Origin of the sequence: Amnibacterium sp., assembly GCF_036559085.1 — a bacterium.
GTDB lineage: Bacteria > Actinomycetota > Actinomycetes > Actinomycetales > Microbacteriaceae > Amnibacterium.
Genome location: NZ_DATBTU010000027.1, coordinates 1 through 41,623, shown reverse-complemented (window position 1 = coordinate 41,623; position 41,623 = coordinate 1). Strand labels below are relative to the sequence as shown.

At 73.1% G+C, this 41,623-nt stretch carries 37 protein-coding genes; 19 read left to right on the top strand and 18 right to left on the bottom strand.

What is annotated here, in order from left to right; translation table 11 throughout:
• On the bottom strand, nucleotides 1-815 hold an 815-nt coding region (locus tag VIG76_RS05170), incomplete at its 3' end, for an alcohol dehydrogenase catalytic domain-containing protein (RefSeq protein ID WP_331951765.1).
• Nucleotides 816-939: 124 nt separating this feature from the next.
• Between VIG76_RS05170 and VIG76_RS05165 the strand changes: the two genes are divergently transcribed.
• The 6 genes from VIG76_RS05165 to VIG76_RS05140 all read left to right on the top strand — a co-directional run bounded on the left by VIG76_RS05165 (nucleotide 940) and on the right by VIG76_RS05140 (nucleotide 6,324).
• Nucleotides 940-1,257 carry a chorismate mutase gene (locus VIG76_RS05165; RefSeq protein ID WP_331951763.1) on the top strand — a complete coding sequence of 106 codons (318 nt, stop codon included), beginning with the start codon at nucleotides 940-942 and terminating at the stop codon, nucleotides 1,255-1,257.
• 163 nt (nucleotides 1,258-1,420) lie between these two features.
• A complete protein-coding gene (locus VIG76_RS05160; protein ID WP_331951761.1) occupies nucleotides 1,421-2,005 on the top strand; it encodes a PadR family transcriptional regulator in 585 nt (194 codons plus the stop codon).
• Nucleotides 2,002-3,516, top strand: a complete 1,515-nt coding sequence (locus VIG76_RS05155) for a DHA2 family efflux MFS transporter permease subunit (RefSeq protein ID WP_331951759.1) — start codon at nucleotides 2,002-2,004, stop codon at nucleotides 3,514-3,516. The genes VIG76_RS05160 and VIG76_RS05155 overlap by 4 nt, the downstream gene beginning before the upstream one ends.
• Nucleotides 3,517-3,571: 55 nt before the next feature.
• Nucleotides 3,572-4,390 carry an MBL fold metallo-hydrolase gene (locus VIG76_RS05150; RefSeq protein WP_331951757.1) on the top strand — a complete coding sequence of 273 codons (819 nt, stop codon included), beginning with the start codon at nucleotides 3,572-3,574 and terminating at the stop codon, nucleotides 4,388-4,390.
• 27 nt (nucleotides 4,391-4,417) lie between these two features.
• The gene (locus tag VIG76_RS05145) at nucleotides 4,418-5,134 is read left to right on the top strand and encodes a TMEM175 family protein (RefSeq protein ID WP_331951767.1); all 717 of its coding nucleotides are present in this window, start codon (nucleotides 4,418-4,420) and stop codon (nucleotides 5,132-5,134) included.
• Nucleotides 5,131-6,324, top strand: a complete 1,194-nt coding sequence (locus VIG76_RS05140) for a low temperature requirement protein A (RefSeq protein WP_331951755.1) — start codon at nucleotides 5,131-5,133, stop codon at nucleotides 6,322-6,324. Before VIG76_RS05145 ends, VIG76_RS05140 begins: the two co-directional genes overlap by 4 nt.
• Nucleotides 6,325-6,407: 83 nt before the next feature.
• On the opposite strand, the gene purL is transcribed toward VIG76_RS05140, so the two are convergent.
• The 6 genes from purL to purD form a co-directional block, all read right to left on the bottom strand.
• Entirely contained in the window at nucleotides 6,408-8,714 is a 2,307-nt protein-coding gene (gene purL / locus VIG76_RS05135; RefSeq protein WP_331951753.1) for a phosphoribosylformylglycinamidine synthase subunit PurL, read from the bottom strand.
• Nucleotides 8,715-8,867: 153 nt separating this feature from the next.
• Nucleotides 8,868-9,566, bottom strand: a complete 699-nt coding sequence (gene purQ / locus VIG76_RS05130) for a phosphoribosylformylglycinamidine synthase subunit PurQ (protein ID WP_331951751.1) — start codon at nucleotides 9,564-9,566, stop codon at nucleotides 8,868-8,870.
• Nucleotides 9,563-9,814 carry a phosphoribosylformylglycinamidine synthase subunit PurS gene (purS, locus tag VIG76_RS05125; protein WP_331951749.1) on the bottom strand — a complete coding sequence of 84 codons (252 nt, stop codon included), beginning with the start codon at nucleotides 9,812-9,814 and terminating at the stop codon, nucleotides 9,563-9,565. Before purS ends, purQ begins: the two co-directional genes overlap by 4 nt.
• Nucleotides 9,815-9,874: 60 nt before the next feature.
• The gene (locus VIG76_RS05120; protein WP_331951747.1) at nucleotides 9,875-10,768 is read right to left on the bottom strand and encodes a VOC family protein; all 894 of its coding nucleotides are present in this window, start codon (nucleotides 10,766-10,768) and stop codon (nucleotides 9,875-9,877) included.
• Between the two features lie 5 nt (nucleotides 10,769-10,773).
• The gene (locus VIG76_RS05115; RefSeq protein ID WP_331951745.1) at nucleotides 10,774-11,625 is read right to left on the bottom strand and encodes a phosphoribosylaminoimidazolesuccinocarboxamide synthase; all 852 of its coding nucleotides are present in this window, start codon (nucleotides 11,623-11,625) and stop codon (nucleotides 10,774-10,776) included.
• Nucleotides 11,622-12,884, bottom strand: a complete 1,263-nt coding sequence (gene purD / locus VIG76_RS05110; RefSeq protein WP_331951743.1) for a phosphoribosylamine--glycine ligase — start codon at nucleotides 12,882-12,884, stop codon at nucleotides 11,622-11,624. The genes VIG76_RS05115 and purD overlap by 4 nt, the downstream gene beginning before the upstream one ends.
• Before the next feature lie 63 nt (nucleotides 12,885-12,947).
• Between purD and VIG76_RS05105 the strand changes: the two genes are divergently transcribed.
• Entirely contained in the window at nucleotides 12,948-13,310 is a 363-nt protein-coding gene (locus VIG76_RS05105; RefSeq protein ID WP_331951741.1) for a sterol carrier family protein, read from the top strand.
• Nucleotides 13,307-13,600 (top strand): hypothetical protein, encoded by a 294-nt coding sequence (locus VIG76_RS05100; protein WP_331951736.1) that lies wholly within the window; start codon nucleotides 13,307-13,309, stop codon nucleotides 13,598-13,600. Before VIG76_RS05105 ends, VIG76_RS05100 begins: the two co-directional genes overlap by 4 nt.
• A gap of 272 nt (nucleotides 13,601-13,872) precedes the next feature.
• Here VIG76_RS05100 and VIG76_RS05095 read toward each other — a convergent pair whose 3' ends face one another.
• On the bottom strand, nucleotides 13,873-15,243 hold the full coding sequence (locus VIG76_RS05095) for a protein kinase domain-containing protein (RefSeq protein ID WP_331951734.1): 1,371 nt from the start codon (nucleotides 15,241-15,243) through the stop codon (nucleotides 13,873-13,875).
• Nucleotides 15,244-15,313: 70 nt separating this feature from the next.
• Entirely contained in the window at nucleotides 15,314-16,783 is a 1,470-nt protein-coding gene (purF, locus tag VIG76_RS05090) for an amidophosphoribosyltransferase (protein WP_331951732.1), read from the bottom strand.
• 88 nt (nucleotides 16,784-16,871) lie between these two features.
• Between purF and purM the strand changes: the two genes are divergently transcribed.
• A complete protein-coding gene (gene purM, locus VIG76_RS05085) occupies nucleotides 16,872-17,984 on the top strand; it encodes a phosphoribosylformylglycinamidine cyclo-ligase (protein WP_331951730.1) in 1,113 nt (370 codons plus the stop codon).
• A 35-nt stretch (nucleotides 17,985-18,019) separates the two neighbouring features.
• Here the strand turns inward: purM and VIG76_RS05080 are convergent, their stop codons facing one another.
• Nucleotides 18,020-18,190, bottom strand: coding sequence for a DUF3073 domain-containing protein (locus VIG76_RS05080; protein ID WP_331951728.1), 171 nt, complete (start codon nucleotides 18,188-18,190; stop codon nucleotides 18,020-18,022).
• A 131-nt stretch (nucleotides 18,191-18,321) separates the two neighbouring features.
• On the opposite strand from VIG76_RS05080, the gene VIG76_RS05075 reads away from it, so the two are divergent.
• Nucleotides 18,322-19,524 carry an FAD-dependent oxidoreductase gene (locus VIG76_RS05075; RefSeq protein ID WP_331951726.1) on the top strand — a complete coding sequence of 401 codons (1,203 nt, stop codon included), beginning with the start codon at nucleotides 18,322-18,324 and terminating at the stop codon, nucleotides 19,522-19,524.
• Nucleotides 19,525-19,658: 134 nt separating this feature from the next.
• Here the strand turns inward: VIG76_RS05075 and VIG76_RS05070 are convergent, their stop codons facing one another.
• Nucleotides 19,659-21,818 carry an APC family permease gene (locus tag VIG76_RS05070; protein WP_331951724.1) on the bottom strand — a complete coding sequence of 720 codons (2,160 nt, stop codon included), beginning with the start codon at nucleotides 21,816-21,818 and terminating at the stop codon, nucleotides 19,659-19,661.
• 112 nt (nucleotides 21,819-21,930) lie between these two features.
• Here VIG76_RS05070 and VIG76_RS05065 point away from each other — a divergent pair, with 112 nt between their 5' ends.
• The 6 genes from VIG76_RS05065 (at nucleotide 21,931) to VIG76_RS05040 (ending at nucleotide 31,612) form a co-directional block, all read left to right on the top strand.
• On the top strand, nucleotides 21,931-25,110 hold the full coding sequence (locus VIG76_RS05065; RefSeq protein WP_331951722.1) for an efflux RND transporter permease subunit: 3,180 nt from the start codon (nucleotides 21,931-21,933) through the stop codon (nucleotides 25,108-25,110).
• 141 nt (nucleotides 25,111-25,251) lie between these two features.
• Nucleotides 25,252-26,025 carry an MBL fold metallo-hydrolase gene (locus tag VIG76_RS05060; RefSeq protein WP_331951720.1) on the top strand — a complete coding sequence of 258 codons (774 nt, stop codon included), beginning with the start codon at nucleotides 25,252-25,254 and terminating at the stop codon, nucleotides 26,023-26,025.
• Between the two features lie 180 nt (nucleotides 26,026-26,205).
• On the top strand, nucleotides 26,206-28,398 hold the full coding sequence (locus VIG76_RS05055) for a DEAD/DEAH box helicase (protein WP_331951718.1): 2,193 nt from the start codon (nucleotides 26,206-26,208) through the stop codon (nucleotides 28,396-28,398).
• The gene (locus VIG76_RS05050) at nucleotides 28,395-29,015 is read left to right on the top strand and encodes a DUF1684 domain-containing protein (RefSeq protein ID WP_331951716.1); all 621 of its coding nucleotides are present in this window, start codon (nucleotides 28,395-28,397) and stop codon (nucleotides 29,013-29,015) included. The genes VIG76_RS05055 and VIG76_RS05050 overlap by 4 nt, the downstream gene beginning before the upstream one ends.
• Before the next feature lie 162 nt (nucleotides 29,016-29,177).
• Complete coding sequence (recQ, locus tag VIG76_RS05045; RefSeq protein WP_331951714.1) at nucleotides 29,178-31,043, top strand: DNA helicase RecQ; 1,866 nt, start codon at nucleotides 29,178-29,180, stop codon at nucleotides 31,041-31,043.
• Nucleotides 31,044-31,051: 8 nt separating this feature from the next.
• Nucleotides 31,052-31,612, top strand: a complete 561-nt coding sequence (locus tag VIG76_RS05040) for a GNAT family N-acetyltransferase (RefSeq protein WP_331951712.1) — start codon at nucleotides 31,052-31,054, stop codon at nucleotides 31,610-31,612.
• Nucleotides 31,613-31,671: 59 nt separating this feature from the next.
• Here the strand turns inward: VIG76_RS05040 and VIG76_RS05035 are convergent, their stop codons facing one another.
• The 4 genes from VIG76_RS05035 to VIG76_RS05020 all read right to left on the bottom strand — a co-directional run bounded on the left by VIG76_RS05035 (nucleotide 31,672) and on the right by VIG76_RS05020 (nucleotide 35,622).
• Nucleotides 31,672-32,955 carry a M18 family aminopeptidase gene (locus VIG76_RS05035; RefSeq protein WP_331951710.1) on the bottom strand — a complete coding sequence of 428 codons (1,284 nt, stop codon included), beginning with the start codon at nucleotides 32,953-32,955 and terminating at the stop codon, nucleotides 31,672-31,674.
• Between the two features lie 87 nt (nucleotides 32,956-33,042).
• On the bottom strand, nucleotides 33,043-33,642 hold the full coding sequence (locus tag VIG76_RS05030) for a PadR family transcriptional regulator (protein WP_331951708.1): 600 nt from the start codon (nucleotides 33,640-33,642) through the stop codon (nucleotides 33,043-33,045).
• A 151-nt stretch (nucleotides 33,643-33,793) separates the two neighbouring features.
• Nucleotides 33,794-34,837, bottom strand: a complete 1,044-nt coding sequence (locus VIG76_RS05025; protein ID WP_331951706.1) for an alpha/beta fold hydrolase — start codon at nucleotides 34,835-34,837, stop codon at nucleotides 33,794-33,796.
• 44 nt (nucleotides 34,838-34,881) lie between these two features.
• Nucleotides 34,882-35,622 (bottom strand): biosynthetic peptidoglycan transglycosylase, encoded by a 741-nt coding sequence (locus tag VIG76_RS05020; RefSeq protein ID WP_331951704.1) that lies wholly within the window; start codon nucleotides 35,620-35,622, stop codon nucleotides 34,882-34,884.
• Nucleotides 35,623-35,750: 128 nt separating this feature from the next.
• Here VIG76_RS05020 and VIG76_RS05015 point away from each other — a divergent pair, with 128 nt between their 5' ends.
• Together VIG76_RS05015 and VIG76_RS05010 are read left to right on the top strand one after the other, a co-directional pair.
• Nucleotides 35,751-36,950: an MFS transporter gene (locus VIG76_RS05015; protein WP_331951702.1), complete on the top strand. Its 1,200-nt coding sequence runs from the start codon at nucleotides 35,751-35,753 to the stop codon at nucleotides 36,948-36,950.
• A 124-nt stretch (nucleotides 36,951-37,074) separates the two neighbouring features.
• A complete protein-coding gene (locus VIG76_RS05010) occupies nucleotides 37,075-38,070 on the top strand; it encodes a DMT family transporter (protein ID WP_331951700.1) in 996 nt (331 codons plus the stop codon).
• Between the two features lie 322 nt (nucleotides 38,071-38,392).
• Here the strand turns inward: VIG76_RS05010 and VIG76_RS05005 are convergent, their stop codons facing one another.
• Nucleotides 38,393-38,653: a hypothetical protein gene (locus VIG76_RS05005; protein WP_331951698.1), complete on the bottom strand. Its 261-nt coding sequence runs from the start codon at nucleotides 38,651-38,653 to the stop codon at nucleotides 38,393-38,395.
• Nucleotides 38,654-38,779: 126 nt separating this feature from the next.
• Nucleotides 38,780-39,250, bottom strand: a complete 471-nt coding sequence (locus VIG76_RS05000; protein ID WP_331951696.1) for a hypothetical protein — start codon at nucleotides 39,248-39,250, stop codon at nucleotides 38,780-38,782.
• A gap of 166 nt (nucleotides 39,251-39,416) precedes the next feature.
• On the opposite strand from VIG76_RS05000, the gene VIG76_RS04995 reads away from it, so the two are divergent.
• The gene (locus tag VIG76_RS04995) at nucleotides 39,417-39,884 is read left to right on the top strand and encodes a hypothetical protein (protein WP_331951694.1); all 468 of its coding nucleotides are present in this window, start codon (nucleotides 39,417-39,419) and stop codon (nucleotides 39,882-39,884) included.
• Between the two features lie 59 nt (nucleotides 39,885-39,943).
• On the opposite strand, the gene VIG76_RS04990 is transcribed toward VIG76_RS04995, so the two are convergent.
• The gene (locus VIG76_RS04990) at nucleotides 39,944-41,584 is read right to left on the bottom strand and encodes a GH35 family beta-galactosidase (protein WP_331951692.1); all 1,641 of its coding nucleotides are present in this window, start codon (nucleotides 41,582-41,584) and stop codon (nucleotides 39,944-39,946) included.
• Between the last annotated feature and the right edge of the window lie 39 nt (nucleotides 41,585-41,623).

Genomic DNA, 41,623 nt, shown 5'->3' with positions numbered 1-41,623 from the left:
CAGGTCGCGACGAGCTCCGCGATGTCCGCGAGCATCGTGCGCGCCTCCCGGTCGTCGCCGGGCGCCAGGTAGAACCGCAGCTCGGTCTCCCGCCGCTGCTCGCTCGACACGAACCGGCCCGCGGGCACCCCGAGCTCGGCGGCGAGGGCCTCGTAGCCGGCGTAGTTGTCGAGCACCGCGGTGACCTGGCGGTCCTTCGCGGCCGTGCGGATGCGCGCCGCGAGGTCGTCGCCGTGCCCCACGGGGATCACGCCGATCGACCGCAGGTAGTCGTGGTTGTCCGCGCCGGCGACGCCGAGCACCGACGCGCCCGCCAGCTTCGCGAGCTGGCACTCGATGTGGCCGACGCCTCCGGCAGCGGCCGTGATGAGCACGAGGTCCTCCGGCCCGAGGCGGAGGCCCGCCACGAGCGACAGCGCCGTGGTGCCGGCGAGGTAGAGCGATCCCGCGACCTCCCAGGAGAGCGCCGCGGGCTTGCGCACCAGGGCCGTCGCGGGGAGCCGCACGAAGCTCGCGTGCGCCGAGCGCGACGGGTCGTGCCCGAGCACGTCCGCGCCGACCGCGAACTCCTTCACCGCGGCGCCCTTCGCCCGCACGATCCCCGCGAAGCAGGTGCCCTGCCGGCTCGGGAAGGCGGCCGGCACCTCGTCGGCGAAGTCGCCCCTCCGCACGTAGACGTCCATGTGGTTCAGGGCCGCCGCGACCACCTCGACCACGACCTCGTCGGGATCGGGCGACGGCATCGACTGCGGCACGAAGTGCAGCTCCTCCGCGTCGCCGTACCGGTCGTACTCCAGAGCCTTGCCCCTGCGCATGCTGCAGGATCTCGCCGACCGCCGTCGACCGCGAGGGCCCTCCGCCCGATCGAAGGAAGGAGGAGAGGATTCGCAGCGGGCGGGGGCGCGGCCGGGCGCGGGGCGCACGTCCTAGGGTCGACGCATGAGCGATCCGGCCATCCCCGACGACGCCGTGACCGAGCTCGCCTCCCTGCGCGCGAGCATCGACAACATCGACGCGGCCCTCGTGCACCTGCTCGCGGAGCGCTTCAAGTGCACGCAGCAGGTCGGCCACCTGAAGGCGGCGGCGGGCCTCCCCGCGGCGGATCCCGAGCGCGAGCGGCAGCAGATCGCCCGGCTCCGGGCACTCGCCGAGGAGTCGCACCTCGACCCGGCGTTCGCCGAGTCGTTCCTCGCCTTCATCGTGGCCGAGGTCATCCACCACCACGAGCGCATCGCCGAGGCCCGCGCCCGCCCCTGACGCCGCATCCGCCCGCCCGATTCCGGGCCGGTTCCGACATTCCGGGCGGGAGAAGACGCCCGGAATGACGGATGTCGCCCGGATTCCGCGTCGGAGGGGTGTCGGGCGGGGTGGCCCGCGTGTACTATTCCACGCGGAATAATCGGCGCGGAGGAGGCTGAGCGTGATCGGGCCGCTCGCCGTCGCCGCCCTCGGACTGCTGCTCGAGCGGCCGATGCACCCCTACGAGATGGTGCAGCTGCTGCTCGCGCGATCCGAGGACCGGCTGATCAAGGTGCGCCCCGGCTCGCTCTACCACGCGGTCGACCGGCTCCACGCCGACGGGCTCGTCCGGCCGGTCGGCACCGAGCGCGCCGGCAACCGGCCCGAGCGCACCACCTACGCCATCACGTCGGAGGGGGTGGATGCGCTCGGCGAGTGGGTCCGGCACGCCCTCTCGACCGCCGAGCCCGAGTTCCCGCGGTTCCCGCTGGCGCTCGGCGAGGCGCACAACCTGTCCCGCGACGAGGTCGTCACCCGGCTGCGACGGCGCCTCGTGGCGCTGCACGGGCAGGACGCGGAGCTCGCGGCGGGGGAGCAGGTCGTCAGCGGCAAGTCGCTCGGCGAGCGCTTCTGGCTCGACCTCCCCTACACCCGCGCGCTGCTCGCCGCGGAGATCGACCACCTCACCCGGCTCGTGCAGCGCATCGAGTCCGGGGACCTGCTCTGGCCGGATCCTCCGGCCCCCGACTCCTTCGGAGCGACATGACCGACATCAAGCCGTGGCCCGCACTGTGGTCGCTGATCATCGGCTTCTTCATGATCCTGATCGACACCACCATCGTGTCGGTCGCGAACCCCGCGATCCTGGAGGGCCTGAACACCGACATCAACTCGGTCATCTGGGTGACGAGCGCCTACCTGCTCGCGTTCGCGGTGCCGCTGCTCGTGACGGGCCGGCTCGGCGACCGGTTCGGCCCGAAGAACATCTACCTCATCGGGCTCGTGATCTTCACGCTCGCCTCCGCCGCCTGCGGGTTCTCCGGCACCATCGGCGTGCTCATCGCCGCCCGTGCCGTGCAGGGCCTCGGCGGCGCGCTGATGTCCCCGCAGACGATGGCGGTCATCACCCGGATCTTCCCGCCCGAGCGCCGCGGCCAGGCCCTCGGCCTCTGGGGCGCGACCGCGGGCGTCGCCACGCTCGTCGGCCCGATCCTCGGCGGCCTGCTCGTCGACGGCTTCGGCTGGGAGTGGATCTTCTTCGTCAACCTGCCGATCGGCGTCGTCGCCTTCGTGCTCGCCATGCGGAACGTCCCGGCGCTGCCGACGCATCCGCACCGGTTCGACATCCTCGGCGTGCTGCTGTCCGGCGCCGGCCTCTTCCTGGTCGTCTTCGGCCTCCAGGAGGGCCAGACCTACGACTGGGGCGTCATCACCGGACCGATCACCGTCTGGGGCCTCATCATCACGGGCGTCGTGCTGCTCGCGCTGTTCGTCGTGGAGCAGGCCCTCACCAAGCGCGAGCCGCTCGTGCCGCTGCACCTCTTCCGCGACCGCAACTTCTCCGTCGCGAACGTCGTGATCACCACGGTCGGCTTCACCGTGACCAGCCTGTCGCTGCCCCTGGTCTTCTACTTCCAGGTCGTGCGCGGGATGACCCCGACGCAGTCGGCGCTCATGCTGGCGCCGATGGCCGTGATCAACATCGGCCTCGCGCCGGTCGTCGGCAAGCTCGTCGACCGCGTGCACCCGCGGCTGCTCGCGGTGCCGGGACTCGTGCTGTTCAGCCTCGCGCTGTTCCTCTACTCCCGGATGCTCACCCCCGACATCCCGTGGGGCTGGCTGCTGCTGCCGGCCGTCGTGCTCGGCCTCGCCAACGCGTGCACGTGGTCGCCGGTCTCCTCGACCGCGACGCGCGGCCTGCCGCCGCGCGAGGCGGGGGCCGGATCGGGCGTCTACAACACCACCCGCTCGATCGGCGGCGTGATCGGCAGCGCGGCCATCGCCGTGCTCATCGAGGCCCGGCTCGTCGCGAACCTGCCGCACCGGCCGGGCGGCTCGGCCGCGTCGTCGGACTTCTCCTTCAACGGATCCCTGCCGCAGTTCCTGCACGCCGGGTTCACCTCGGCGATGGCGGAGTCGCTCCTGCTGCCCGCCGTGGTGATCCTGGTCGGCGCGGTCGCGGCGGCGTTCTTCATCAAGCCGAAGATGGCGGCCTGGAAGCAGCCCGGCACCCAGGCCGCTCCCGAGGCGCAGGAGGCCGCCGCTCCGCGTTCCTGACGAGCGGAGGGTTGCGCTCCCGCGGCCACCGGGCATCCTGGAGACGGGAGGTCCGGTGGCCGTTCGTCTGTGCGCGACCTGCGCGGTGGAGCAGCCCGACGACGGCTCGCTGCCGTCGGTCTGCCCGATCTGCGCCGACGAGCGCCAGTATGTGCCGCCGACCGGCCAGGTGTGGACGACCCTCGGGGAGCTCCAGGCGGAGGGCCGTCGCGCGGAGGTGATCGAGCTCGAACCCGGCATCCACGGCCTCTCGGTCCATCCCGGTGCTGGGATCGGGCAGCACTCCGTGCTCGTTCGGACGCCCGGCGGCAACCTGCTCTGGGAGCCCCTCGGCTACCTCGACGACGACCTCGTCGCGACCGTCGAGGGGCTCGGTGGCGTCGCGGCGATCGCCGCCAGCCATCCGCACATGTACGGCGTGCAGCTCGAGTGGTCGCGCCGCTTCGGCGACGCCCCCGTGTACATCGCGGAGGAGGACCAGGCGTGGGTGCAGCGCACCGGGGCCGCCGTGCGCCTCTGGTCGGGCCGGCTGGAGGTGCTGCCCGGCGTGACCCTGCATCGCATCGGCGGCCACTTCCCCGGCAGCGCCGTCGCGCAGGTGACCGGCCGCGACGGCCGCGGGGTGCTGCTCTCCGGCGACACCGCGTTCCCCACCCCCGACGGCTGGGTGACGTTCCAGCGCAGCTTCCCGAACCACATCCCCCTCTCCGCCGCGGTCGTGCAGCGGATCGCCGACGCGCTCGCCGCCCTCGACTTCGACCGCCTCGTCGGCAACTTCGGCACCGTCGTGCCGCAGGACGCGAGCGGTGTGGTGCAGCGGTCGGCGGATCGCTACATCCGCTGGGCCCGCGGGGACTTCGACGCCCTCACCTGACTCCGGGGTGCCCTAGCATCCGAGGTCATCAGCAGCGGATCCGCGGCCGGGAGCGTCGAACGCCCGAGCGAGCCGGAGCCGGAGGTCCCCGAGCCGGACATCCGGCTCTCCCCGACTGCGCGCACGGAGGCGTTCAGCGACGCGGTCTTCGCGATCGCGATCACCCTGCTCGTGCTCGAGGTGCACGTGCCGCAGGAGGCGGATGTCATCCGATACGGTGGCCTGCTGCCCGCGCTGCTGCACGGCTGGCCCACCTACCTCTCCTACCTCGCGACGTTCCTCACCGTCGGGGTCATCTGGCTGAACCACCACTCGGTGTTCCAGAAGATCCGCCACGTCGACCGCGCGCTGCAGTGGTGGAACCTCATCCTGCTGCTGCTCGTCTCCTTCACGCCCTTCCCGAACGCCCTGCTCGCGGAGTACCTCGGTGACGTCCACCACGGCGGCCTGCTGGGCAGGGATGCGCGGGTCGCCGCGGCGGTCTACGCGATCGTGCTCGCCGCGGCGACCCTGCCGTGGCTCGCCATCTGGCTGCACGTCGCGAAGCATCCCGACCTGCTCGAACCCGGCTGGACCCGGGCCTACGCGAAGCGGGAGGTGAAGCGCTCGTCGGTCGGCGTCGTCGTCTACTCCGTGGGCATCACCGTCGCCTTCGCGGTGCCGCTGCTGGCGATCGTGCTCTTCCTGCTCGCCGCGGTCTACTACGCCGCGACCTCCGGCGGTTCCCGGCGGCGCCGCCGGTGAGCCCGGTCCGCTCGCTCGGCCTGCGGCCGATGCTGCCGCGGGATCCGGCCGAGCCGCACCGGGTCTCCTCGACGCTCGAGCTCTTCTTCGACCTCACCTTCGCCGTCGCGATCGGGGTGGTGTCCGAGCAGCTCGCGGTGCTGCTCGGGTCGGGCGCGGTCGCCTCCGGCACGTTCGCGTACCTGTTCGTCTTCTTCGGCATCTGGTGGGCCTGGATGAACTTCACGTGGTTCGCCTCGGCGTTCGCCACCGACGACTGGTTGTACCGGGTGCTCACAATCGTGCAGATGGCGGGGGTGCTGATCTTCGCGGCGGGCGCCGCGGCCGCGATGGACCGCTTCGACTTCCGGATCGGCACCATCGGCTACGTCCTGATGCGGCTGGCGGTGATCACCCTGTGGCTCCGCGCGGCGTACAACGGCCGGGAGTTCCGCGCCACCGCGCTGCGCTACGCCCTGGGCGTGAGCATCGTGCAGGTCGCCTGGCTGCTTCGGCTCCTCGTACCGCCCGCGCTGACGGTGCCGTCGTTCGCGGTGCTGGTGATCGCCGAGCTCGCGGTGCCGATCTGGGCCGAGCAGACCCGCGTGACCCCGTTCCATCCGCGGCACATCGCCGAGCGCTACGGGCTCTTCACGCTGATCGTGCTCGGCGAGGGGTTGGTCGCGATCACCCACGCCACGATCGCGGCGCTGCAGGACGCCTCACACATCGGGCCGCTCCTGCTGATCGCGGCATCGGCGCTCGTGCTGGTCGCCGGCATGTGGTGGATCTACTTCGCCCGCGATCAGCACGACAACCTCACGTCGCTGCCGTCGACGTTCGGCTTCGGCTACCTCCACTACGCGATCTTCGCCGCGGCCGGCGCGCTCGCCGCGGGCATCGAAGTCGCGCTGGAGCAGGCCGGAGACCATCCGACGCTTCCCGCTGCACTCGGCCGCGCGACCACGACCGTGCCGGTGGCGGTGTTCCTGCTCTGCGTGTGGGTGCTCGCGCTCCGCCCCGCGCTGCCGCGCCGGACGTCCGCGGCGGTGCTCGTCCTCACGGTGGCCGTGGCGCTCGCCGCCTTCGTGCCGGCGGGGCTGCCGATCAGCGCGCTGCTCGTGGTCGCGATCGTCGTCGTGCTCGAGATGGACTGGCGCCACCACTCGAATCGCGAATCGGCGGTCGCATCCGCCGAAGCGATCGACTGACGCCTGACGCACATCCGACGGTTGCCGCTTTTCGCGACCTTGAGCGCCTCAAGGTCGCAGAAAGTGGCAACTGCCGAAGGCGGTCAGGCTCCGACCACTGGGCCCAGGGCGGCGGGGAGGACGGATGAGCGGATACGGCGCAGCTCGTCGGTCGGGATCGTGAATCGGTCCTGCACCTCGAGCATGCCGCTGACGGCATCCGTCACGCCGAGCCGCAGCGCGGGCACGCGCCGGCCGGCGCAGAGGCCCGCGAACTTCACGTCCTCCTCGCGCGGCACCGCAACCAGCACACGCGCGCTCGACTCGCTGAACAGGGCGGTGGCCGCGTCGATCCCGTCCCGCTCGAGCAGGCCGTCGAGCCAGATCCGTGCGCCGACGCCGAAGCGCAGCACGCCCTCGGCGAGCGTCGCGGCGAGCCCACCCTCGGAGAGGTCGTGGGCCGCCGACAGGAGGCCCTCCTCCGCGGCGGCGGCGAGCAGCCCGGCGAGGGCGCGCTCGTCCTCGAGCCGCACAGCCGGCGGGCGCCCGCCGAGGTGCCCGTGCACGACCTGCGCCCACGCGGATCCGTCGAGCTCGAGCGCGGTGCGGCCGAGCAGGTAGAGGTTCAGGCCGTCGTCCTGCCAGCCGGACGGGATGCGCTTCGCCACGTCGTCGATGACGCCGAGCACGCCGACCACCGGTGTCGGGTGGATCGCCCGGTCCCCGGTCTGGTTGTAGAGCGAGACGTTGCCGCCGGTGACCGGCACCTCGAGGGCGAGGCAGGCCTCGGACAGCCCGTCGACCGTCTGGGCGAACTGCCACATCACCTCGGGGTTGGTGGGCGCCCCGAAGTTCAGGCAGTCCGTGACCGCGAGCGGGCGGGCGCCGGTGACGGCGACGTTCCGGTAGGCCTCGGCCAGCGCGAGCTGGGCGCCGGCGTAGGGGTCGAGCTCGGAGTAGCGGCCGTTCGCGTCGGTCGCGATGGCGACGCCGAGTCCGCTCTCCTCGTCGACGCGGATCATCCCCGCGTCGTCCGGGAAGGAGAGCGCGGTGTTGCCGAGCACGTAGCGGTCGTACTGGTCGGTGATCCAGCCGACGTCGGCCAGGTTCGGGCTGCCGAGCAGCGCGAGGAGCTGGCTGCGGAGCTCGCCGCCGTCCTGGGCGCGGGGGAGCGCCGCGGCGCTGTCCGCCTGCAGGGCGTCGATCCAGCCGGGCCGCGCGACCGGGCGGTCGTAGACCGGGCCGTCGACCGCGACCGTCGTGGGGTCGACGTCGACGATCGTCTCGCCGCGCCACGTGATCTCGAGCCGGCCGGTGTCCGTCACCTCACCGAGCACGCTCGTCTCGACCTCCCAGCGGCGGGTGACCGCGAGGAAGCCCTCGAGCTTGTCCGGCGCGACGATCGCCATCATCCGCTCCTGGCTCTCGGACATGAGGATCTCCTCGGCCGTGAGCGTGGGGTCGCGCAGCAGCACGGCGTCGAGGTCGACGCGCATGCCGCCGTCGCCGTTCGCCGCCAGCTCGCTCGTCGCGCAGCTGATGCCCGCGGCGCCGAGGTCCTGGATCGCCTCGACGAGTCCGCCCTGGAACAGCTCGAGGCAGCACTCGATCAGCACCTTCTCGGCGAACGGGTCGCCGACCTGCACCGCGGGCCGCTTCGTCGGGCCACCGGCGCTGAAGGTGTCGGACGCGAGGATCGACGCCCCGCCGATGCCGTCGCCGCCGGTGCGCGCACCGAAGAGCACGACCACGTTGCCGTCGCCGGTCGCGTTCGCGAGGTGCAGGTCCTCGTGCCGCAGCACCCCGAGGCAGAGCGCGTTCACGAGCGGGTTGCCCTGGTACACCGGGTCGAAGACCGTCTCGCCGCCGATGTTCGGCAGCCCGAGGCAGTTGCCGTAGAAGCTGATGCCGCCGACGACGCCGTGCACGACCCGGTGGGTGTCGGCCTCGTCGAGGGCGCCGAAGCGCAGCTGGTCCATCACGGCGACCGGGCGGGCACCCATCGAGATGATGTCGCGCACGATGCCGCCCACGCCGGTCGCGGCGCCCTGGAACGGCTCGATGTACGAGGGGTGGTTGTGGCTCTCCACCTTGAACGTGACGGCCCAGCCGCGGCCGATGTCGACCACCCCGGCGTTCTGGCCCATGCCGACCATCAGGTGCTCGCGCATCCGGTCGGTCACGCGCTCGCCGAAGCGCCGCAGGTACTGCTTGCTCGACTTGTAGGAGCAGTGCTCGCTCCACATCACGGAGTACATGGCGAGCTCGCCCGAGGTGGGGCGGCGGCCGAGGATCTCGCGGATGCGCGCGTACTCGTCGGCGGTGAGACCGAGCGCGGCGTACGGCTGCTCGCGCTCGGGGGTGGCTCGGGCCCGCTCGACGGTGTCGACGACGGTCTGCTCCAGGGTCATCGGGCGGTGGGTCCCCTCGTTCTCGGCGGGTTCAGCCTACGGCCGGGGGCTGCCTCCTCCCGTCCGCTCGGGTTCCCCGAGGGGTTGCCACCGGTGGTGACTTGCGGGCGGGAGAAGTCGCCACAAGTGGCAACCCCCGGAGGGACATGGGCGTCAGGCGGCGAGCACGGACTCCAGCGCCGAGCGGAACACCCGGAGGCCGTCGACGCCCGAGCGCATCGCCGCGGGGGTGTCGGGGCCGAAACCCGGCTCCACGGCGTGCTCGGGATGCGGCATGAGGCCGACGACGTTGCCCGCCTCGTTCGCGATGCCGGCGATGCCGTGCACAGAGCCGTTCGGGTCCACGTCCAGGTAGCGGAACACGACGCGGCCCTCGTCCTCGAGTCGCTGGATCGTCTCGGTGTCGGCGATGTACCCGCCCTCACCGTTCTTCAGCGGCACGACGATCTCCTCGCCGGCCTCGAATCCGCTCGTCCAGGCCGTGGCCGTCTGCTCGACGCGGAGGCGCTGGTCGCGGCAGATGAAGGCGCCGTGGTCGTTGCGGATGAGGCCGCCGGGCAGCAGGTGCGCCTCGGTGAGCATCTGGAAGCCGTTGCAGATGCCGAGCACCGGCACCCCGCGGCCCGCCGCGTCGATGACCTCGCGCATGATCGGCGAGTGCGCGGCGATGGCGCCGCAGCGCAGGTAGTCGCCGTAGCTGAACCCGCCGGGCAGCACGATCGCGTCGACGCCGTCGAGGTCGTGGTCGCCGTGCCAGAGCCGCACCGGCTCCGCTCCCGCGAGGCGGATCGCGCGGCGGGCGTCGCCGTCGTCGAGCGAGCCGGGGAAGGTGATGACGCCGACGCGGGTCACGCGGTCGCCTCCTTGACGCTCACCACGTCCTCGATCACGCCGTTCGCGAGCAGCGACTCCGCGACCTCGCGGGCATCCGCGAGCGCGGCGTCATCCACCGGCCCGTCCACCGTCAACTCGAACCGCTTGCCGACGCGGACGCCGGAGAACCGGTCCTTGCCGAGCCGCCCCAGGGCTCCTGCGACGGCCTTGCCCTGCGGGTCGAGCAGCTCCGCCTTCGGCATCACCTCGACGACGATCACCGGCACGGGCGCTCCTTCTTCGGTCGGGTCCACGGACCTTCGGTCGGGTCCACGGACGCCTCGAGCCTACCGAGGGGCGGATGCGGCTCCCGGCGCCTCCGCCCGCACGAGGTTCCGCCACGGGTCCTCGAAGGCGAGGGCACGCCCGTCGTCACGCACCGCGACGCCCGCTGCGACGAGCCGCTCCTGCAGCGCCCCGAGGGCGTCGCCGTCGGGCAGCAGCAGGCTCACCTGGCCGAGCCCGAGCGCCGGCGTCCGCGGTCCGGCGCCACGGCTGGACCACGTGTTCATCCCGACGTGGTGGTGGTAGCCGCCCGCCGAGACGAACAGCGCCTGCGAGCCGAACGCGGCCGTCACCGCGAAGCCGAGCACGTCGACGTAGAAGGCATGCGCGGTCGGGATGTCGCCGACCTTCAGGTGCACGTGGCCGACCTGCGCGGCACCGAGGGGTCCGGCCGCCGGCGAGAGACCCGCGCGATCCGCATCCGTCAGGTGCTCGGCGAGGAACCGGTTCGGATCGAGCGGCAGGGTCGCCATCGAGACGGTGCCGCCGTCCCAGCGCCAGTGGCTGCGCGGCCGGTCGAAGTAGAGCTCGACCCCGTTGCCCTCGGGGTCGTCGAAGTAGAACGCCTCGGAGACGAGGTGGTCCGCCGAGCCGGTGAACGAGCCGGGGTAGCGCGTCGCCACGGAGAGCAGGGCGGCGGCGAGGCCTTCCCGCGTCTCGAACAGGACCGCGGTGTGGAACAGCCCGGCCCCACCCGACGGCGCGTGCCGCAGCGCGGGTGCGGACCGCAGCACCACGGATGCGACACCGCCGCGGCCCAGCGTGACCGTGTCGGTCGTCACCGCCAGCACATCGAGGCCGACGCCCTCGCCGTAGTAGCGGACCAGGCCGTCGAGGTCGGCGACGTCGAGGGTCACCGCACCCATCGCGGTGGCGTCGGCGAGCCGGTCGGCCATGGCCGTCACGCCTCGCCGGTGAGGCGCTCGAGCAGCTCCCGGTAGCGGGCGGCGGTGCGCTCGACGACGTCGGGGGCGAGCCGCGGCGCGGGGCCGCTGCCGTCCCACTGCGACCGCAGCCAGTTGCGGACGATCTGCTTGTCGAAGCTCACACCCCGGTTGCCGGCCTCGTACTCCGCCGCGTCCCAGTAGCGGCTCGAGTCCGACGTGAGCACCTCGTCGGCCAGCACGGCTCCGCCGTCCTCGTCGGCGCCGAACTCGAACTTCGTGTCGGCGAGCAGCAGGCCGGCGTCGGCCGCGATCGCCGCGGCCCGCCGGTAGATGTCGAGGGAGCGCTCGCGCAGCAGCTCGGCGGCCTCGCCGCCGACGAGCTCGACGACGCGGTCGAAGGGGATGTTCTCGTCGTGCTCGCCCTGCTCCGCCTTGAACGCGGGGGTGAAGATCGGCTCGGGCAGCCGGTCGCCGTCGACCAATCCGGCGGGCAGCCGCACGCCGCTGATGGCGCCCGTCTCGCGGTACTCCGCGAAGCCGCTGCCGGTCACGACGCCGCGGACGACGCATTCCACCGGATGCATGGACAGCCGGCGCACGAGCATGGCGCGGTCGCGCACCGCCGCCGGTACCGCGGGCCCGTCGTCGGCGAGATGGTTGGGCACGTCCGGCAGCCGCGCGAACCACCACCGCGTCAGCGCGGTGAGCATCGCGCCCTTACCCGGGATCGCCGGCTCGAGCACCTCGTCGAAGGCGCTGATCCGGTCGCTGGCGACGAGCAGCAGCAGGTCGTCACGCTGCTCGGGCACGTAGAGGTCGCGCACCTTGCCGCTCGCGAGCGGGGTGAAGCCGGGCAGGGGGGTCATGGGCGCTCCGCGATGTCCGAGCGCCACTGCGCTCCCTCGAACCGGATGCGTGCCACGCCCTCGTACGCCCGCGCCCGTGCGTCGGCGACCGTCCGGCCGGTGCCCACGACGGTGAGCACGCGGCCGCCGGAGGCCAGCAGTCCGTCCTCGGTCGCGACCGTGGCCGCATGCACGACGGAGACGTCCGGCAGCCCGTCCGCGTCCTCGACGCCGGTGATCCGGCGGCCGAGTGCGGGCTCGCCCGGGTAGCCGGCGGATGCGAGCACCACGCCGACGGCCGCATCCGGTGAGAAGCGGGGCGCCGGCACCGCGTCGAGGGTGCCGCGCGCCGCCGAGAGCAGCAGCTCCGAGAGCGGGCTCTCGAGCCGTGGCAGCAGCACCTGCGTCTCGGGGTCGCCGAACCGGGCGTTGAACTCGATCACCCGAACCTCGGCGCCGTCGACCACGAGACCGCAGTAGAGCAGCCCCACGAACGGCGTGCCCTCGGCCGAGAGCCGGTCCAGCACGGGCTGGGCGACGCGGATGCGCACGTGCTCGACGAAGGACGCCTCGTCGCCGAAGGCGTCGTCGAGCCAGGGCAGCGGCGAGAAGGCACCCATGCCGCCGGTGTTCGGGCCGGTGTCGCCGTCCCCGAGCCGCTTGAAGTCCTGCGCCGGCGAGAGCGGCACCGCGCGGACGCCGTCGCTGACGAAGAACAGGGACGCCTCGCGGCCGGCGAGGAACTGCTCCACGAGCACCGGCCCCTGCTCGAGCCAGGTGAGGGCGTGGGCGCGTGCAGCGGCGCGGTCGCTCGTGACCAGCACGCCCTTGCCGGCGGCGAGGCCGTCGGCCTTCACCACGTACGGGGCGCCGCCCGCGTCGAGCGCGGCGTCGAGGTCGGCCGCGGTCAGGACGTCCGTCGCGGTGCCGGTCGGCACGCCCGCGTCGGCCATGATCCGCTTCGCGAACGCCTTGCTGCCCTCGAGCCGCGCCGCGTCACGGTCGGGTCCGAACACCGGGACGCCCCGTTCCCGCACCGCATCGGCGACGCCGGCGAGCAGCGGCGCCTCCGGGCCGACGACGACGAGGTCGACGGCCTCGTCCAGCGCGAGGGCGGAGACGGCGGCCGGATCCGACGGCTCCACCGGCACGGTTCGGGCGACGTCGGCGATGCCGGCGTTGCCAGGGGCGACGAGCAGCTCGTGCGGCACGGCCTCGCGCCCGAGGGCGAGCGCGATGGCGTGCTCCCGGGCGCCCGAGCCGAGGATCAGGATGCGCACCGCAGCACACTACCGAGCGGCCGCGCGTCGCCGAGCCCCCGGGGGCGGCTACCCTCGTCTGCCGTGGCACGAGCACGGATCGACGATCTCGAGGGGGAGGCCGCGGTGCGCGCCGCGATCGCCGGCGAGGCCGACCGCCCGACGACGGCGACGGCCGTCCGCTACCTGCTGCAGTGCCTCGCGGATCGCTCGGCGGGCAACAGCGTCGAGGTGCGGGTGCCCCCGCACGGCGCCGTGCAGTGCGTGCCCGGCCCCCGCCACACCCGCGGCACACCCCCGAACGTCGTCGAGATGACGCCCGAGGTGTGGCTCGACCTCGCCACCGGCGCCCGCGAGTGGGCGGACGCCCGTGCGGGTGGCGACGTGCGCGCATCCGGCGTGCGAGCCGACCTCGGCCCCTACCTCCCGGTCTGGCGACGGCGATGAGCGACCCCGATCGCCGTCCCGTGCGGGTGCGCCGCGCGCCGAAGGTCTGGGTCTTCCTCGGTGCCGGACTGCTCGCCGGCGTCGTGGCCGCGCTGGTCATCGTGGTGGTCACGCCCGCCGACGGCCGGTACCCGACGAGCCAGGTGCTCGGCTTCCTCGTGCTGCTGCTCGCGCCGATCGGCGCGGTGCTCGGCGGCCTGCTCGCCGTCGTGCTGGACGGCGTCGCGACGCGGCGGGCACGCATCCTCGAGGCGGAGCGCGTGCGGCCGGCCGTCGACGACGAGGCCTGAGCCCGACCGGGCGCTGAAGACGGGAGTGCCGCCGGGGGTCCTTTGGGGGGGAGGACCACCCGGCGGCGTTCATCCGGGAGACCGGTCCACGACCGCGCGGGGAAGTGGGTCGTGGTCGGTCCGACGCCGTGGGGGGCGGGCGATACGGACCAGCCGGTCATTGCGGGTACTGACGGTGATCAGGTGATCGCCGCAGGTCCGAGAGTAGCAAAGGACGAGGACAGACAGATCGGTCTGTCCCCCTGTTCCCGCACCCCAGTTCGGGGGAGGGATCACTCGTGGCTGAGGCTCGCCCGTCGGGTGGCGCGGCGGATGTCCATCTCGTGGGTCACCATCGCGCCCAGGCTCTCGACGATCTCGACCTCCGAGTCGGAGAACTGGTGCGGCTCGTAGCCGAGCACGCTGAGCGACCCGAGGGCGTAGCCGTCCGAGCTCATCAGCGGCACCCCGAGGTAGCTGCGGAACGATTCGTCGCCCGCCATGAGGGGGTTGCTGCACGCGAACTCGTCCAGCCGGCCGTCGGGGATGCGGATGGTCGAGCCGGTCTCCACGACGCGGGCGCAGAGGCCGGGGTCGCGGCCGATCTGCTCGGCGTCGATGCCGTGGTGCGACTTGAACCAGATGCGGTCGCGGTCGACGATGCTCACCGTCGACACCGGCAGCCCCGTCACCCGGGCGGCGAGGGACGTGATCCGGTCGAAGGCCCCCTCCGGCGGGGTGTCGAGCAGGTCGTAGCGCTGCAGCGCGGCGAGCCGCGCCTCCTCGTTCAGCGTCGGCACGCCCTGGGTGCGGTTCTCGGCGTCGATGATCAGCTGCCGGAACGCGACGGCGAGCTCCGCGGGGGTCGGCCGGGAGGCCGTGTCCCGCGCGGTCATCGCCGTCAGCATCCGCTGCCACGCGACCGGCAGCGTCTCGGGGACCTCGGGATCTCGCTCGAGCCGGGCGAGGGCGGACTCGAGCACGCCGCCCGGGAACGCCACGAGGCCGGTGATGGCCTGCAGCAGCACGAGCCCGAGCGAGTAGACGTCGCCGGACGGCCCGGCGCTGCCGCCGCCGGCCTGCTCCGGGCTGAGGTACGCGGCCGTGCCCGTCGTGAACTCCTCCTGCGCGACCGCGGAGGCCAGGCCGGCGATGCCGAAGTCGGCGAGCTTCGCGCGCGGGCGGCGCGCCTCGTCCTCGATGGAGAGCAGCACGTTGGCGGGCTTCACGTCGCGGTGCACGATGCCGCGGCCGTGGATGTAGTCGAGCCCCTCGGCGACGTCGTAGCCGATGTGGGCCACGTGGCGCAGCGGCAGCGGGCCGTCCACGAGCCGGCGCTTCAGGTCGGTGCCGTGCACGAGCTCGAGCACGAGGAAGACCTGCGGCGCGGACCCCGTGCGCTCGACACCGGCGTCGAGCAGCGTGACGAGGCTCGGGTGGTTGAGCGACGCGAGCAGCCGTGCCTCCTCCTCGTGCGCCCGCACCTCGGCCTCGGGCGCGTCGTGCCCGGTGAAGAGCTTGATCGCGACCTCGCGGCCGAGCAGCTGGTCGGTCGCGCGGTAGACGACGGCGGCCCCGCCGCGACCGAGCACGCCGTTCGGGGCGTAGCGGCCGCCGATGAGGGCGGGCAGCGCGCCGGTGACGGTCTCGGAGACGAGGGACATGCGAACCTTCCGGATCGGCGCCTCGGGAGGAGGAGGCGCCCAGGACCCCGGTCGAGTGTACGGCCGCGGCTCAGGAGAGCTGGTTGGCCTCGACCCAGCTGAGGTACTCCGCGTCGACGGTGCCGGTGACGTACTCGCCGGTGAAGCAGCTCATCTCGAGGCCGTCGACGGAGGAGCCCTCGATGATCGCGGCCTCCATGTCGGCGACCTCCTGGTAGATCAGGTGGTCCGCGCCGATCTCTCGCGCGACCTCCGGGATCCGCCTGCCCGCGGCGACGAGCTCCTGCCGCGTCGGCATGTTGATCCCGTACACGTGCGGGTACCGTACCGGCGGTGCCGCGGAGGCGAACGTCACCTTGTTCGCGCCGGCCGTGCGCGCCATGTCGACGATCTCGCGGCTCGTGGTACCGCGGACGATCGAGTCGTCGACGATCAGCACGTTCTTGCCCTTGAACTCGGTGCCGAGCGCGTTCAGCTTCTGCCGCACGCTGCGCCGGCGCACCGCCTGCCCCGGCATGATGAACGTCCGCCCGACGTAGCGGTTCTTGTAGAAGCCCTCGCGATAGGTGATGCCGAGCTTCTGCGCGAGCTGCATCGCGGACGGCCGCGCCGAGTCGGGGATGGGCATGACCACGTCGATGTCGCCGAGCGGCGTGTAGCGCTCCACCGTGTCGGCGAGCCGGGCCCCGAGCCGGAGCCGCGCGTCGTACACCGAGATGCCGGACATCGTCGAGTCGGGCCGAGCGAGGTAGACGTACTCGAACGAGCACGGGACGAGCCGCGGGGACCGGGCGCACTGCTCGATGTAGAGCTTGCCGTCCTCCGGGATGAAGGCGGCCTCGCCGGGCGCGAGGTCGCGGACGACCTCGTAGCCGTTGCTCTCGAGCACGAGCGACTCGGAGGCGATCATCCACTCGTCGCGGCCGACGCCCTCGAGGTGATCGGCCGAGCGGCGGCCGATCGTGAGCGGGCGGATGCCGAAGGGGTCTCGGAAGGCGAGCAGCCCGCGGCCGGCGATCAGGGCGATCGCGGCGTACGAGCCCTCGACGCGCTCGTGCACGCGGCGCACGGCGGTGAACACCTGGTCGGGGTCGAGCTCGAGGCCGGAGAGCTGCGACTGCAGCTCGTTCGCGAGCACGTTGAGCAGCAGCTCGGTGTCCGAGTCGCTGTTCAGGTGCCTGCGGTCGATGTGGAAGAGATCGGCGGTCAGCTCCCGCGTGTTGGTGAGGTTGCCGTTGTGCACGAGCACGATGCCGTAGGGGGCGTTCACGTAGAACGGCTGCGTCTCGCCCTCGCTGGCGGCGGATCCGCGGGTCGCGTAGCGCACGTGGCCGAGGCCGACGTTGCCGAGCAGGGTGCGCATGTCGCGGGTGCGGTACGCCTCACGGACCTGGCCACGGGCCTTCACCATGTGGAAGGAGCCGCCGTCGTCCGTCACGATGCCCGTGGAGTCCTGGCCGCGGTGCTGCAGCAGCAGCAACGCGTCGTAGACGAGCTGGTTGACCGGACCGGCGGCGGAGACGCCGACGATGCCGCACATGCCGAGTGGATCTCCTGCCGTACGCTGCTGATGGCGGGGATCAGTGTGCCACGACGCCGCGGACCCTCCTGCCGGAAGGGCGGATCGAGTGCCGGACCCCTACGCCGCATCCGGCGTCGACACCGCAGCGGGCGACCGCGCGGTCGAGCTGATGAAGCGCAGCATCGCCGCCACCCACACGCCCGCCGTGCTCGGCGGCGTCGGCGGTTTCGCCGGGCTCTTCGACGCCCGGGCGATCGCCGGCATGCGGTCCCCGGTGCTCGCCAGCTCGACCGACGGGGTGGGCACGAAGATCGAGATCGCCCGTGCGCTCGACAAGCACGACACCGTCGGCCAGGACCTCGTCGGCATGGTCGTCGACGACATCGTCGTGGTCGGCGCGGCGCCGCTGTTCATGACCGACTACATCGCCTGCGGCCGTGTCGTGCCGGAGCGGATCGCGGAGATCGTCGGCGGCGTCGCGGACGCCTGTCGCCGAACCGGCACCGCCCTCGTCGGCGGCGAGACCGCCGAGCACCCCGGCCTGCTCGCGCCCGACGAGTACGACCTCGCCGGCGCGGCCGTCGGCGTCGTCGAGGCGGATGCGCTGCTCGGTCCCGACCGCGTGCGGACCGGCGACACCGTGCTCGCCCTCGCCTCGTCGGGGCTGCACTCGAACGGCTTCTCCCTCGTGCGCCGCATCGTCGCGGATGCGGGGCTCGCCTTCACCGATCGGATCGACGAGCTCGGCGGCCCGCTGGGGGAGGCGCTGCTCACGCCCACCCGGCTCTACACGGCCGAGCTGCTCGAGGTGCTCGACTCCGCGGACGGTGCGGGCGTGCACGCGCTGAGCCACGTGACCGGTGGCGGCATCGCGGCGAACCTCGCCCGCGTGCTCCCGGACGGTGCCGCGGTCGCGCTCGAGCGCGCCACCTGGACCCCCGCGCCGGTGTTCCGCGTGCTGGCGGATCTCGGCGGCCTCGCGCTCACCGACGTCGAGGGCACCTGGAACCTCGGCATCGGGATGCTCGCGGTGGTGGCGCCGGAGTCGGCGTCCGCCATCGCCGCACGGCTCGCCTCGCTCGGCGTGCCGACCTGGCCGGTCGGCACGGTGAGCGAGGGCACGACGATCCACCGCGCATCCGCCGAGGACGGCTGGGTGCGCGGAGCGAAGGGTGTCGACGGCGGAGCCGTCCGGCTCAGCGGGACCTACGCCACCTGACGGCGCCGGCGGGGCCTACGCCACCTCACGGGCCCTCAGGCCCGGGATTCCTCTTCCGCGAAGTCCTCCTCCGACCAACCCGCATGCGGGTCGGACGAGCCCGTGGACAACTCTTCTGCGAGCGCGTTGTAGTTCGTGTCGGGGCTGAAGTACTTCAGCTCCCGAGCGACCTTCGTGTGCTTCGCCTTCTGACGGCCGCGCCCCATGCGAGACCCCCCTTTGATCCGTCGTCACCGCGCAGTGGGTGACGACGCGGGAAAGGTGCGAAAACTGACGATCATCGTAACACGGGCATGTACGGCAGGATGGTTCCGGCACACGGGGAGGGGGTGGCGCGATGGCCCTGCCTCGACGGACGGACGTTGTGATCATCGGTGCCGGACAAGCGGGTCTGTCGGTGGCGTACTACCTGCAGCGACTCGGCGTCCGGTCCGGTGTGGATCAGCTCGTGCTCGACCGTGGGCCCGCCCCGGGCGGCGCCTGGCAGCACCGCTGGAGCGCGCTCCGGCTCGGGTCCGCGCACCGCGTGCACGACCTGCCGGGCATGCGTCGCGCGGGCCTCAGCTTCGAGACCGCGGACCGCGCGCGGCCCGCGCGTGACGTCGTCTCCGAGTACTACGGCCACTACGAGCGGTTCTTCGGCCTCGACGTGCGGCGGCCCACCATCGTCTCCGCGGTGTTCGACAGCGGAGCGGATCTCGTGGTGCGCACGGACCAGGGCGACATCGGCACCCGCATCGTCGTGAACGCCACGGGCACCTGGGGCGCTCCGTTCGTGCCGTACTACAAGGGCGTCCGTGAGTTCGCGGGGCGCCAGGTGCACACCTCGACCTACCGTGACGCGGCCGAGTTCGCCGGCCAGCGCGTGCTCGTGATCGGTGGCGGCACCTCCGCCATCGGCTTCCTGCTCGAGCTCGAGGGCGTCGCGGCGAAGACCTTCTGGGTCACCCGTCGACCCGTCGACTACCTCCAGCAGGGCACCCTCGACCTCGAGGCCGCGGTGAACGCCGTCGCGGAGCAGGACGAGGCGGCGCGCGCCGGGCGGGCGCTGCCGAGCATCGTGAGCGGCACCGGCGTGCCGAAGACGCGGCGCATCGCGGCGGCGATCGAGCGCGGCCTGCTCGAGCCGCGGCCGATGTTCGACCACCTCGACCGCTTCTCCGCCGTCTGGCCCGACGGCAGCAGCGAGCGGATCGACGCGATCGTCTGGGCGACCGGCTTCCGTCCCGACATCCGCCACCTCTCGCCGCTGAAGCTGCACGAGAAGGCCGGCGGCGTCGCCGTCACCACCGGAGCCGCCGAGCGCGACCCGCGGATCTTCTTCGCCGGCTACGGGCCGACGGCCAGCACCGTCGGCGCGAACCGCGCGGGCCGAACGCTCGCGCGGCAGGTGTTCGCGGCGCTCGGCCAGACCACGTCGCCGGTCGCCACCATCCGCCCCGAGGACGTCGTGGCCGCGCGCCCCGCGGATCCGGCGCCGCCGACCGGCCCGATCGACCACGTCGCCGAGCTCATGGCCCGGTTCTTCACCGACGCCTGATCCCGCGCCCATCCATGCGCCGCTTGTGCAGGGCGTAGGGGATCGTGCCGCCCGTAGGCCGACACGCCGCGGATCGGCCTACGCCCGGGACGGATGCCTACGGCCGGGACCGGGGAGGGGTCGAGCCGGGCGGGTCAGGCGCGCGGACCGACCGACGGCTCCTCGACGGGCTCCGACTCCGGGGAGGTCTCGCCGGCCGTCCGCTCGGGCCGGAGGTCGTTCAGCGCGTCCGCGCCGCCGTGCGTGCCGCGCATGTGCAGCGGGAAGCCGTGCGGCCCCATCGGCCGACGGTGCGGCGGGGTGACCGGGCGCACCGGCTCGCCTCGGCGGTCCTGGCCGGGGATCGGCCGCGACCGGCGGCCGTAGACCAGCTGGGAGGAGTCGAGCAGCCACGGCACGAGCGCGAGCGTCACGCCGTGCACGAGCATCAGCTTCTGGCGGATGCGCCGAGCCTTGTGGTTGTGCAGCAGCTGCTCCCACCAGTGCCCGACCACGTAGATCGGCTGGTAGACGGTCACGACCTCGGATCCGTTGGCGGCCCGGTGCCCCTTGATGTACTTGATCAGCGGGACGGCGATGTCGCGGTACGGCGACGGCACGACGATGAGCGGCACGGCGATGTTCATCTGCGCCCACTCCTCCTCGAGCCGCTTCGTCGCGGCGTCGTCGATGGAGATGTGCACCGCCTCGAGCGACTCGTGCCGGGCCGCGATCGCGTAGTCGATCGCCTTCAGCACCGGCTTCTGCATCCGCCCCACGAGCACGATCGCGTGGTCGCCCTTGGCGCCGAAGGTCGTGTGCGGGTCGACCTCGATCTCCTTCTCGACGTCCCGGTAGTACCGGTTCACACCGAGCATGAGGAACCAGAGGATCGGCATGATCACGAACACGAGCCAGGCGCCGTGCGTGAACTTCGTGATCGTGACGATCACGAGCACGAGGCCCGTGAGCGAGGCGCCGACGAGGTTCGTGACGAGGCTCTGCACCACCTCGCTGCGGTTCGCCGGCCGGCTCTTCAGCAGCCGGATCCAGTGCCGGACCATCCCGGCCTGCCCGAGGGTGAAGGAGACGAAGACGCCGATGATGTACAGCTGGATGAGGTTCGTGACGCTCGCGCGGTAGACGAGCAGCAGCACCGCGGCGATGAGCGAGAGCACGATCACGCCGTTGCTGTAGATGAGGCGGTCGCCGCGGGTGAGCAGCGCCTTCGGTGCGTAGCTGTCGCGGGCGAGCACGCTGCCGAGCAGCGGGAATCCGTTGAACGCGGTGTTGGCGGCGAGCAGCAGCACGAGCGCGGTGGCCGCCTGCACGATGTAGAAGGGGACGGTTCCGCCGCCGAACACCGCCGCGGCGACCTGCGCCATGAGACTCGGCTGCGGGGCCGTCCTGCAGCCCGCCCATCCGATCAGGGCGCACGGGTCCTCGACGTAGTGCACGTGCGAGATCAGCGCCATCGCGAGCAGCCCGACGAACAGCACGATCGCGATCGAGCCCATCGCCACCAGCGTCAGCTGGGCGTTGCGCACCTTCGGGCGGCGGAACGCGGGCACGCCGTTCGCGATGGCCTCAACGCCGGTGAGGGCCGAGCATCCGCTCGAGAACGCCCGCAGCAGCAGGAGCACGATCCCGGCCTGCGCCACCTGGTCGCCGTGCACCGGGTACTGGGCGCTCACGGCGACGGGAGCGTCGCCGAGGGCGGTGCGGATGAGGCCGGTGACGACCATGAGGAACACGCTCGCGATGAAGACGTAGGTGGGCAGCGCGAACGCCTTGCTCGACTCGCGGACGCCGCGGAGGTTCACCGCGCAGAGCACGACGACGATCGCGATCGCGAGCTCCACCCTGACCCCGGCCAGCTGCGGGACCGCGGAGATGATGTTGTCGACGCCCGAGGCGACCGACACCGAGACGGTGAGGATGTAGTCGACCAGCAGGGCGGACGCCACGATGAGCGCGGCCTTCTCGCCGAGGTTCTTCTGCGCGACCTCGTAGTCGCCGCCGCCCGACGGATACGCCTTGATGAGGCGCCGGTAGGACAGCACGACCACCACGAGCAGCAGCACGACGCCGGCCGCGACCGCGGGAGCGAACGAGAGGAACGACAGGCCGCCGAGCGTGAGGATCAGCATCAGCTCCTGGGGCGCGTAGGCCACCGAGGAGAGCGGGTCGCTCGCGAAGATGGGGAGGGCGAGATGCTTGGGCAGCAGCTGGTCCTCGAGCTTGTCGCTCGGCAGCTTCTCGCCGAGGATCAGGCGTTTGACCGAGCGGCCCTCATCCTCAGGCGCCGAAGTCACGGGGGGAGAGCGTACTCAGAGGCAAAAACGTGTCAAGACGGGGTTGCCGAGCGGATCCCCGCCCATCCGACGCGCGCACGTGCGAGCCTCCCCTGGGCCCGATAATCCACGGATGCATCTGTTCGCGGCCTTCAGCCTGCGCAACCGGGCCCTGATCGCGCTCGTCACGATCGTCGCCGCGTTCTTCGGCGCCATCGCGGCCACCGCCCTCAAGCAGGAGCTGATCCCGTCGGTGCAGCTGCCGCAGCTCGCCGTCGTCTCCACCTACACGGGCGCCTCGCCCGCGGTGGTGAGCGAGCGGGTCAGCCGCCCGATCGAGCAGACGATCCGCGGGATCGAGGGCCTCGACAGCACCTCGTCGACCTCGACCACCGGCTCCTCGACGGTGACGGCGGACTTCGCGTACGGCACGAACCTCGACCAGGCCGAGCAGAAGATCGGCGCCGCGATCAACAAGATCCGCTCGACGCTGCCCGACGGCGTGGACCCGCAGGTCATCTCCGGCAGCCTCGCCGACCTGCCGGTGCTCGCGATCGCGGTGAGCGGGGACGCGCCCACGGACGTCCTCGCGGCGCGGGCCACCGCATCCGTCACGCCCGAGCTGGAGAAGGTCGCCGGCGTGCGCGCCGCGACGCTCTCTGGGGCGCCGGGCGACCGCATCACGGTGACGCCGAAGTCCGCGCTCGCGAAGCATCACCTGACACCCGACGTGATCGAGAGCACCCTGAAGTCGAGCGGCGTGCTCGTGCCCGCCGGGTCGGTGCGGCAGGGCGGCTCCACTCGGTCGATCCAGGTCGGCACCGAGCTCGGGTCGACGGCCGACATCGCCGCGCTGCCCCTCACCGGCGTCACGGCCGCCCAGTACAACGGGCCCCTCAGCACCTCGACGCACATCCCGACGATCGGCGACGTGGCCACCGTCGTGTCGAACCACGACCCGGTCACCACGGTGTCGCTCGTGAACGGACGGCCGGCGCTCACGATCTCCGTCACGAAGCTGCCAGCGGCCAACACCGTCGAGGTGTCGCAGGCGGTGCGCGCGGAGCTGCCGAAGCTGCGGTCGGTCCTCGGCTCGGGCGGCTCGTTCACGACCGTCTTCGACCAGGCGCCCTACATCGAGCAGTCGATCCAGTCCCTGTTCACGGAGGGGCTGCTCGGCCTCGGCTTCGCCGTGCTCGTGATCCTCGTGTTCCTGCTGTCGGTGCGGGCCACGCTGATCACGGCGATCTCGATCCCGACCTCGGTGCTGCTCACCCTGATCGGGATGCAGTCGGTCGGCTACTCCCTGAACATCCTCACGCTCGGCGCCATCACGATCGCGATCGGCCGCGTCGTCGACGACTCGATCGTCGTGACCGAGAACATCGCGCGGCACTTCGCGGAGGACTTCCCCGGCGCCGACGGCCGCATCCCGCCCGTCGAGCGGCGCGCGGCGATCCTCGGTGCGGTGAAGGAGGTCGCCTCCGCGGTCACCGCGTCGACCATCACGACCCTCGCCGTCTTCGTGCCGATCGCCTTCGTCAGCGGCGTCGCGGGGGAGCTGTTCCGGCCGTTCGCCCTCACCGTGACGATGGCGCTGCTCGGCTCGCTGTTCGTGTCGCTCACGATCGTGCCGGTGCTCGCCTACTGGTTCCTGCGGCCGAAGCGCGCCCGCAAGGGCCGGTCGACCGCCGTCCGCGTGCCGGTCCTGCAGCGCGCCTACCGCCCGCTGCTCCGCGGGACGTTGCGGCACCCGTGGCTCACGACGATGGCGGCGCTCGCGGTCCTCGTCGGCACCGCCTTCCTCGTGCCGCTGCTGCAGACGAACTACCTCGGCTCATCCGGGCAGAACACGCTGACCGTCACCGAGACGCTGCCCGACGGCACGAGCCTCGACGCCCAGACCGTCCGCGCCCGCTCGACGGATGCCGCGCTCCGCTCCGTCTCCGGGGTGCGGATCGTCGACGCCTCGATCGGCACCAGCGGCAGCGCGCTCCGCGACGCGTTCTCGGCCGGGTCCGGCGCCAAGATCACCTACTCGGTCACGACGGCCGCGAAGGCGGACCAGGACGCCCTGCAGCGCGCGGTGCGAGCGAAGCTCAAGTCGCTGTCGGGGGCGGGCGACTTCCAGGTGACCGCGTCGCAGGGCTTCGGCGCGAACAGCGACATCCAGGTCGACATCACCGCGGGCACCGCATCCGCCCTCGACACCGCCGCGCAGCAGGTGCTGGACGCGGTGAAGCCGCTGCCCCAGGTCGCGCAGGCGTCGAGCAACCTGTCGGCGACCCAGCCCTATCTCGCGGTCGACATCGACGCGGCGAAGGCGGCGAAGGCCGGCTACAGCGAGGTGGCGCTCGCGCAGGTCGTGGCGCGGGCCTCGCAGCCGACGTCGATCGGCTCCATCACGGTGGGCGACAACCAGCTCACCGTCTACCTGCAGGATCGGAACGCGCCGACGACGCGGGCCGATCTCGCCGCGCTGAAGGTGGCGACGCCGACGGGTGACAAGCGGCTCGACTCGCTCGCGACCATCCGCACGGCCACGGAGGCCGCCGCGATCACGAGCACCGACGCGAAGCGCAGCGCGGCGATCTCGGCGACCCCGGCGGGCCAGGACACGGGTGCGGCGAGTGCGGCGGTGTCGGCCGCCGTGGCGAAGCTGCACCTGCCGGCCGGCACCTCGGCCAGCCTCGGCGGCGTGACGAGCGACCAGAACTCGGCGTTCCAGCAGCTGCTGCTCGCGCTGCTCGCGGCGATCCTCATCGTCTACACGGTGATGGTCGCGACGTTCCGCTCGCTGCGGCAGCCGCTCGAGCTGCTCGTGTCGGTGCCGTTCGCGGCGACCGGCGCGATCGCGCTGCAGCTGATCTCGGGCATCCCGCTGGGCGTCGCGTCGTTCATCGGGCTCGTGATGCTCGTCGGCATCGTCGTCACGAACGCGATCGTGCTCATCGACCTCGTGAACCAGTACCGGGAGCGCGGCGCGAGGGTGCATGACGCCGTGCTCGACGGCGCATCGCGGCGACTCCGGCCGATCCTGATGACGGCGCTCGCGACGATCTTCGCCCTCGTGCCGACCGCGACCGGCGTCAACGGCAACAGCGGCTTCATCTCGCAGCCGCTCGCGCTCGTGGTGATCGGCGGCCTCGTGTCGTCGACGCTGCTCACGCTGATCGTGCTGCCGACGCTCTACTACCTCGTCGAGGGACGCAAGGAGCGCCGTGACGACCGCCGGAGCCGCCGGGCGGAGGGCACCGCGGTGCCAGCGGCCCCGCCGGTCGCCGCGCCCGAGCCGGCGGTCGCCGCCCGCTGACCACACCCCCCTGGCTGTTGCCACTTTTCGCGATCTTGAGGCCGCCAAGGTCGCAAGAAGTGGCAACAGTCAAGTTGGGTGACGGGCGGATGGGGAGGGCGCGCCCGGGCGGTTCGCAGGGGTGGTGCCTACGGTCCAGGCATGCCGATCGGTCCTCGTCGCTTCCAGGCGGTGCTGACGCGGAACGTCGCGCAAGGGGTGCATCGCCTCGCGCACGCCGGCGTCAACTGCTACCTCGTCGAGGAGGGGCGCGCCGTCACCGTGGTCGACGCGGCGCTGCCCGCGACGTGGCCATACCTCCGCACGGCCCTCGAGGCGCTGCACCGGGGTCCCTCCGACGTCGCCGCCCTCGTGCTCACCCACGCCCACTTCGACCACCTCGGCTTCGCCCGGCGGATGCAGGAGGAGTGGGACGTGCCCGTCTACGCGCATCCCGCCGAGCGGACGATCGCCGCGCACCCCTACCGGTACGCGCACGAGAACCCGCGGGCGAGCTATCCGATCCGGCATCCGGGGGGCGTCCCGATCCTCGCCGCGATGGCGGCGGCCGGGGCGTTCCGCGTGCAGGGGATCGACGAGTTCACCGAGTTCGGGCCGGGCGACGAGCTCGACCTGCCGGGCCGCCTCCGCGTCGTGTTCACGCCCGGGCACACCTTCGGCCACAGCGCGCTGCTGCTCGAGGGGCGGTCCGCGCTGCTCTGCGGCGACGCCCTCGTGACCCTCGATCCGTACACCGGCTTCACCGGCCCACGGATCGTCGCGGGCGCCGCCACCGCGGACAGCGCCCAGGCGCTCGACTCCCTGCGCGCCATCGCCGAGACCGACGCCGACCGGCTGCTGCCCGGGCACGGGGATCCGTGGCGTACCGGCGCGGCCGCGGCGGCCGCCGTCGCCCGCTCCGTCGGCGCCTCCTGACCCCGCGCGGCCGGAGGGCGCCGGTCCGGTAGGCTCGACCGGTCGGCCGTATGGACCATCTCGTGGTGTCCAGTCGTGGCCTCCAGGCGCCCGCCCCGTGGCGCCCGTCATCCAGGCCGCGCCGCCGATCGATCCGATCGAGTTCAACGCGCATGCCGTTGCAGTGAATCGAGATCCCGCATGGCGACCCATGCCCGCAACAACCGCACCCCCGACGGCGCCAAGCGCCGCTGGTCCTCGGACGAGCGCGCCCGGCGCGATGGCGCCCCGGCCGCTCGCCGGCCCGGCCGTTCGACCGAGGGCGCGCCGCAGTCGCGCGCAGCGCGTCGCGACGCCACCTTCGGCGCCGACCGCCGCCGCCCCGACGCCGACGGCGCCCGCCAGGACCGTCGCCCCGACTGGTACCCGGGCCCCCGCACCAACCCGCGCGAGCGCGGCGGCGAGCAGCGCGGCCGTGGCCGCTTCGAGGACCGCGGCGACCGGCAGCGCGACGATCGCGCACCCCGCCCGGACGAGCGGGGCGACCGCCGGTCCGGCGGCGACCGGGCGCCCCGCTCGTTCCGTGCGGATGCGCCGCCTCAGAAGCGCTTCGACCGGAAGCCGTCGGCCGAGCGGCCGCAGCGCTCGGACCGTCCGTCCTACGGGAACCGCCCGGAGCGGTCGGATCGCCCGCGCTACAGCGAGCGTCCGGAGCGGACCGCGCGTCCGACGTACGGCGACCGTCCCCAGCGGTCGGACCGCCCGTCCTACGGCGACCGTCCGGCGCGTTCGGATCGCCCGCAGCCCGGCGATCGTCCCCGGTACAGCGACCGTCAGGAGCGCACCGCGCGCCCGTCGTACGGCGACCGCCAGCAGCGCACCGAGCGTCCCTCGTACGGCGACCGTCCCCGCTCCAACGAGCGTCCGCAGCAGTCGGATCGCCCGCGGTACAGCGAGCGCACCGAGCGCACCGAGCGTCCGTCCTACGGCGACCGCCAGCAGCGCGGGGAGCGTCCGTCCTACGGCGACCGCCCCCGCTTCGACGATCGTCCCGAGCGGTCCGACCGGCAGCAGCGCCCCACGTACGGCGACCGCACCCAGCGGCACGACCGTCCGCAGCACACGGACCGCCACGACGCCCGCACCGAGGCGTGGACCCCGCCCGAGGACGTCGTGCTCGCGCGGCTCGCGGGCGAGGTCGTGACGGCCGAGGAGGTGGCGGGCGTGACGTTCGCCGACCTCGGGCTCGGCGACGGCATCACCAAGGCCCTCAGCGGCCTCGGCGCCGTCTCGCCGTTCCCCATCCAGGCCGCGACGATCCCCGACGCCCTCGCGGGCCGCAACGTGCTCGGCCGTGGCCGCACCGGCTCCGGCAAGACCATCGCCTTCGGCGCCGCGCTCGTCGAGCGGCTGATGCGCAACTGGCACGAGTCCGGCCGCGCCGGCACCGGCCGCCGGATGGGCCGCGCCCCCCGCGCGCTGATCCTCGCGCCGACCCGCGAGCTCGCGCTCCAGATCGACCGCACGGTGCAGCCCATCGCCCGCGCCGTCGGCCTCTTCACCACGCAGATCGTCGGCGGCGTGCCCCAGGCCCGCCAGGTCGGTGCGCTGTCGAAGGGCGTCGACATCGTGATCGGGACGCCCGGCCGCATGGAGGACCTCATCGACCAGGGCCGCCTCGACCTCTCCCAGATCGAGGTCACCGTGCTCGACGAGGCCGACCACATGGCCGACCTCGGCTTCCTCGAGCCCATGCAGCGGCTGCTGCGACTCGTCCCCGAGTCCGGGCAGCGGATGCTCTTCTCGGCGACCCTCGACGCGGCGGTCGCCGCGCTCGTCGACGAGTTCCTGCCGGAGCCGGCGGTCCACGAGGTCGCCGACAGCGACGGCGGCGTGCCGTCGACGCATCGCGTGCTGCTCATCGAGCAGGGCGAGAAGCTGAACGTGCTGCAGGCGCTGATCGGCTCCGTCGACCGCTCGCTCGTCTTCGCCCGCACCAGGGCGTTCGCCGAGCAGCTCGCCGACGAGCTCGACGGGGTCGGCGTCAAGGCCGAGAGCCTGCACGGCGACCTCAACCAGGCCCGCCGCACCCGCAACCTCCAGCGGTTCTCCGACGGCAAGGTCGATGCGCTCGTCGCGACCGACGTGGCCGCCCGCGGCATCCACGTCGACGACATCGAGCTCGTCGTGCACGCCGACGCGGCCGAGGACTACAAGACCTACCTGCACCGATCCGGCCGCACGGGCCGCGCGGGCGCCTCCGGCACCGTCGTGACGCTCATCAACGCGCGCCGGCAGCGCCGCTTCGCCGAGCTGCTCGAGCGGGCCGGCATCGAGGCGGACTTCGTGTCCGTCAAGGCCGGGGACGACCCGGTCGCCGCGCTGGCGCGATGACCGGCCAGCCGGCGTCGGCCCTCGCGGTGCTCGATTGGCGCCGCCGGACCCACGCGATGTACGACGCGGTCCGCGCCTCGGCGTCGCCCGCTGCGGCACATGCCGCTTGGCGCATGGAGCGCGACCGGATGTTCGCGGAGCATCCGGCGAGCCCGCTGCTGCCCGAGGACCGGCCCGGCTTCGCGGGCCTCGGCGTGCCCGAGTACGACGAGGCCTGGCGGTTCGAGGTCGCCGTCGAGCCGGCTGAGCCGGCCCGGCTCGACGTGCCGACCGGGACGGACGGGGTCGTGCCGTTCGAGCGGATCGGCGTCGTCCGGCTGCCCGGCGTCGGCGCGCTCGACGTCTGGCGGCTCGCCTCCTACGGCGGCGGGATCTTTCTCCCCGTCCGCGACGCATCCGCCGGAGCGCCGGCCGGCACCTACGGCGGCGGCCGCTACCTGCTCGACACCGTGAAGGGCGCCGATCTCGGCGGCGAGGGCGGGCGCCTCGTGCTCGACCTCAACTTCGCCTACAACCCGTCGTGCGCCTACGACCCCGAGTGGGCCTGCCCGCTCGCGCCCGCGGGCAACCGGCTCGAGGTGCCGATCCCGGTCGGCGAGCGCGCCTTCCACGACTGATCCGGCTCGAACCCGCCCGTCGGCCGCTCACCAGCAGAGGTGTTGCCACTCGTGGCGACTTCTCGGGTGGGGAAGTCGCCACGAGTGGCAACCCCCGGCTCCTGTCCGTCGGGTGCCGCGCATGGCGGTGACACCTGAAGCGTCCTCCACAGGACGTCCCGGATGTCCGACGCGGCGGCTACCCTCGCGCGCGTGACGATCACGGCTGAATCCCCGCTCGAGGTGCTGCAGCGCGTGTTCGGCTACGAGTCGTTCCGCGGTCGGCAGGGCGAGGTCGTCGACCGCGTCGTGGCCGGTGGCGATGCCCTCGTGCTCATGCCCACCGGTGCGGGCAAGTCGCTCTGCTACCAGATCCCCGCGCTCGTGCGCCGCGGCACCGGTCTCGTGGTCTCGCCGCTGATCGCACTGATGCACGACCAGGTGGATGCGCTCCGGGCGGTCGGCGTCCGCGCCGAGTACCTCAACTCCACCCAGGGCCTCGACGAGCGCCGCGCGGTGGAGGCGGCGCTGCTCGCCGGCGAGGTCGACCTCGTCTACATCGCGCCCGAGCGCCTCGCGCTCGACTCCACCCGGCACCTGCTCGACCGCGTGGCCGAGGGTCCGGGCCTGTCGGTCTTCGCCATCGACGAGGCCCACTGCGTGGCGCAGTGGGGGCACGACTTCCGGCCCGACTACCTCGGCCTCGCCGAGCTCGTCGGCCGCTGGCCGGGCGTGCCCACGATGGCGTTGACCGCGACGGCCACCGAGGCGACCCACCGCGAGATCACCGAGCGACTGCGTCTCGGCGACGCCGAGCACTACGTCGCGAGCTTCGACCGGCCGAACATCCAGTACCGGATCGTGACCAAGGACGACCCCAAGCAGCAGCTGCTGAAGTTCCTCCGCACCGAGCACGACGGGGACGCGGGCATCGTCTACGCGCTCTCGCGTGCGTCGGTCGAGTCGACCGCCGACTGGCTGTCGGAGCACGGCGTCACAGCGGTGCCCTACCACGCGGGCCTCGACGCGCGCATCCGCGCCGCCAACCAGGCCCGGTTCCTCCGCGAGGACGGCGTCGTGGTCGTCGCCACGATCGCGTTCGGCATGGGCATCGACAAGCCCGACGTGCGCTTCGTCGCGCACATCGACCTGCCGAAGTCCGTCGAGGGGTACTACCAGGAGACCGGCCGCGCCGGCCGCGACGGGCTGCCCGCGACCGCCTGGCTCGCGTACGGCTTGGCCGACGTCGTGCAGCAGCGGCGCCTCATCGACCGGGGGAGCGGCGACGCCGCGCACCGGCGGCGGCAGAGCGCGAACCTCGAGGCGATGCTCGCGCTGTGCGAGACGGTCAGCTGCCGCAGGCGGCAGCTGCTCGCCTACTTCAACCAGCCGACCGACGCCGACTGCGGCAACTGCGACACCTGCCTCGACCCCGTCGACACCTGGGACGGCACGGTGCCGGCGCAGAAGCTGCTGTCGACGATCGTGCGGCTGCAGCGCGAGCGGAACCAGCGGTTCGGCGGCGGCCAGATCATCGACATCCTGCGGGGCAAGCACACCCCGCGGATCGAGCAGCACCGGCATGACGAGCTGAGCACCTTCGGCGTCGGTGCCGACCTCGACGACCGAGCGTGGCGCAGCGTGCTCCGCCAGCTCATCGCCCAGGGGATCGTGGCGGTGGCCGACGACGGCTACGGCACCCTGGGCCTCGGACCGGGAGCCGGTGACGTGCTGAAGGGCGAGCACGAGGTGCGGCTGCGGCACGACCTCGCGAAGTCCCACTCGGGTGGGGGATCGAAGAAGGCGCGGCCGGTCGCGGCGGACCTCGACGAGCACGCGCACGCGCTGTTCGAGCGGCTGCGCGCCTGGCGTGCGGCGCAGGCGAAGGAGCAGGGCGTGCCCGCCTACGTGGTGTTCGGCGACGCCACCCTGAAGGCGCTCGCGACGACCCGGCCCGGCTCGCTCTCCGCGCTCGGAGCGGTCAGCGGCATCGGGGCCGCGAAGCTCGAGCGCTACGGCGACGCGGTGCTCGCGCTGCTCGCCGCGTGATGGAACCCGTGACCGAGCGGCTGCTGCTGCGTCGCTGGCGGGACGAGGACCGCGCCCCCTTCGCGGCCCTCAACGCCGACCCGGTCGTGATGGAGCACTTCCCCGCTCGGCTCACGCGTCCGGAGTCGGACGCGTTCGTCGACCGGATCGCGCAGCAGCTCGAGGACCACGGATGGGGCCTGTGGGCGCTCGAGGAGCGTGCGAGCGGACGCTTCCTCGGCTTCACCGGCCTCAGCGTGCCGGGATTCCAGGCGCGCTTCACGCCGGCGGTCGAGGTCGGCTGGCGGCTCGCCCGCGACGCCTGGGGCTTCGGCTACGCCAGCGAGGCGGCGCGGGCCGCCGTGGCCGTGGCGTACGACGAGGTCGGGCTCGACGAGATCGTCTCGTTCACCGCCACGAGCAACGTCCGGTCGATGCGGGTCATGGAGCGCATCGGGATGACGCACGACCCGGCCGACGACTTCGACCATCCGGCGCTGGCGGAGGCGAGTCCCCTCCGCCGCCACGTGCTCTACCGGCTCTCGTCCCCATCGCGCCGTTCCGGAGAAACTGCGCGACACGCCGATTGAAGGACTTTACAGGCGGCGTGTCGCACGAGAACTCCGGATCCGCGCGATGAACGGGTGCTCTACCGGTCGCTGCCTACACCGGACAGGAAGGCCTGCGCGGCGGCGGCGAGGCGGGCCGGGTCGTCGACGTGGCAGAGCTCCCGCGCCGAGTGCATCGACAGCAGCGGCGTGCCGACGTCGAGCGTGCGGATGCCGAGCCGCGTCGCTGTGATCGGCCCGATCGTGGATCCGCAGGGCACCGCGTTGTTCGAGACGAACGGTTGCCAGGGCACGTCGGCGGCCGCGCAGATCCCCGTCCAGAGGGCGGTGCCGGCGGCGTCGGTCGTGTAGCGCTGGTTGGCGTTGATCTTCAGCAGCGGGCCGCCGCCGGCGACGGGCCGCACCGTCGGGTCGTGCCGGTCGCCCCGGTTCGGGTGCACGGCGTGCCCCGCATCCGCCGACAGGCACCACGAGCCGGCGAGCGCGCGATGGAACGCGGACCGGTCGCCACCGAGCGCGGCCGAGACGCGCTCGAGCACGTCCGCGAGCAGGGGTCCGGCGGCGCCCGATCGGCTCTCGGACCCCACCTCCTCGTGGTCGAACGTCGCGAGCACCGCGATGACCCCCTCCGGCTGGGCGGCGCCGAGCGCCACGACCCCGGCGTGGGTGGAGCTGAGGTTGTCGAGCCGCCCGGACGCGAAGAGGGTGCCGTCGAGGCCGAACCGTCGGGGCGGCTGGGTGTCGACGGTGATGGCGTCGATCCCGACGACATCCGCCGCCGAGAGCCCGGCGGATGCGGCGAGGGCGCCGATCAGGTCCGCGGGATCGCCGTCGACCCCGACGACCGGCATGGTGTCGCGCTGGCGGTCGGGGGCGAACCCGGTGTTCGTGTCGCGGTCGAGGTGGATCGCGAGGTGGGGGATGCGGGCGATCGGGCCGGTCCGCACGAGGTGCGAGCGCCCCTCCGCGTCCACGACCCGGCCGGCGAGCTCGAGCTCGCGGTCGAACCAGGAGGCGAGGATGGGGCCGCCGTAGACCTCGACCCCGAGCTGCTGCCAGGCACCGCCGGAGAGCAGCGGCTCGGGCTTCAGCACGAACCCGGGGGAGTCGGTGTGCGCCCCGAGGATGCGGAACGGCGTGACGGCGGAGGCATCCGCGGGCAGCGCGAGGGCGATCACCGCGCCGTCGCGGACGACGAGCACCCGCTCGCCGCCCGTCAGCGTGCCGGTCCAGTCGTCCCGCTCGTCGAGCGTGCGGGAGCCGGCCTCGGTCAGCCGGCGGGCGACCTCCGCGGCAGCGTGGAACGAGCTGGGCGAGGCGGTGACGAAGGCGGCGAGGTCGTCGATGTGGGAGGACGCGTCCATGGCCTCATCGAAGCACGGGACGCCGGAGGGCCGCCTCCGTCCCGATGGACCCGGGGGTCCAGGGGGACGGAAGCGGCCGGTTCCGGTTCACTCGCCGAGGATGCGGTAGAGCTCCCGCCGCAGCTCGTCGAGCTTCTCGGTGGCGCGGGCCCGCTGCTCGGCGGTGACGCCGCCGCGGAACTGCATGACCGCACCCGCGAGCTTGCGAGCCGCCGTGAAGAGCTCGTCGTCGCCGCGGTGCTCACCGCGGGCGAAGGCGAACGCGCTGTCGATCTCGTCCTGGTGGGACTCGACGTACTCGCGACCGGCGTCGGTCAGGGAGTAGGCGCCGCGCGGGCCGTCGGCCTGCGTGAGGAGCCCCTCGTCGACGAGCTGGGCGAGGGTCGGGTAGACCGAGCCGGGGCTCGGTGTCCAGGCGCCCTCGGTGCGCTCGGCGATCGACTTGATGAGGCCGTAGCCGTTCGACGGGCCGTTGGCGAGCAGGCCCAGGAGGGCGCTGCGCACATCGCCGCGACGGGCACGGGGTCCGCCGGGGCCGAAGCCGCCGCCGAATCCGCGGGGACCGCGGCCGGGGAAGACGCCCTCCCAGGGTCCGCCGAAGCCCGCCGGGAAGCGGGTGGCCTGACCTCGGTCGTGCGCCTGATGCTGGAAGTGTCCGCGCATGGCGGACGCGTGGTGGTTGTACATGGGGTGTCCTTTCGAGACGTGGCACACCTCCGATTGAGGCGTTGCATCACGATATATCGGAACACATCGGAACGGAAGGACATTCCCGCGGTTTCGCCAAGGGCGATCACCACATCCGAGCCCCTGCTCTGGGCGGGCGCTCGGGGCGTGCTCAGTGCAGCGGCGCGGCTTCGGGGATCGGCTCGCCCGCGAGGAACCGGCGGATGGCGGAGTTCACGAACTCCTGGTCCGCCGGGCTCGCCCCGGCGCCGGCAGGGTGCCCCCACAGCGACGGGATCGGCAGGAACGTCGCCCCTGGCACGTCCTCGGCCTCGAAGCGCGCGTCGACGACCGGGAAGTAGAGGTCCGTCTCGCCCGGCATCACGAGCACCGGGACGCGGATGGAGGCGAGCGCCGCCCGCGTGTCCCCGCCGAAGCCCGGTGTGGTGCCGACGTCGTGCTGCTGCCAGGTGCGGCAGTGCAGCACCACGTCGTTCGCATCGGCGCCCGGCAGGAAGTCCTCGCGGAACTCCCGCATCGTCGACTCGAACGTCGCCTCGGGGTCCGTCTCACGCCACAGCTCGTCCCGCCACCACTGCTGCGAGTAGAGCCACGCCGCCCACACCGTGCCGAACGCCTCCATGCCCGCGGCCGGCTGCTCCGTGTACTCGCCGCCGGCGAAGACGGGATCCGCGAACAGCGCAGCGAGCTGGCCCTCGAGCCGGGCGACCCCGTGGGGGTAGCAGCGGGCGGTGCCGGCGAGCGCGACGATCCGGTCGGCGAGGCCCGGCAGGCCGATCGCGATCTGGAACGCCTGCATCGCGCCCATCGAGAAGCCGACGACCGCGGTGAGGTGCGGGATGCCCAGCTCCTCCACCAGCAGCCGGCGGAGAAGCTCGACCGTGTCCCGGATGGTCGTGACCGGGAAGCGAGGCCCGTCGAACGGGGCGGGCGTGTTGCTCGGCGAGGAGGAGACGCCGTTGCCGAGCAGCTCGGTCGCCACGATGAAGTACTCGGCGGGGTCGAGGGAGAGGCCCGCCCCGATCATCCACTCGTTGTCGGCGGCCCCGGCCATGAAGTGCGACGGCACGAGCACCGCGCCCCTCGCCGCGTCCGGCGACCCGAACGTGCGGTAGGCGAGCCGCGCCTCCGGCAGCACGACGCCGGACTCGGTGGGGAAGTCGCGGACGGTGAGGAAGCGGGGTTCGTCGGCCATGCCCGCATCCTCCTCCCGAGCCGCTGTGGCGGGCTGGAGCCCGGTCAGCGGGCGGCGAGCTGCAGGCCGCCCCGGTCGAACACGGCTGCCTGCGCCTCCGTGAGCATGCCCGTCGCCACGAGCCGGGCGAGCACGTGGCCGCGGCGGCTGCGCGCGAGATCCGGATGCACGACGGGGTCGTACGCGCTCGGCGCCTGCACGAGCCCGGCCAGCAGCGCAGCCTGCGGCCAGGTGAGCGCGTCGGGCGAGCGGTGGAAGTACCCCTCGGCCGCCGCGGTCACGCCGTAGTAGCCGTGCCCGAAGTACGCGGTGGAGAGGTAGAGCTCGAGGATGCGCGGCCGCGAGTACGTGTGCGCGAGCTTCAGCGCGAGGCCCACCTGCTCGGCCTGCGCCAGCGGGTCCTGGCGGCCGTCCGTGTACAGCAGCTTCGCGAGCTGCTGATCGAGCGTCGCCCCGCCCGCATCCGACCGCCCCTGGATCGTGCCGCCCGCCCAGCGCAGCACGCCGAGCGGATCGATGCCGGGGTCGGTGGCGAAGCGCGAGTCCTCCGTCGCGATCAGCGCCGCGGCGACCCGGGTCGGCACCGTCGTCTCGACGTGGGCGCCGTGCGTGCTCGCCTGGCTCGCGACGCGGTCGGCCGCGTCGGCGACGCTCGGGGTCGCGACCACCAGCACCGCGAGCGCACCGGCCGCGACCACCGCTGCGGCGACGGCGAGCCCGAGCAGGCGCAGCACGAAGCGGCGCAGCCGCCGTGGCGGCGGGCGCCTCGCATCCGATCGGGTCATGTCCGTCCTCCGGCCGTCGAGGATCGCGGAGCCACCCGGAGGGACGACCCAGAATCGCCACGCCGCCGCCCATGAGTCCCGCAGGCTCCGTGGACGATCGCGGCGCATACGTCGACCAGGATGGACCGGTGACGACCCTTTCCGCGCCCGCCCGCGCGGTGCGTCGCCGGCGCAACGGGGTCGCCGCGGCCTTCGCCCTCGGCGGCCTCAACCTCGCGACGTGGGGCCCGCGCCTGCCGGCGATCAAGGCCGACCTCCGGGTCGGCGACGGCACCCTCGGCCTCCTCGTCACCGGGATGACGGTCGCCTCGCTGCTCGGGCTCGCGTCGTCCTCGTGGCTGCTGGGGCGCCTCGGCCCGCGACGCGGCCTCGCCCTCACGCTCACCCTGATGTCGGTCGGCGTGGCCCTCGTCGGCATCGCGAGCGGCCTCTGGCACTCCCCGTGGCTCACCGAGGCGGGGCTGGCGGTGCTCGGCTACGGCATCGGCACGACGGATGTGATGATCAACGTCGAGGGCGCGGCGGTCGAGCAGGAGAGCGGCACCGTCCTGATGCCGCTGCTGCATGCCTGCTGGTCCTTCGGCGCCGTCGCCGGATCCGCGATCGGCGCGATCGCGGCGGCGCTCGCCGTCCCGCCGTCCGCGCAGTTCTCCGTCGAGGCGGCGCTCACGGTCGTCGCGGCGCTGTTCGCGGTGCGTGGGCTGCCGTCCACCGAGCCGCAGCTCGGCGAGACGCCGCCGTTCGCCGAGCGGATCAGAACCTGGGCCGCCGGATGGACGGACCTGCGGCTCCTGCTCATCGGCGTCGTCATGCTCGGCGTGGAGCTCGGGGAGGGCTCCGCGAACAGCTGGCTGACCCTCGGGGTCGTCTCGGGCCACGGGCAGTCGCCTGCGGTCGCCGCGCTCTTCTTCACCGCCTTCGCCGTCGGGGAGACGACCTGCCGGGTGCTCGGCAGCCCGCTCGTCTCCCGGTTCGGCCGGGTCGGCACCGTGCGGATCACCACGGCCGCCGGTGTCCTCGGCATCGCGCTGTTCATCCTCGGTGGTCCGGCCCCGGTCGTGCTGCTCGGCGCGGTGCTGTGGGCCATCGGGGTGTCGATGGGCTTCCCGCTCGGCATGTCATCGGCTGCGGAGGGAGCGAACGCCGCCGCGCGGGTGAGCGTGGTGGCCTCGCTCGGTTACGTGGCGAACCTCGCCGGGCCGCCCGTCATCGGGTTCCTCAGCCAGGCCGTCGGGCTGCTGAACGCGTTCTGGCTGCTCGCCGTGTTCTTCGTGATCGCCCTGCTGGCCGCCGGGGCCCTCGCGCCGGTGGCCGCCCGTCGCACCTGAGCGCGGAGCGGACACCCCGCCGGCGCCGCGTACGCTCTTCGCGTCGCAGCCCCCGTTCGGCCTCGAGAAGGACCGCCATGACGACCCTCCCCATCCCGTTCCGTCCCGGACGGGACCGCTGACCGTGGCGACGCCTGCGACCGATCCGCAGACCGCGGGGTTCTGGCGACCCGTCACCGGTGGGGGCATCGCGCTGGTCGCGCTCGGCGCGGCGCTCTGGGGGACGGATCCGCTGTTCCGGCAGGGCCTCGCGCTCACCGTGCCGACCCCGGCCCTCGTGCTCGTCGAGCACCTGCTGCCCACGCTGATCCTCGTGCCCTTCGTGGTGCGTGGGCTGCGACGGGCGGCCCGCACCTTCGGGCCGAAGGAGTGGATCGCGCTGCTCGTGCTCGGCTGCGGCTCCTCCGCGCTCGCGACGCTGCTGTTCACCCAGGCCTTCACATACGGCAACCCGACGACGCCCGTGCTGCTGCAGCAGGTGCAGCCCCTCTTCGCCGTCGCGGGTGCCCGCATGCTGCTGGGTGAGCGACTGCACCGCCGCTTCGGCCTCTTCCTCGTCGCGGGGCTGATCGGGGCGTACCTGATCGCGTTCCCGAACCCGGGCTCGGTCGAGGTGCAGGGGCTCGCACCCGCGCTGCTCGCCCTCGCGGCCGCGGCGCTGTGGGGGACCGGCACCGTGCTCGGCCGCCGTCTCGGCGCCGTCCTGCCGTTCGCGGAGCTCACCGCGCTGCGGCTCCTCTTCGGCCTCCTCGCGGTCACGGCGGTCGCGATACCGACCGGGAGCATCGCGGCGCTCGGCTCGCTGACGCCGAAGGACGTGCTCGCGCTCGTGCTGCTCGCGCTCGTGCCCGGCCTGCTCAGCCTCCTCGTCTACTACCGGGGGCTGTCGAGCACCCCGGCTGCGGCCGCCACGATCGCGGAGCTCGCGTTCCCGCTCACCACCGTGATCGTGAACTACCTCGCCTTCCACGCGGTGCTCTCGCCGACGCAGTGGATCGGCATGGTGCTGCTGGCCGGCACGGTGACCGTCATGGGCACGGTGCGTGCCCGAGGCGCCTCGATCGGGGTGGAGCCGGTCCGTCCGCCGATCCCCATCCGCGAACCCGCGCGGGGCGCCTGAGCCGGAGCTCTTCCCGGCGCAGCGCACGGACCGGTGATCATCGGCTCGAGGTAGAACGGGCTGTCCGCGGCCCTCCCCTGAGCATCCGATGGGGATCCGTCCGATTCAGGTGCTGCTTCAAGCATGCATGCCGAACCTCGAAGCATGACGGGGGCAGGAGAGGCGACGGGGACGTGCCGGCGGCCGGGATGCGGCAGTGCCGCGTTCCGCGCCCTGGACGAGCTCTCCTACGCGCGGGAGCACTTCGTCTGGATATGCCTCGCGGGCCATGTGGTCCGCGAGGAGGGGCCGACGACGAGGTCCGTGGCGTGAGGTCCCGGGGTCAGACGATCGAGTCGGCCGGATCCGGGCCGGCCTGGGCGTGGGAGGCGGCGACGTCGAGCAGCCCTGCCACGGCCTTCCTGGCTGCGGCGCCGAGGTCGAAATCGGAGACCAGGTTGTCGCCGCTCATGCCCCGCACGTAGCCGATCGTCCAGCCGTCGGGGTCGGGGGAGAAGCTGAGGCCGAATCCTTCGGTCTGCGCCAGTGCGAGCAGCTCGCCGATCGACTCGAGCGTCGACGCGTCGAAGGGGCCATCCACCATGACCCGAACCCTAGTCGCCCGGGCGACCCTCGACGAGGCCGCAGGAGATGTCGGTGGATTGCCGCTTCTGGCCCTTGATGGGCGTTGTGGAGGGCGAGCAGCGGCGACTCGCGGATGAGGTGACGATCAGCCCCCCTGCGCGAGCACCCCGATGGTCAGCCGCTCGTCCTGGCAGACCGAGGTGATGTGCGTCTGCGCCCGCTGCACCGCGGGCGCCGACAGGTCGAGCGACGGATGCGGGAGCGACCCCGCCGCGGCGGTGAGCGCCGTCACGTCGCCCTGCACCGACGCGGGCACCGGCCCCTTCCCGAGGTCGAGGACCTGCACGGCGACCGCCTGGGACACCGCCTTCGCCTGGTCGGCGGTCAGGCGATGCGCCGCGGCCTGGTCCTTCTCCCACTGATCGAGGGTGAGGATCTCGGACTCCGCCGCGCAGACCGCCGACAGGTCCCACTTCGCGGCATCCGCCGCGAGGACCGGCGGCCGGGTCGGGCTCACGGTGACGGTCACGGTCGCTCGCGGGGCGGGCGCGGTCGTGCAGCCGGACAGCACGAGCGCCGCGGAACCGAGTGCGAGCAGGCCGAGGAATCGCTTCACCGTCGGAGTCTCATCGAGCGGCGAGGACGCCGATACCCCGCTTCCGGGTACTCACGACGGCATGGGCGCGGGGTGTCGAACCGGAGTTCTCGGCGCCCGCAACGATTGTCGTGCGCCCGGCACGGCGCATCCGTCCGCGGGGCGGCGGATGGTGTAGACCCGCCTCATGGCGAGGACTGCGCGGTTCGGAGCAGGCGCGGCCGTCGTCCTCGGAGTCGCGCTCACGACCGTGGGCTGCACCCCGTCGTCGCAGCATCCGACCGTCTCGGCCTCCGAGTCGCAGGCCTGGGGCGAGCGGATGGACGTGGTGCTCCGGGACCCGTCCGGCCTCGGCGGAGCGAGCGGCCTGACCCCCGGGTCGGCCGAGCTGGGCGTGACGGAGCGGGGCGACTACGAGCTGGTCGCGGCCTGCATCGGGGTCGACGTCGTGCACGTGACGGCGAAGGCGGGTGGGAGGGTCCTCGCGGACACGGATGTGCCGTGCGGTGCGACCGTCACCGTCCCCATGGCGAAGGCCGGCTCGAATCCGCTCGAGGTCCGGGCGACGGCACCGGGCGGCCAGGCCGGCGGCGCGTGGTGGGTCGGCATCAACCACGCCGGCTGGAAGCAGTCCGGCGCGGTGCTGCTCCGCTGATCCGCGGAGGGGCAGCCCCGGTACCAGGCGCCCGACGCCGAGTCGGGCCCCGAGCTCGCTCAGGCCGTGCCGGTAGGGAGGCGGAGCAGCCGGACGCGCGCGATGCCGACCTCGTCGAGGGGGACGATCATGAGGCGTTCGTCGCCGTTGACGACCCGGGTCCGCGTCCACTCGCCCCGGTCGTAGCGGCCGGCTTCGACGCCGTCGATCTCGACGATCGCATCCGGTGCGGCGAAGTCGACCGCGAGGTTCTGCCCGACCACGAGGAACTCGTCCGGCCCCTGCTGGATCACGAGGCCGAACGCGCGGGTGTCCGCCGGGGCGGGGATGCCGTGGTCGGTCTCGCTCGGGCGGTCGACCACAGGCGGCGGCGCCTGCACGCCGGCGTCGAGGAGCATCGCCTGCAGGAGCGCGCGCGACCCCTGGATCACGAGCCGCAGGTCGCCGAAGGCGAGGTGCTGCCGCTCGCCCTCCTCGAGGAGGACCCCGGCGATCCGTCCATCCGCCTGGGCTGAGGTGATCACGTCGGTCAGGCCGCCGAGCACCGAGTACGCCTGCGCGAGCCGGCTGTGCGGGCGGACGTCGTCGACGCCGAACGCCGAGAAGCCGAAGGCGCCGAGGCCCAGCGCCCAGAAGAGGTTGCCCGTGGCGAGCCGCGACTCGGGGACGAACAGCGGGTTGTCCGGCCGGTGGTAGGGAGCGATCGCCGCCTTGACGTCGTCCACGTAGATGTCGGGGGCGAGGAGGTCGAGTGAGGGGGCCGCGGCCTTCCAGACGTCGAGCACGCGAGAGGCGGGGCCACCGCTCGGGTAGTCGCCCGCCTCGGGCTGCCCCGGCTGCGGGCCGAGCCAGGCGTTCACGTACATCGGGAGCGGCTTCGCGGCCTTGCCCGCGGCGGCGAGCGCTTCGGCGTATGCGGCGAAGTGCCAGGCCATGAACAGCTCGTCCGCCTCCCATCCGGCGCCGAACACCTCCGGCCAGGTGCCCTCACGACGAGCCCCGCCGCTCCGCCAGGCGGCGGTGACGGACTCGGGCAGCGCCCCCTCGCGGTCGAGGAGCTGCAGCAGGGCGGGCGGCACCGGCCCCGCCCACGCGGCCTCGGCGCGGGGTGAGCGGTCACGGGAGTCCCGCAGCAGCCCGACCTCGTTCTCGACCTGCACCATCAGCACCGTGTGCTGCGGGTCGACCTCCCGGAGGTGCGCCATGAACGCGACGAACGCGCGCCGGTCGGCCGCTCCGAGGTCCTCGGAGAACACCGACAGGACCGGCCTCGCGGTCGTGTCCGCGTGGGTGAACGCCTCCTTGCGGCCACCGGCGGATGCCCGGGGGAAGCGGACCGGGTCGGCGCGCACCCACGTCGGGGCATAGGTCGAGGTGGCGTTCTTGAACGCGCCGAACCAGATCAGGATCAGCCGCAGCCCGGATGCGCGCGCGGCCTCGAGCTGGTCGTCGACGGTCGAGAAGTCGTGGCGGCCCTCCTCGGGCTCGACCAGGGACCAGCTCGCCGCGCCGATGACGACCGAGGCGGAGAGCCCGCTCACCCGGTCCACCGCAGCGGGCAGCTCCACATCGGTCGGCGTGGAGTTGTGCAGCTGGCCGCCGAGCAGCAGGGCGGGCCGGCCGTCCACGATCAGCCGGTGGCCGTGTGCGGTCCGTTCGACGCGAGGCAGCGGCGTTCCGGTGGCCGAGGAGGACGACATCGTGATCCCTTTCGAAGTGAGCGCTCACTGCGCTGCACC

What these genes read in the sequence shown, in the direction of transcription:
- VIG76_RS05080 (WP_331951728.1), bottom strand. Translation starts at nt 18,190, where the DNA reads ATGGGGCGCGGCCGTCAGAAGGCGAAGCACACGAAGGTCGCTCGGGAG.
- recQ (WP_331951714.1), top strand. Translation starts at nt 29,178, where the DNA reads ATGTCCGACGCGGCGGCTACCCTCGCGCGCGTGACGATCACGGCTGAA.
- VIG76_RS05060 (WP_331951720.1), top strand. Translation starts at nt 25,252, where the DNA reads ATGCCGATCGGTCCTCGTCGCTTCCAGGCGGTGCTGACGCGGAACGTC.
- VIG76_RS05155 (WP_331951759.1), top strand. Translation starts at nt 2,002, where the DNA reads ATGACCGACATCAAGCCGTGGCCCGCACTGTGGTCGCTGATCATCGGC.
- VIG76_RS05065 (WP_331951722.1), top strand. Translation starts at nt 21,931, where the DNA reads ATGCATCTGTTCGCGGCCTTCAGCCTGCGCAACCGGGCCCTGATCGCG.
- VIG76_RS05025 (WP_331951706.1), bottom strand. Translation starts at nt 34,837, where the DNA reads ATGGCCGACGAACCCCGCTTCCTCACCGTCCGCGACTTCCCCACCGAG.
- VIG76_RS05055 (WP_331951718.1), top strand. Translation starts at nt 26,206, where the DNA reads ATGGCGACCCATGCCCGCAACAACCGCACCCCCGACGGCGCCAAGCGC.
- VIG76_RS05120 (WP_331951747.1), bottom strand. Translation starts at nt 10,768, where the DNA reads ATGGCCGACCGGCTCGCCGACGCCACCGCGATGGGTGCGGTGACCCTC.
- VIG76_RS05100 (WP_331951736.1), top strand. Translation starts at nt 13,307, where the DNA reads ATGAGCGACCCCGATCGCCGTCCCGTGCGGGTGCGCCGCGCGCCGAAG.
- VIG76_RS04995 (WP_331951694.1), top strand. Translation starts at nt 39,417, where the DNA reads ATGGCGAGGACTGCGCGGTTCGGAGCAGGCGCGGCCGTCGTCCTCGGA.
- VIG76_RS05115 (WP_331951745.1), bottom strand. Translation starts at nt 11,625, where the DNA reads ATGACCCCCCTGCCCGGCTTCACCCCGCTCGCGAGCGGCAAGGTGCGC.
- VIG76_RS05095 (WP_331951734.1), bottom strand. Translation starts at nt 15,243, where the DNA reads ATGTCCCTCGTCTCCGAGACCGTCACCGGCGCGCTGCCCGCCCTCATC.
- VIG76_RS05020 (WP_331951704.1), bottom strand. Translation starts at nt 35,622, where the DNA reads ATGACCCGATCGGATGCGAGGCGCCCGCCGCCACGGCGGCTGCGCCGC.
- VIG76_RS05005 (WP_331951698.1), bottom strand. Translation starts at nt 38,653, where the DNA reads ATGGTGGATGGCCCCTTCGACGCGTCGACGCTCGAGTCGATCGGCGAG.
- VIG76_RS05030 (WP_331951708.1), bottom strand. Translation starts at nt 33,642, where the DNA reads ATGTACAACCACCACGCGTCCGCCATGCGCGGACACTTCCAGCATCAG.
- VIG76_RS05075 (WP_331951726.1), top strand. Translation starts at nt 18,322, where the DNA reads ATGGCCCTGCCTCGACGGACGGACGTTGTGATCATCGGTGCCGGACAA.
- VIG76_RS05050 (WP_331951716.1), top strand. Translation starts at nt 28,395, where the DNA reads ATGACCGGCCAGCCGGCGTCGGCCCTCGCGGTGCTCGATTGGCGCCGC.
- VIG76_RS05165 (WP_331951763.1), top strand. Translation starts at nt 940, where the DNA reads ATGAGCGATCCGGCCATCCCCGACGACGCCGTGACCGAGCTCGCCTCC.
- VIG76_RS04990 (WP_331951692.1), bottom strand. Translation starts at nt 41,584, where the DNA reads ATGTCGTCCTCCTCGGCCACCGGAACGCCGCTGCCTCGCGTCGAACGG.
- purF (WP_331951732.1), bottom strand. Translation starts at nt 16,783, where the DNA reads ATGTGCGGCATCGTCGGCGTCTCCGCCGCCGGTCCGGTCAACCAGCTC.
- VIG76_RS05035 (WP_331951710.1), bottom strand. Translation starts at nt 32,955, where the DNA reads ATGGACGCGTCCTCCCACATCGACGACCTCGCCGCCTTCGTCACCGCC.
- purL (WP_331951753.1), bottom strand. Translation starts at nt 8,714, where the DNA reads ATGACCCTGGAGCAGACCGTCGTCGACACCGTCGAGCGGGCCCGAGCC.